Genomic DNA, 50,828 nt, shown 5'->3' on the forward strand with positions numbered 1-50,828 from the left:
CGACCACTGGTCATCAATGTTCACCAAAACAGGAGTTCCGGTATTGTAAGAGAATGGTGTGTATGCAGTAGAAGCAACTGAATAAGACGTTGTAGCAACTGAACCCTGCACGGTAGCGGTGAGCGTGGTGCAGCCGCTACAAATGCTTACGTTACCCGGAGTAACAGAAACAGATGGGCATGCAGATTGACCGAATGAGTTGTTTCCAATAATGAAACAAAAAATTAAGGCAATAAATGATAAATATCTAACCACTTGTTGTGTTGGTTTGAAATTTAGACGCAGAAAAGTCAAAAAGGTTGCTTACGTTCTCAAAAGATCAATGTTAATTATTGTAAGCTTCATGGCGATAATACAAAGATATAAGAAATATCAATGCTAAAGACTTTTCGCCATATTCCAGTAAACATCCATTTCCGCGAGTGACATTTCTCCCATCTTCTTTCCGTCTTTTGCAGATTCTGTTTCAAGATACTGAAAACGCTTGATGAATTTACGGTTGGTTTTTTCCAAGGCATCTTCAGGATTCACATTTATGAAGCGGGCATAATTGATGAGCGCAAAAAGAAGGTCTCCGAACTCTTCTTCAACTTTTCCGTTATTCAGAAACTCTTGTTGAAGTTCATTTGCTTCTTCATGTACTTTTTCAAGAACCTGTTCTGGTTTTTCCCAGTCAAAGCCCACGCCTCTCGCCTTTTCCTGAATGCGGTGTGCTTTTATTATTGCAGGAAGCGAATTCGGCACTCCCTCAAGCGCGGATTTGTTTTTCGTTTTTCCTTCTTTTAGTTTCAGTTTTTCCCAGTTGCTTTTTACTTCATGTTCGTCTTTCACTTTTACATCTCCGTAAATATGCGGATGACGGTGAATGAGTTTTTCACAGAGAGAATTGCAAACATCGGCAATATTGAATTCATTTGTCTCTGATGCAATGCGGGAATAAAAAACAATATGCAAGAGCAAGTCACCAAGCTCTTTTTTAATCTTATCCATTTCCTTTTCCATAATGGCATCGGATAATTCGTAAGTTTCCTCTATGGTTAAGTGTCGGATAGATTCTATTGTTTGTTTTTTATCCCAGGGACATTTTTCCCGCAGTTCATCCATGATGGTGAGCAGGCGTTCAAAAGCAATAAGTTTCTCGTTCATGATTCTTCAGTTAAGAAAAACAAAGGTAATGTTTCCCGATAGAGAGAATCAGGAATAAAGCAACTTCGGCTTTGCTCACTAAAAAAGGGCTTTTCAGTTCAAAATAATCTCAATCAATCCAACTTCGCGGGATTTTGAAATCTTAAGCGCTTTTGAAAAGTTGATGATATTTTGAATCACTGCATCGCTGGGAAGTTCCAGAGATGAGATTTCCTTCATGTCTTTTTTGTCATGAGGAATAAACGAGGCGTTAGGAAAATGAGTAGAGTTTTTCTGCATATAAAATTGTATTTGGTTAATTGTTTCATTGTTTCTACTGATGAAGTATGAAGAGATAACGTCACGAAAAAAAAATTATTGTATGAGCAATAATTATTATTTACAGCCAGAAACTAACCGCTAAGATTAATAACTAAGATTCTTCTCGTTTGCCATCTTTTTCAGGTTGATTATTGCATATCTCATGCGCCCCAAAGCCGTGTTCAGATTCATCTTTGTCATTTTGCATATCTCATTGAAACTCATATCTAAATACTCTCTCATTATAAGTACTTGTCTCTGTTCTTCCGGAAGACGTTTGATAAGATGTCTTATCTGCCTGTGTGCCTGGCGTTTTTCAATGCTCTTGATGCTTATTTTCTCTTTAACATGAATCACATTAAAGATATCATCTGACTCTCCTTCATGGTTTCTAACTGTGCTTATCATGCGTATTCTGCTTGCCCTTCGAAAATGGTCAATAATCATATTGCGGGCTATGCGCATTGCCCATGGAAGAAATTTATCTTCTTCGTTATAATTGCCTGCTTTGAGCGAACGGATTACTTTGAAGAATGTTTCCTGAAAAACATCTTCAGCCAAGTCGCGGTTTCTTGTTCTTTTGATTATGAAGAAAAAAAGCCGTGTTTTGTGTCTTTCAATAAGAACAGTAAGGCACTGTTCATTGCCGTTCATATAAAAATCTATGAGTTCACGGTCGGTTAAATTTTTAAAATTAGATGGGACGGCTGTTTTAGTCCCGGTTTGCAGGGACATAGTTTGAACTTGCATAGTTTACACTGTTTTAATTCCTTTCCGCTTATGGCAAAAAGGAGATGATTGGTTAATAATTAAAACTTCAGCGTAAAAGTTTATCTATGCAATAAATTTTAAAAAAATAATAAAACTAACTTTTCAAAAATGGCGGGTAGATATTTATATCTATGCGGAGAGGAGGTTGATTTAGTTTCTTAACGCAAAGGTAAGAAAAAGGTTACACAATAGACTATATTATTTTATAACAGTAATAAATTTAACAAATATTAACAGAAGAACCATCCATTAAGTAGCCAATTGAGCAAAAAAACTTACTGTCCAACAAAAACCATTGGCTTCGTTATTTGTTGGGTAGAAGTTGAAATAGTGTAATAATATGCCCCTCCTGCAACGGTGTTGCCATCGTTATCATCACCAGCCCAATAGAACGTGTGTTCACCGGGAACAAGTTTTGAATCAATAAGGTCATTCACAACTTGCCCGAATGCATTGTACACTTTAATGGAAACATTATCTGTTGTGTTAAGAGTGAATCGCAACGCTGTACTATTTTTGAATGGATTGGGAATATTTTGTTTTACTTCGATAGAGTTCAATTCAGCATTTTCATGAACGCTTGTTAGTGTATTTTGCAGATAAACTTTAGCAGCATTCAATATGGAACGGGAATTAACACTTGTATTATAATAAGAAACAAAACCAACAATTGACATATGATTTGCATCCCAGGAAGAAGGTAATGTATATGTATATGACTGGCTAAAATTTTGCCCAGAAGTTACAGAAGCAGGAATCACTCCTGCTGTTCCAAAGTCGGGCGCAAGATTGGCACGCACTACATCTCTCTGAATATAATTTGAAATCTGACAAGGATAATTATACCATGGGCTTGAAGGGTCAGGAGAAGAGCATCCGTTGCCCATATAATTTTCCTGAGGATCGCTTGTATTAACTATGCTGTCTTCTTCCAGCACGCAGCTAATACGCATATCACCAGCAGCATTTGCAACAAAATTCGCTTTTACAGTTACACTTAACAGCCTTGAACCTATGTCGTAGGAACTGCTGACAACAACGCTGACAGGGGTAGTGGAAAGCAGGCGGTTTGCTGTTTTTGATTTCCACACAGAGGTTACCATGCAAACATAGGTCTGTCCGGAGAAAAAATACCTGTCTACCATTCCGCCAGGATAACCATACGCATTCATTGCATTATCCAGATTTTGGGTGTACGTGTTCTGATACGTATCAGAACCTCCATTATGATTTGCTATGGTAATTGCATTCGGATAAGTATTTTCTATGTCTTCCGAAACTGTTCTTCCTCTAGGGCAATAGCCGCACCAGGTTCCTGTTTCATCTTCAACAATAACTTTTTTTGCAGCTTGTCCGAATAGTAGCCCACTGCTCGCAACAGCGATGAAAAGAAGAGTAATTTTTTTCATAATAAATATTTTGATTATTTGTGTAAATTTATAGAAGGAAGCCCCATGAAATTATGACCTCCATCATAAAATTCAAATTGCGTTTTATAAAATTATTTCGTTATCCACCTGAGCCACTCCGTATCCTATTAATACCCTCCAGTAAAATTCTTCTAACTTTGATAATGTCTCAGAAAATAATATTATGAAAACTCAAGAATATATCAAAGAAGTAAAAAACATTTCTATAAAAGGAGCGCGCGTACACAACCTGAAAAACATCAGCATAAACATTCCGCATAATAAACTTATTGTAATCACCGGAGTTTCGGGTTCAGGAAAGTCATCACTTGCTTACGATACAATTTATGCAGAAGGGCAAAGAAGATATGTAGAGAGTTTATCTTCTTATGCTCGGCAGTTCATGGGTAAAATGAACAAACCCGATGTGGATTATATTCACGGTATTGCTCCCGCCATCGCCATTCAGCAAAAAGTTATCTCTAGAAGTTCACGTTCAACAGTTGGCACATCCACTGAAATTTATGATTATCTGAAACTTCTTTTCGCCAGAATTGGTAAAACCTTTTCGCCTGTTTCAGGTAAACCGGTGAAAAGAAATACTGTTTCGGATGTAGTGAACTATATTAATGGATTAGAAAACGGAACACAAACTACTCTCCTCTCCCCTATTAAGATTGAAAAAAAATTAAATGAACAATTATTGCTTTTACAGAAGCAGGGATTTTCAAGAGTTGAAATTGATGGAGAAATTATTAAGATTGAAGAAGTTTTTGAAAACAAAAAAAAGAAAATAAATGTCGAAACTATTTTTCTTGTCATAGACCGATTCACTATTGAAAAGGAAAATAAAGAAAATGAAAACCGTATTGCAGATTCTATTCAAACAGCTTTTTATGAAGGACAGGGAGAACTTCAGGTAAAAAGTCAAAAGACAAAAGGCAAAAGTGAAATACAAGTTTTCTCAAATCGCTTTGAGCTTGATGGAATCACCTTTGACGAACCGAGTGTTCACCTTTTCAGTTTTAACAATCCCATTGGCGCTTGCAAAACCTGCGAAGGTTTCGGAAGCATTATCGGCATTGATGAAAAACTTATTGTAACGAATACGAACCTTTCTATTTACGAAGAAACTATTGCCTGCTGGCGCGGAGAAAAAATGAGCAAGTGGAAAGATGAACTGGTTAAGAGCGCCCATCACTTTGATTTCCCCATTCACCGACCGTATAATCAGCTCACTGATAAGGAAAAAAAACTTTTGTGGACGGGCAACGAACATTTTGACGGGCTAAACGCTTTCTTTAGATTTCTGGAGCAGGAAAGTTTCAAAATTCAGTATCGCGTGATGCTGGCACGCTATCGAGGAAAAACAATTTGTCCTGAATGCAAGGGAACACGATTGAAAAAAGAATCCGCTTATGTGAAAGTGACAGAAAAATCCATAGGAGAAATTGTTTCCATGCAAGTAAAAGATTCGCTTCACTTCTTTAAAAACATTCAGCTTGATGCAAATGACAAGCAAATTGCCAAAAGATTATTAATAGAAATCACATCGCGGCTTCAGTTTCTGGACGATGTAGGACTTGGGTATCTCACACTCAATCGTTTATCAAATACTTTGTCCGGAGGTGAATCGCAAAGAATAAATATTGCAACCTCTCTCGGAAGTTCTCTGGTTGGATCTATGTATATTCTCGATGAGCCAAGCATTGGTCTTCACCCACGCGATACGCAGCGCTTGATAAAAGTTTTGAAGTCGCTGCGGGATTTAGGAAACACCGTTATAGTGGTTGAGCATGATGAAGAAATAATGAATGCAGCTGACGAAATCATTGATATTGGACCAGGTGCCGGAACAAATGGCGGAGAAATTGTTTTTCAGGGAAATATTAATTCACAAATCACAAGTTTCAAGTCACAGATAAAAAGCTATACGATTGAGTATCTGACTGGGAAAGAAAAAATTCCTGTTCCTGTTAAAAGAAGGAAATGGAAAAATTATGTTGAAGTGAAAGGTGCTCATGAAAACAACCTCAAGAATATTGATGTAAAATTTCCTCTGAATGTTTTCACTGTTGTAACAGGCGTAAGCGGTTCGGGAAAAACATCTCTTATAAAAAAAGTTTTATATCATGAACTAAAAAGAATTAAAGACGGATATGTTGATCATACCGGAAGAGAAGACACCATAAAAGGAGATATACATAAAATTTCTTCCGTTGAAATAGTTGACCAGAATCCCATCGGAAAAAGTTCGCGTTCAAATCCCGTCACTTATATTAAAGCATATGACGAAATAAGAAACCTTTTCGCTTCGCAACCGCTGGCAAAAATGCGCGGCTATAAATCATCCTCCTTTTCTTTCAACGTAGATGGAGGAAGATGCGAAGTGTGCGAAGGAGAAGGCGAAGTGACGATTGAAATGCAGTTTATGGCTGATGTTCATCTCGAATGCGAAGCATGCAAAGGAAAACGCTTTAAAGATGATGTGCTGGAAATTGAATACAAGAATAAAAACATTGCGGATATTCTTGAACTGACAGTTGATGAAGCGGTGGAATACTTTAGCCCCATCCCGCCCCTCCCCATTAGGGAGGGAGAAAATATTTCCTCCCCTTCGGGGAGGTTAGGTGGGGCTGTAGTTTCTAAATTAAAATTACTGCAGGAAGTAGGAATGGGTTACATCAAACTAGGGCAATCCTCCAGCACGCTCAGCGGTGGAGAAGCACAAAGGGTGAAACTGGCAACATTTTTATCGGGACATGGGGCAAGAGACAAGGGACAAGGTAATTCACTTTTTATTTTTGACGAACCCACCACTGGATTACATTTTCACGACATAAAAAAACTTTTATATGCGCTAAACCGATTGGTTGATGAAGGGCACACGCTTATTGTGATTGAACATAACCCTGATATAATCAAATGCGCTGACTGGGTGATTGACCTCGGTCCCGAAGGAGGAAACGCAGGCGGACATTTGGTTTTTAATGGAACTCCTGAGGAATTAGTCAAGAGCGAGAAAAGCATTACAGGAAAATTTTTGGCGAACAAGTTATAAAGTTAAATGAGCAAATACATTAGCTATTTTCCAAAAATCGATTCATTGCGAACTATCGCAGTTACCATGACTCTGCTTGCTCATTTCATTACAGATGCAGGATGGAAAAGAATAGAGTACATGAATCAAGGTGTATATTTATTTTTTACTATTTCTGGTTTTCTAATCACAAGCATTCTTCTTAAAGCAAAAGATAGAGGAAATGAAAAAGGCAAAATTTCAGTCGTAATAAACTTCATTATACGAAGAGGACTCCGACTGTTTCCTATTTATTATCTTTTTCTGCTGGCATTAATATGCATTAAATATTTCACCAACTTATGGTTATGGAATGACGGATTTGGAATATATTATTTCACTTACACATCAAACTTTTTGTTTTTTTCCGAAGACATTGATCAATCATCGCTTGTAGGCCACATTTGGACACTTGGAGTAGAAGAGCAATTTTATATTTTATGGCCTTGGCTTATTATTTTTTTTAATAAGAAACCATTAAAATATTTAATTGTGTTTTTCATCCTTTGCGGATTGGTCTTTTCTTTATTTTATATAAAAAGATTCCCATTTTCCAATTATCATACTCTGGGAATTGGTGCATTTCTGGCATACATTAATACGTATAAAGTTCAAAATGTTTTTTTTCAGCTGATCAATAAATACAATCCGGCTTCCTGTTTTCTTTTTATTCTGCTCTTTTTTTCAATCTCTCAGCTGATTGACCATCATTTAGTTTATTCAAATGCACTATTTATATGCAGAGAAATTTTTCTTATGCTTTCAACAGTATCTTTATTGATGATTGCTATAAGCGATAGAAAATACAAAATAATTTCTCCTTTATTGAATAACAAAATAATGCAGTATATAGGTAAAATAAGCTACGGAATTTATTTGTATCACAAACCTATTCCGTTCTTTATTAATATGCTTTGTAAAAAAAACAATTGGGATTTGCCTCCTGTCGTATTATTTATCATTTACATTATCATTACAATAATGATTGCAATATTATCCTATAAATACATTGAATTGTTTTTTCTGAAACTGAAAGAAAAGTTTGACAAATAAGTGCATGGCTTAGAACTGTGAGGTTGCTTCTCCGAAGGAGTCCTTCGGACTGGCGCGAAGCGCGCCTCCCAAACGGATGTATTCCCAATCACACTTCTTACTGCACTTTCGCTTCCAATTTATTTCGCAACCCTTTCCATCTTATAATTTTTGCTTTCACACTTCCCACAAGTATCGGGGCTTCCACATAAACCGGAATTCGGTTTTTATCATCAGTCGCCCACACGGTCATGCCTTCTCCACCTTTAAAAATTGTTCCTTCCACCAGCTTTGGTTTGAACTTTATGCACCTGAATGAATTATTATCGTCCATTTTCAAAACTTCTTTTCCGTAATAACGGAGATAAAGCGGATACTCTTTGTTATCTAAAAAAAGTGTGATTGGAATTGTGTCGTTCGTTTTATATGCAGAATAATCAATGGTGCGGGAAAAGAAAATCATGGTCATAGGATCAAAGGCGCAAGAAGAAATAGAAACAGTATCGAGGCGCGGCAGTTTTTTTTGCTCTTTGGTTACGCAATATGCTTTTAGTGTGTGGAAGTTGAAAAAACATTCGTTGTAAAAGGTTCTTCCACCCTCTTTCACATCGCGTATGTATCGGAATGGCTTCAAGGTGGCAGTATCCACCCAGCTTTCAAAACGATCGCGCACTTTGTAAATCCAGTCATACGATGGATAGGTTCCGCCTGCTCCGATGATATGATAGCAGGGCGTTCCTTTATAGTCGTCCAGTTGAATCTTAAAAGTCACTTCGCCAGCATCCAGCCAGATGAATCCCCAGTTATACATGGTCATATAAGTTACTTCCTCTCCGGAAGAAAACATTTCATTTTTCACCTCACATTCTGATAGAGAAGAAAGAAAACTTCTGAAGGAGGAAAATAAAATAAACAAAAGTAAAAAGATGTATGCAATTTCCCTTTTCATTGATACAAAGGTAATTCAAATAAGAATAACGAATTTCAGGAGGATTTGTTGGGTGTAGGACAAAATGCACATTTAAAATATTTCGCCCCGATGGGGCTTAAATCTTATCTCGTATGGACTATTTCTACCAATATAATGCTCCTAACGGAGCAAAATCCCGTAGGGATAAAATAGTGGTAGAGAGAGAGAGTCCATGCGTTCTTAATAAAGTTCCGTAGGAACGAAATAATGATTTGTACATTTTGTCCTACACCCGATTTGTTTGGGATAAAAAGAAAAATCCCAACTGAGATTTATCCTGAATTTATTTCAGGGCTCTCAAAGGGGATTTTCAATGTTGGCTGCAGCGTTTTTACCGTGTCATCACAAACTTCTGGTAAAGTTTCTTTTCATCAATAATGGCATTCACAAAGTAAACTCCTTTTACGAACTTTTCATCAAGCCTAATCTCCACGCCATCGCCTAAAGAATAATTTACTTTCTCTGAATAAATTTTAGTTCCCATCAGATTATAAATTTCTATCAGAACTTCTTCATCCTGTACAGCGCCTTCAACAGTGAAATAAACAGAACTTTCTGAAACAGGATTCGGATGCAGTGTTAAAGTGTAATCCTTTTCAGCGTTCGGTTGGAATGAGCGTAATAAAGGATCTTGTGATGCAGGTCCCGCAGGCGTTGTCACCGCACATATAACGCCATAACCGCCCCATACCGTATTTGAATAAGCCCTCACTTCTACATTATAGGTTTTTCCATACAAAATGCCCGGAACAGAAATCATCGCGAATGCATTATTGCCCGTACCCTTTGTATATATATATGAAAAGCCCGATGATGGTTCTGTTACCCGATACTGATAGTTGGTTGCGCCTGAAACTGCAACGCAAAACAATGGCTGGCTAAGTGATGTAATTGTTATCGGGCAGTAAGGAGTCTGTAATTTTGTTAAAGGAGTTGTTGCAGGAGTTGTTATTGTGCAAATCTGCCCCCAGTTGCTCCATACAGCGCTCACATAAACCCGTACTTCTACCTTGTAGGTTTTAGCATATTGAATACCGGGAACAGAAATCATCGCGAATGCATTATTGCCCGTACCCTTTGTATATATATATGAAAAGCCCGATGATGGTTCAGTTACCCGGTACTGGTAATTGGTTGCGCTTGAAACTGCAATGCAATACAAGGGCTGGCTAAGTGAAGTAATTGTTATACCGCAATATGCCGGCTGAAGTTTTGTTGGTCCGCAGGCAGTGGCACCTACGGTAACGGTTCCGGTTCCGGTGCATCCTTTATTATCCGTAACAGTGCAGGAATAACTTGCAGCCGCCAGATTGGAAATTGTTTGTGTTGTTCCACCTGTGTTCCATGAATAGGTGTAGGGAGACGTTCCGCCAGATGGAGTGGCTGTTGCTGTTCCATTGGTGCTTGTACAAGTAGCATCTGTTTTGCTCATAACAACAGATGGAGAAGCCAGCACAGTAATGTATGCGGTTTTGTCCATGGTGTTGCTGCCGCTTAAATTAGTAGCGGTAAGAGAAACAGAATATGTTCCGGCAGAATTGTAAGTTACTGTAGGGTTTTGTAATGCGGATGAAGACGGACTTCCGTTTTCAAATATCCAACTCCATGATGTGGGTGCACCGGTGCTTAAATCTGTAAAGCTGACCGTGCTTCCGGAACATACTGTTGTAGGTGAGCCGGAAAAATCAGCAACAGGACCGCTGCAAGTATTTCCCACAGTAACAGTGCCAGTTTTAACACATCCGTTATTATCCGTAACAGTACAAGTATAATTTCCCGAAACAAGATTTGAAATTGTCTGAGTAGCTCCTCCGCCAGGGGTCCACGAATAAGTATATGGAGAAGCGCCAGTCGGTGTTGCTGTAGCGCTTCCGTCATTCGTTGCGCAGGTTTCATCCGTCTTGCTCATGGAAACGGAGAGAGAATTCACAGTGATTGTTTTTGTTGCCGTGTTCGTACATCCACTCGCATTGGTTCCGGTTACAGTATACGTAGAAGTTGTAGTTGGTGACTTTGTAACGCTTGCCGTTGTTTGTCCACCGCCTGACCAACTATAGGTAGTTGCGCCCGATGCGGTTAGCGTAACACTTGAGCCATTGCATATAGTAGCAGAAGGAGTTACACTGATAGAAGGAGTTGGCAACGGAGCCATAGTAATTGTTTTTGTAGCGGTGTTTGTACAGCCACTGGCATTTGTTGCAGTTACGGTGTAAGTAGCGGTTGCAGTAACCACCACTATTTTAGTTATTGTCGTTTGTCCGCCTGGCGCCCAGCTGTAGGTGGTGCCACCGGATGCTGTAAGCGTAACACTTGAGCCATTGCATATCGTAGAAGAAGGAGTTGCGCTGATAGAAGGAGTGGGAGGCGCAGCCAGCGTAATTGTTTTGGTAGCCGTGTTAGTACAACCGTTGGCGTTTGTTGCCGTAACTGTGTAAGTAGCAGTAGAAGTTACTACAATAGTTTTAGTAGTAGTTGTTTGCCCGCCTGGCGCCCAACTATAGGTGGTGCCGCCCGATGCAGTTAATGTAACGATTGTTCCGGTACATACGGTTGCAGAGGGAGTAGCAGATATGCTTGGAGTGGGCAATGCATTAACAGTAATTGTTTTTGTTGTTGTGTTGGTACATCCGCTTGCATTCGTGGCAGTAAGCGTATAAGTAGTAGTGGTTGTAAGACCGGCTACCGTCTTGGTTACAGTGGTTTGTCCACCGGGCGCCCAGCTATATGTTGAACCTCCCGAAGCTGTAAGCGTAATGTTTGAGCCGCTGCAAATGGTGGCGGACGGAGTAACGGTAATGCTTGCTGTTGGATTTGCATTTACAGTTATATAAGCCAATCTGTTTTTTGTATCGCTTCCTATTCCATTTGTTGCAGTAAGCGAAGCAGAATACGTTCCTGCCGCAGAATAAGTCACTACAGGATTTTGCGAAGTGGAAGTTGCAGGACTGCCTCCCTGAAATACCCAACTCCATGAAGTAGGAGTGTTGGTGCTTGCATCTGTAAATGTTGCATTGCTTCCTGCGCAAAGAGTTGTCGGAGAACCGGTGAAGTCAGCAACGGGCGCACCGCCTGCAGGAACAAAAACATCGGAAGAAAATAATCCTCTTCCGTGCGTGGCGGCAATCAGCATGTTGTCAGAACTGCGGTACTGAAACATGTCAACGCGAACGTTGGCAAGTCCGGTTACGTTGGCTGCCCACACGGGAGAACCAACTGTAACATCGGTTGTTGACCATACGCCCACTTCTGTTGCAAGCAAAACTTCAGATAAATTATTCGGGTTGTAAATTGCCCAGCGGATTGGCATATCCGGAAGATTTCCTTCTGCGTTTGCCCATGTGGTACCACCGTTAGTTGTTCTCCAAACAGAAACAACACCAAAGTTTGAAAACGTAACCAGAATATCAGATTCAGAGGCGCCAAGCGCTACGCATGAAATAGTTCCGGCAGCACTAAACGATGCGCCAGTAATATTGGTAACAGTGGGCGTTGCCTGCGCGTTTGTGGCTTTAAACAATTTTCCGTTTTGAGTTCCGATAAACAAAGTTGTTGTTCCTCCGGGAGCATAAGGAGATGATAGGATTGTTCCGGCATAATCCGTCATTCCGGTAATGCTGATTTGGGTTGGCGCGCTGGGTGTACCTCTGATTCCTGTAATGCGATTCAACTGCGAAGTTGAGTAAGAAGAATAAAGTATTCCATTGGCATCGTCATAATCAGAAGGATTGATGAAATCTCCATTAACCTGATCGGTATTGATGGCAGAAAAACTTGTTCCTCCGTTTGTTGAACGGTAAACATAATTATATACATAAGCCGTAAGCTGGTAAGTTGAATTAGTTTGGTCAATATGGCAATAAGCCCCATCACCGCCAGTTGCCTGTGTGGTGGAATTCATTCCTGCAGTAGTGAACTTTTGCGTTCCATTATCCTGCGCCCCTGCCAGAAAATAATTTGAACCGGATGTGCCATTCATAGCGCATGCGTAAAACTGGGTTACGTTGTATCCGCTGTTTCTGTTTGCTATAGTGGTTCCTCCATCTGAAGTGTAGTAGATTCCGCCATCGTTGCCAAAAAGAATAGTGGAAGAAGATGCAGGTTGAAAAACAATCGCGTGCTGATCGGCATGAATGGTAACACCAGCGCATCCGCCAAAACTGCTCCATCGGGTTGCCTGCGTCCATGCAGTTCCTGAATTGGTGCTCTTCATTACATCCACACCTCCGGCAAAAACAGTGCTTGCTGAGTTAGGGTCAACTGCGAGAATCAAATCATACCATGCCTGTCCGCGGGTCATGTCAGTAGAAGAACTGCCCTGATCGCACCAGGTAGGAAGCGTTACACTTGACCATGAGCCGCCAGCATTTGTGGACTTCATTATTTTTTTCAATGTGTAGTCACTCTGCTGAACCATGGCATAAAGGGTATTCAAATCAGAAGGAGCGCAGGCAATTTCTATACGCTGTTCGCCAGCGGCTGAAGCATAACTGCTCGACCAGGTAGTTCCATCTGTGGATTTATAAATACCGCCTGTTGTAAATATTCCGATTGTGGCGAAGAGAGTTCCGTTAGCGCTGATCTCCAAATCGGCTGCTGCCCCGGCTAACACCTGCGTCCAGGTTGCACCATTATCAGTGGAACGCCTGACTCCACCAGCGCGAGTTGCGGCATACAGAACGCCTGTGCTTTCCACAACAATTTTCTGCACGTTATAGAAAGTGGAATTATTGGTGCTGGCAAGCTGTGCCCATGTAGCACCTCCGTCTGTAGTTTTCCAGATACCGGCACCTCGTATGGCATCTACATTATACCAGCCCTCGCCTGTTCCCACATAAAATATATTCGTGTTAGAAGGATCGTACGCAATGCATGACACAGCAAGGTTCGCCCAAAAGTCATCTACATTTACCCAGGTTGGTGAAGCCACTGTAATATCATTTGTGTAATGCAATCCACCCCCTACTCCGCCTGCCCATACTTTTTTCTTTGTTCCGTCATTGGGGTCAAACATGATGGCGCGTGTTCTGCCTCCTACGTTGTTGGGTCCGCGCTCTGTCCAGTTGGCTGTGGTGAGGGGAATTGGATTCGTATTTTTCTGCGCTTTCTGCTGCTGAACCATTGCCCATGCCGCAGCAAGGCGTTCGCGGGGAACAGTGCCTGTAGCGGGGTCTTTGGTGATTTTTATTTCCTGCTTCAACGCCAGATCAGGGCGGTCGGGATTGGGCATATCACCCTCTTCAAATGGTTTATCAAAGCTTTTCAAAATGAAAAAACCGCCAGCAATCATAGACAGGGCGGTTAGGGTGAGAATTGTTTTAATCGTTGTAGTGACGGTAGTAAACCCCGTAGGATTTTGGTTCTTGTGTCGTTGGATGAACATCCTACGGAAGTTATCCAACGGGGTAAATAGGTTTTTCATAGATATGTTGTGTTTGATTGGGGGAAATCAGGGCATTGTTAAAATTGCCTTTTGATACGCAAAAAAACCTATAGGGTTACACTTATTTTATTAACATGAGGGCACCTCGAATAATGAATACTGAACCCCACGAAATACGGGGCAGGCAAGGAATATCGAATGATGAAGTTGAAATCCACTTCGAAATTCATTATTCCTTGTTCGATATTCGATATTCACCCCGTTGGATAAGTATCCTACGAGGTTCATTTGAGTTTTTAGAGGTTCCCATGAGTTTCGCATAAGCATTAGTCCCGTGAGGCTCACGTTATTAACAAAATCAAGAGAATATTGATTGCGATTATCCTCTGAAGGAACTTACTGTTTCCGGAAGTCTTCAGGATTTTTTGTCTGAATGGTACTATTCTTGTGGAATCAGGAAACATTCTGCATCTACAATAAAAATTCAATCTGCAAGTTTTAATACAAACCACTTAACACTTCACCAATGAAAAAAATTCTCTTCGCTGCATTGTTCCCAATGGTTATCGGGATGGCAGCATTCACCACACAAGCCCCTTCTTTAAAAGATGATGAAAACGGAACCCCTCCTGATTCAACCATCACTACCACTGCCGATGATGGCATTGACGTGCTCAAGCAGGTGCAGGCAATGAATAAAGGAACAAAGCCCAATGACCGTTTTAACGCGGGGCACGTTTCGTTCACGGATATTTCAAACTATCTCACCAAAACAAAGGATGGTTTCGTTATTAAACTCCCCAGCAATACCAATGTCCCTACCCCTACAGTGCACGATGGAAAGGTGTATGTGAGCGGTGGTTTCGGAAGCAAGCAGTATTTTGCTTTTGATGCCAAAACAGGCGACAAGAAATGGGCGGTGGATATTGATGATGACGGTCCTTCTTCGGGAGTGATTGAAGATGATGTGCTGGTTTACAATACCGAGTCATGCACCATTTTCGCTACCGATGCAAAAAGCGGAAAATATCTCTGGAGCCACTGGCTGGGCGATCCGCTCATGAGCATGCCTGCAGTTGCCAACGGAAAAGTTTTTACCGCGTATCCCTGTTATACCAATTCAGGTTTTAGCGAAGAAATAAAAGATAAAGGCAAGCTGGTTTACAACATGCATTCTTCTCACGTGCTTGCCGCGTTTGATTTGAAAACCGGAAACGTTTTATGGCAAAAGTGGATTGACGGAGATGTGATGAGCGCGCCTGTTGCCGATGGAGATAATCTTTATATCACTTCTTTCCCCGGCACTGTTTACAAGTTCAATCAGAAAGACGGAGAAATTCTTTCTGCCAAATACATGCGTGCCACTTCCGCGCCCATTATCAATGACGGAAACATGACCGTGAGCCGCAGGGCGGATAAATGGGATGGCTCAGGCAAAGCCATGGAATCTATCGCGCAGATGGATGAAACAAACATGACGGTGAACAAGCAATTCGCTAAAAAAGAAGCTAATTATCTCAGCAAAGATGTTCAGGCGAAATCACAGCTTAAAACTACTTCCATGAGCAATGATGCAGGCAATGGTTTTGGCGGTGGCGCTCCTGCTTCATCAGGCGCTTATGTTGCCGAAGGAAACATAGGGCAGTCAAATGTTTCTTCGCTTCAGTCCTTTCAGGGTTCGCGCATTCTTTCTTATAAAGGAAATAATTACAACACCATGGGCGATGAAATTGTTTGCACCGATAAAGAAGGAAAAATGCAGTGGACCTCCAAACTCTCGGGCGATATGCACACGGTGGGCGGATTTTTGGGCACTCCACCGCTTGCTGTAGGCGGAAAAATAATTGTGGCTACTTACAACGGTGAAATTCAGATCATGGATGCTGAATCAGGAAAAATAGAAACCACTTACAAGACAGGAGAAAACATTCGCTATCAGCCCGTGGTGGAGGATGGATGGATTTATGTAACCAGCACCAGCGGAAAGCTGATTGCGATAAACACTAACAATTCTTCTCTTACCGGATGGCCTATGTGGGGAGGAAACGCTCAGCATACCAATATTGTGCAGTAGTCAAAGTGAAGCCCAAAGTTCCAAATTCCAAGCTCCAAATTCCAAGGAACTGCTGTTATGCTGGTTGTTTCTTGGGACTTGGGGCTTGATGCTTGGGACTTTCTCAGTTACACTATCACCGCTTCATGCATATTGCTCCAGGGACCGGCAAGGAGAGGGTATTTGGTATTGTACCACCGCGCAAAAACATAAATGCGCTTACCACTTTCTTTTGGTTCGAGGCGCAGAATAAATTTTGCGTGCGTGCTGATGTGCTGGGCGTTGCAATAGTTCAGATTTTTTGGAGGTGTTGTTCCTATCCTGTACACAATCATTACGCTGTTCGAAATCTTATGCCGGTGTCCGCGCCCTGTTCCCTTGATGGTTCGGCAAAAAATTTTCAGCATGGCTCCGCCCAGCGGTTTCAGCGCCAGCAGCACTGGTTCATTGATGGAGGAAGTGTGCACCGTGCGTTTGGTTTTTTCAAGCGAAGTTCCGCGCCTTATCCTGAAAAGAAGAAAATCAGTCAGCACCGTTCGGTTAGGGTTGGAGGCAATGCGGTCTAATAATTTTTGCTGCTGGTTGTATTTCACAGTGTCGCTCTGCACCTTGCGGATTTTATTTTTTATGACAACCGTGCGGAAAGCCATGCTGGAATATTTCGGAAACAATTCTTCAGCCGTTTTGGTTAAAGATTCCCATTGAGAAAGTTCTGTTTCCGTCCAGTTAAAACGCTCCCAGTTCTTGCCGGTGAATGGAGCAGGGCTGGGCTTCCCCAAAAAATCAGTGGTGCGCTTCATGTACTGCACATACTCGCTCAAATTCCTTGGGATTCTTGATTCATCAGGCATTTTCAGGTTGTTTTATAAGATATCATCGTTGCTTTACATTTTAGGAGTGTACACTCTCAGTATATCTTCTCTTGCTCAGAACCTATAATCCCTTTGTCATGATCCATCAAACATTCTTTTCATGATAGAATCATTGTTTTACAAAGTTAGACCTTTTGGCGACATAACGGCAGCATAGGTTATTATCATGGAAATACAATATTCTATTCTATAATCCAACGTTGATAAGCTGAGAGTGTACACTCTCAGTATAGAAAACAACAGTACAATGACTAAAACCAGAAATACCATGTTGTGTTTCGAAGAAGTTTCTTTGCGAAGATGCGTTGTAAAGATGTTACGGAACGATGCAAGAAGATAATGATGTTAGGACTTACGCAGTTTTTGGACTGAAGTCCAGATGTGCGAGAAATTTAATAGCCACGACCTTAAGGTCGTGGCAAATGAATGACAAAAGAAACGGCTTTAGCCAAATTGCGAAAGTAATAGGTGTATTGATATGACTGCACTCCACCGCAATGAGAGTTGCAGAGTTATGCGTATGTTTGCTGTAAGTATTACAAGTCCCGAAGGGATGTGGTCTCCACTCCTTCGGAGGATACCCATTCGCCTCAAACAAAAAATACAAAGCAACCTTTCGCAGTTAGTTTGCATCTTACAATAAAACAAATACAATGAAAACAAAATTACTTATTACAGCCATCTGCATAAGTTGGGCGTTAAATGCATTCAGCCAATGCACCGTATCTTTAACGACAACAAACACAACCTGCAATGGAATCTGTGATGGCGTTATTACAGCAACTGCTTCCGGTGGAACTCCTCCTTATACATATCTCTGGAACATGGGAGCAACCTCTGCCACCATCACTGGACTTTGTGCAGGAGTTTATTCAATTACAATTACGGATGCAATCGCCTGCACAGCGACAGCAAGTGCTGCTATCAGCCAGCCAGTAATGCTTTTGCTCAGTACAAGCACAACACCCGCCTGTGGTGTCAATAATGATGGAACTGCAACAGTAAATCCTTCAGGCGGTACACCGCCTTACACATATGTTTGGAATTCTACACCTGCACAAAGCACACAGACAGCAGTGAATCTTAGCGCTGCAAATTTCACAGTAACAGTATCTGATGCTAATGGCTGTACTGCAACCGCTATAGTTACGATTACAACTGGAATTCGTTGCTGGGATACAAACGGAAACGGAATAAATGATGTTGCAGAAGATTTAAATGCTGATGGATTCTGGGATGCGCTTGATTGCGTTAGTTCACCTGTTTCCATTTGTGCAGGGCAATGTGCAACACTCAGCACAGCAGGAGTAGCAACTTATTGGTGGAATCCCTCCGGGCAGACTACTGCGTCTATAGTTGCTTGTCCTACTGTAACCACAACGTATACTGTAATGATTGCAGATGCTAATGGATGTAATGATACTGCAACCACTACCGTAACCGTTTATCCTGTTCCCGTAGTTACCCTTGCAGGCAACATAACAATTTGCATGGGGCAAAGCGCAACATTATGCGCAAGTGGTGGAACATTTTATTCGTGGAGCATTGGTGCGACTACTGCTTGTATTCTTGTGAGTCCTACTGCAACTACAACTTATACTGTAGTTGCCTCAAATGGTGGTTGCTCGGATACAGCAAGCATAATTGTAGCAGTAGATAGTTTAAACGCAAGTTTAATCTTAACTCCTGATACCGCGAATCCATTATTATGGTATGGATACCCTACTATAACAGGCACAGCTCCGTTTACATATTATTGGGATTTTGGTGATGGAAATAATTCCACGCAACCCGCTCCATCGCATACATACACTGTGGCTGGTAATTACATAATATGCTTAACAGTTACGGATGCGAACGGATGCATAAGTTCTATTTGCGATACTACCTATAAAATGTCGCCTTCTGGCTTGATGCAAACTCTTATAGTCGTAAATCCATTAACAGGCACTTCTGAGTTAACTGCTTTGCAAAACATTTCCATCTATCCAAACCCTTTTTCCACTCAAACAACTTTACAGATAGAAGTTCCACTGAAGAACGCAACTCTCACCGTTTACAACTTACAAGGGCAGACAGTGAAACAATATAACAATATAACAGGTCATTCATTTACTCTCTCGCGTGACAATCTTCCAAGCGGACTGTATTTCATTCGGCTTTCAACTCCCTCTCCCAGCGGGGGAGGGACACAGGGAGGGGGCAGTGTAATTGCAACAGGCAAATTAGTAATCGCGGACAAATAATTTCTCTCCTGAGGGTTGTGCCGGCAGGCAGTTTGTTTTTTCATAAGTTTGTATGGTATGGATTATAAGTATGAACCCCGTAGGATATTGGATTTTATCCAACGGGGTGAACCCGTGAAAATGCTCCGTGTTTTTTATATCCTGATTCTCTCTTCTTTCTTCTTTCATTTTTCTTCCGCGCAAAACCAGAATATTGATTCTCTCCTAAACCTAGTAAAAAAAGATAACGCAACTCCCTCCTCCCTCGTCTCTCGTCCCTCGTCCCTTTCTTCCGACACCAACAAAGTAAACCACCTCAATGCCCTCGCTTGGGAATATAAATACACCAATCCCGATTCCACTATTCTCCTCGCTAAAGAAGCACTTGCGCTATGCGAGAAACTATCTTCTGTCTCCGAACTCCGAACTCCTGTCTCCAAACTAAAAGCAAACGCTTACGGTACTTGCGGTGTGGGCTATTGGGTAAAAGGCGATTATCCGAACGCGCTTGAAAATTTTTTCAAAGCGCTGAAATTTGATGAAGAACAAAAAAATAAAAAAGGAATTGCAACACGCCTCGGCAACATCGGAGGTGTTTATTGGAATCAAGCCGATTATCCCAAGGCGCTGGATTATTATTTCAGGGCATTAAAAACATTTGAGGAACTTGGAGAGAAAGATAAAATTGCCACTGTGCTCGGCAACATCGGAGTTGTCTATTTCCGTCAAGCCGAAGCCAACGTTCATCCTGAGGAACGCAATCCTCTTTTCAAAAGGGTGCTGGAGTATTACTTCAGGGCATTGAAAATGAATGAAGAACTTGGCAATAAGAATAGAATCGCAACAGACCTCGGCAACATTGGCAATGTCTATCATGCCCAAACTGATTATCCCCGGGCGCTGAATTATTATTTCAGGGCATTGAAAATGGCGGAAGAACTCGGAGATAAAAATCGAATTGTAATCTGGCTCGGCAATATCGGCTCACTTGATATTACAACCGGAAAATTTGCTGAAGCGGAAAAGTATCTCAAACAATCCGTTTTACTTGCAGAAGAAATCGGTTCTCTTGATGATTTAAAAGTAGGAAACCAATCCCTCAGCCAGCTTTACGACACTACGGGCAGATATCAATCAGCTCTTGAGCATTACAAAAAATACATAGCCGTACGTGACAGTATCACTAACGATGAAAATACTAAGAAGCAAACACGCACGGAAATGAACTACGAGTTTGAAAAGAAAGAAGCAAAGGCAAAGGCAGAGGTTGAGGTTAAGGAAGCAGTAGCAGAAGCGGAAAGCAAAAAGCAAAAGATTGTTATATGGTCGGTGATGGCTGTATTGCTGTTAGTTGTAATCTTCGCAGTATTTATTTTCCGTGCACTGCGCATTACGCAAAAGCAAAAGCAACTCATCGAACAGCAAAAGAAAATTGTGGAGGAGAAGCAAAGCGAAATTCTCGCCAGCATCCGCTACGCGAAACGGATTCAGGATGCCATTCTGCCGAAGGAGAAGTATATTAATAAAACGCTTTACCGCCTCAAAGCCAAAATGCCGAAGTAAAAGATGAAGAATAAAGTCTCAAGTCTCAAGTTCCACATTCCAAGTTCCAAGGAATACAAATCTTCTCTTGGGACTTGGTGCTTGGTGTTTGGGATTTGGTACTTCTTCTTTTGCCAACTGCCAACTGCCTATTGCCAACTTTCTAAAGTGGACTCCCTCAATTCAATCATAAACAATTCTTCTTCGTCCGACACAGCTGTTGCTTCTGCTTATCTCAGCTTATCTGAAATATTATATTCCTCAAATCCCGACACGCTGATCCCGCTATGTAAAAGAATATTGAAAATTGTTGATGAAAAAATCTCAGGAAGCAATCAGAAAGAGCGGCATTCCTTTCTTGTAGCAAAATCATCCGCGCTTAATAATATCGGATATGCGTATAATTTTCTGGGAGATATTTCAAAAGCGCTGGACTATTACCGGCAATCAATAAAAATAGATGAAGAATTGTCTGACAAACAGGGCATGGCTTCCACGCTGAATAACATAGGCGGCATTTATGACAATCTGGGAGATATTACAAAGGCATTGGATTATTATCATAAGAGTTTAAAAATAAAAGAAACAATTCCTGACAAGCTTGGAATGGCCTATTCGTTTCAAAACATAGGAACGATTTACATCGGTCAGGGAGATACCGCAAACGCATTGGAATATTTTAACAAGAGTTTATCTTTAAGAGAAGAGATTTCAGACAAACGAGGCATGGCGCAATCTCTGAACAACCTTGGCTACACCTATTATCATTCAGGAAATATTTCCAAAGCCATGGAATATTTTCAGAAAAGTATCTCCATAGAAGAAGAAATCCACAACAAGCGAGGCATTGCCAGTTCACTCAATAATATTGGAGGCATTTACCTGAATTTTGGTGACCCTTACTGTCAGCCCGCTGGAAGCAAAGCCTGCACACATCAAGGCATTGAAAAAGCATTTGAATATTATAAAAGGTCTTTGCAAATCAGGTTGGAAATTGCAGATAAAAAAGGAATAGCGCAATCACTTCACAATGTGGGCGGGGTGTTTTTCAGGCAAGCAGCGTTGCAGGAAAAATTTTCGCTGAAGAAAGAACTTTACACATCAGCGCGCCATTATGCCGACAGCTCCCTTCTGGTGAGCAAAGAACTGGGCTACCCCGAAATTATTCTAAGTTCTTCACGAATGCTTAGCAGCATAGATTCTGCACTGGGCAATTACAAGCTGGCGTTTGAATATTATAAACTTTTTATTCAAATGTCCGACAGCATAAAAAATACTGAAACACAAAAAGCCACTGTAAAAAAACAAATGCAATATGAGTTTGATAAAAAAGAAGCAGCCACAAAAGCAGAGAGCGATAAGCACGCGGCAGTAGCAGAAGCAGAGAGTAAAAAGCAAAAGATTGTTATATGGTCGGTGATTGCTGTATTGTTGTTAATGATTGTGTTTGCCGGTTTTATCTTTCGTGCGCTTCGCATTACCCAAAAGCAAAAACAACTCATCGAACAGCAAAAGAAAATTGTGGAGGAGAAGCAAAGCGAAATTCTCGCCAGCATCCGCTACGCGAAACGCATTCAGGATGCCATTCTGCCCACGGAGAAATATATTCATAAAACCCTCGAACGGCTAAGAGCGAAAATGCCGAAAGACAATTAGCAGATGAGTAAATGTGAAGATGTGCAGATGAAGAAAATAAATAAATACATACTGGCTTTCATTAGCATATCTGCAAATCAGCACATTCGCACATCCGCTTTCATCCGCACATTTGTTTTCATCAGCATATCCGCACATCTGCTCATCTACACATTTGCTTTTGCTCAGCAGAACAAAATTGATTCTCTTTTAACATTGCTTAAAAAAGATAAGGAGGATACGAATAAGGTAAATCACTTAAATAATTTATCCCGCGAATACAGATACATTAACGCATTCGATTCTTCTCTTGCCTTAGCTAATAGCGCATTGAAACTGGCGAATGTTATTCTAACACTGAATGATAAGAACGGAATGAATCAAACTGTTAAACAAACGGCTCAAAAAGGAATTGCCATTGCTTACAACAACATTGGGCTTGTTTATGATTACCATGGTGATTATCCCAATGCGCTGGATTATTACATTAAGGGGCTTAAGGTGGCTGAAGTATTAGAAAATAAAAACATCATGGCAGCCATTCTCGGAAATATTGGAAATGTTTATGATGCACAAGACGATTACACCAAAGCACTTGACTATTATTTGAAGGCATTGAAAATCGCAGAAGAACTTGGAGATAAAAAAAGAATTGCAATCCAACTCGGCAATATCGGAAATGCCTATAAAGAGCCAGCGAAAGCAGCAAGTGGTATAAAAGGCGCTAGCGATTCCTTATATAAAAAATCGCTGGATTATTATTTCAGGGCATTGAAAATAGATGAAGAGTTGGGCAATAAAAACGGAATAGCAAGACATCTTGGCAACATCGGACTTACCTATGATTATCAAGGTAATTATCCTAAAGCGCTGGACTATTGTTTCAAGGCACTGAAAATAACGGAAGAATTGGGAAATAAAAATGACATTGCAGCATGGCTCGGCAACATAGGAGCGATTTATACTAGAACTGGAAACTATAAAGAAGCAGAGTTTTACCTTAAAAGAGCTATTTCCCTTGATGACAGTATTGGCTCAATGAATGAATCCAGACAATTTGAAGAATACCTCTCTCAACTTTACGATACCACCGGCAGATACCAACTTGCTCTGGAGCATTACAAAAAAGCAATGGCGTTAAAAGACACTTTGTTCAGCGAGGAGAAGAACAAAGAAATCACCCGCAAAGAAATGACTTACGAGTTTGAGAAGAAAGCAGCAGCAGCAAAAGCCGAAGCGGATAAACAAGCTGCCGTAGCAGAAGCAGAAAGCAAAAAGCAAAAGATTGTTATATGGTCAGTGATTGCTGTATTGCTGTTAGTGATTGTGTTTGCCGGTTTTATCTTTCGTGCGCTGCGCATCACGCAAAAACAAAAGCGTATTATAGAACAGCAAAAGAAAATAGTAGAAGAGAAGCAAAGCGAAATCCTCGCCAGCATCCGCTATGCGAAACGCATTCAGGATACAATATTGCCCACGGAGAAATATATTGATAAAACGCTGAAACGACTGATGAAAAATAATTAGATGATGAGCGCGACACGCGCCATCCCGCAAGGCGGGATCAGCATGAGCGGAATTGGAAATCTAAATCGTAGAGAGATTCGTAGTGTTCTCCCATTTCTTTCATCTCATCATCCGCTTCTTCAAAATACCAAATAATCATAACCGCATGCCCTTTCTCACGCATGGAGTCAAGAATGTCGAAAACATCCGTAAAGCACTTGCGCGATGAAGAATTGAAATACTCCATTTGAAAAGAGCATTCTGTCAGAGCGGCAGGTTGAAGAGCATAACTCACCATCCACCGGAGAATGGGAGTGAAAAATTCTCTGCCATCTTCAGGAAGAGCCCTCCCGCTGAAAATTAACTTTCCTGTTTCTGCAACGAGAGAAACAGAGGGCAAACGTTCTGTAGCCGGTATAATGAGCGCATCCATTTGTATTATTATAAATGTATCACCTCTCCGTATGCCTGAGCTGCCGCTTCCATAATGGCTTCGCTCATGGTTGGGTGCGGGTGAACGGATTTAATTATTTCGTGTCCGGTTGTTTCTAATTTTCGGGCGACCACTATTTCGGCAATCATTTCTGTTACGTTGAAGCCAATCATGTGCGCGCCTAATAGTTCGCCATACTTTGCATCAAAAATAAGCTTAACAAAACCATCTTTGGCTCCTGCCGCGCTTGCTTTGCCCGATGCAGAGAACGGGAACTTGCCCACTTTGATTTCAAAACCTTTTTCCTTTGCCTGCTTTTCGGTGTAGCCCACCGATGCAATTTCAGGAGAAGTATACGTGCAGCCGGGAATATTGTTGTAGTTGAGCGGTTCTGGATTCTGCCCTGCAATTTTTTCAACGCAAATGATTCCTTCGGCACTTGCCACATGTGCGAGAGCTTGTCCGCCCACGCAATCGCCAATGGCATAGTAGCCGGGAATGTTTGTCTGGTAATACGGATTGGTGAGGATTTTTCCTTTATCGGTGGCGATTCCTACTTCTTCCAGTCCGATGTTCTCTAAGTTGGATTGAATTCCTACTGCGGAAAGAACGATGTCGCAGTCAACTATCTCTTCTCCAACCTTGGATTTTATTTTCACTTTACATCCGTCACTTTTTGTATCCACCGACAAAACTTCCGATGAAGTCATGACGGTCATTCCCATTTTCTTGAACGAGCGCTCCAGTTGTTTTGAAACTTCTTCATCTTCCACAGGAACAACAGCAGATAAAAATTCCACCAGCGTAACTTTTGTTCCCATCGCTGCAAAGAAATACGCAAACTCGCTTCCAATCGCTCCTGAACCTACTACTACCATTGACTTTGGAAGTTTTGGAAGAACCATTGCATCGCGATAGCCGATTATTTTTCCGGCAGTGAACGGCAGATTAGGAAGCTGGCGCGAACGTGCTCCAACTGCTATGATGATATTCTTAGAATCGTAAGTAGTAACTTTTCCTATTTCATCCTTCACCTCAACCTTTTTTCCTGCCATCACCTTTCCAAATCCTTTTATCACATCAATTTTATTTTTCTTCATCAGAAACTGAACGCCTTTGCTCATTCCATCTGCCACATCACGCGAGCGTTTAACCACAGCAGGAAAATCCGCCTCTCCTCCACTCACTTTAATTCCGTAATCGGCAGCGTGTTTCAGATATTCAAACACCTGCGCGGACTTCAGAAGAGCTTTAGTGGGAATGCATCCCCAGTTCAAACAGATACCACCAAGTTCAGAGCGTTCAACAATAGCCGTTTTCATTCCCAACTGCGATGCACGAATGGCAGCTACATATCCTCCGGGACCACTTCCGATAACGATTAAGTCGTATGACATTTTCTATTTAGGATTAAAAAATCAGGACTTTCTTGAACTACGAAAGTAAAAAAAATACAGAGCGGTTTAGTTTTGTGTATCAGGCAAATAAAATATCTTTGTCCTTCTTTCCAATAGCGTTGAAATATATCTTCTCATACAAAGAACCGCTCACTCATCTTATTGACATTGAGTTTATCGCTGATAGTATTAAAGGCGATGCCCGCCTGCCGGACGGGCAGGAAACAACTATTCAACTTCCTGCATGGAGACCTGGGAGATATGAACTCGGAAACTTCGCGAAGAATGTAAAAGAGTTTTCTCCGAGTGATGAAAAAGGAAATCCGCTCCCCTTTCATAAAATTACAAAGGATTGCTGGAAGATTCAGACGAAAGGAGTAAAAAAACTTCACGTCAAATATTCTTATTATGCGGTTGACTTAAATGCGGGCTCCACTTATCTGGATGATAAACAACTTTACGTAAATCCGGTCAACTGCTGCGTGTATATTCCTGAAAGAATTAATGAAGCGTGCGAGGTGGAAATAAAGATTCCTGAAAAATATATTGTTGCAACTTCAATAGCCCCACCTAAATCCTCCCCAAAGGGGAGGACTTTACATGCAAACCCTCTCCCCTTCGGGGAGAGTTGGAGAGGGGCTACTTCTTCTTACCATGAACTCGCAGATTCTCCTTTCATTGCAAGCCCAACGCTTCAGCATAACATGTTTGTGATGGATGGTGTGGAATTTAATCTTTGGTTTCAAGGTGAATGCAAACCAAACTGGTCTAAAATTATAAACGATTTTTTCATTTTCATCAACGAGCAGTTTGTTACCATGAAGGGTCCGATTCCTTCAGATGAATATCATTTCATTTTCCAGATTCTTCCTTATAGATTTCACCACGGTGTTGAACATCTTTCATCAACGGTGATTGCGATAGGACCTTCTTACGAAATCATGCGGGGCGATGTGTTTCTTGAATTGCTCAGCGTGAGTTCGCACGAATTGTTTCATTCCTGGAACATAAAGGCAATACGTCCTGCTGAGATGCTGCCTTATGATTACACCAAAGAAAATTATTCGCGGCTTGGATTTGTGGCGGAAGGTGTTACCACCTATTACGGAGATTTCTTTTTATTCCGGTCAGGCATCTATTCCGAGTTTGAAGTGAACCGATGTCTTTCCAAGCATCTTCAGAATCACTTCGATAATTTCGGCAGATATAATCTCAGCGTGGCTGATTCTTCGTTTGATACATGGCTGGATGGCTACACCGAAATTGTTCCGCATCGCAAAACATCTATCTACAGCGAGGGATGTTTAATTGCTTTGATGACCGATTTGATGATTCGCAAATATTCAAACAATGAACGCTCGCTGGATGATGTGATGAGACATCTGTATAAGGAATATGGAAAAAAGGGTATAGGGTATATGGAGAGCGACTATAAGGCGATTATTGAAAAGATTGCTGGAACTTCCTTTGATGAATTCTTCAATAACTATGTTTACAAAGCCAATTCTTACGAAAACGCTTTAATAGAATGCCTTCATTACATCGGACTTGAATTATTAAACGTGCCCTCCAAGAAGTATCACGAAAGGTATTATGGATTCAAAGTCAGCGATCAGTCACCGGTCATTAAGGTAACCGCCCTCTATCCCAACTCAGTGGCAGAAAAATCCCCAAAGGGGCAGGCAGGCATTCAGTTAGGCGATGAAATCATTTCCATTAATGGGTATCCGGTCAGAAACAACTTTGCTGAATGGGCGCGCTACTTTGGGCAGTCAGAAGTGAAACTTAATGTAAGCAGTAACGGAAAAGTGAGGGAAATCATCTTTATTCCATCCGCAGAAGATTACTTCAAAATACATTATGTACAGAAAACTCCCTCTCCCACCGAGGAGCAGAGGAAGAACTTTACTGCATGGAGCAAAAGGCGGTTTTAACATTTTCCAAATTCTTGTTAATAAGTTTATTGCCTCTTCTTTCAAAAAAAGTTCTTTGATTTGCACCAAATTAGTGAAACAGGCAATTTGCTCTTAAGCCTGTGTATTTTAAAAATAACATAAACCAAAACAATTATTCAAATGGAACAAACAACTACAGGACCAAAGCGTCCGACATTTCTGACAGTATTGTGTATTCTCACTTACGTTGGAGTTGGATTAGGAATCGTGATGAGTGTAGTAGCATGGTGGGGAATGCATGCCGCACAAGCAATGATGGATGCAACTTCCAGCATGGCTGAAGGAATGACCGAAGCTGCAGGAACAGACATGAGTTCTATCCCAGGAATGGGAGACGCAATGGCTGAGGCTAATGCTGCCATCAAATGGGCAAACGTTACGCTGATTGTTAGCATTGTAGGTGCTCTTCTTTGCCTTGTAGGAGCTCTTCAGATGTGGAAACTTAAAAAGATGGGTTTTTTCATTTATGTTGTAGGCGAACTTGCTCCTGTTATTGCTACAGCAGTTCTCCTTGGCGGTTCTGCTTTTGGCGGAATGTCGCTTGTTATGGGCGCTGTGTTCCCGGTTCTTTTCGTAATTCTTTACGGATTGAATCTTAAACACATGAGTTAATATTTATTGTTGCTCTAAAAAACCCAGGCAGAAATGCTTGGGTTTTTTTATGTTTTGAACAGACCACTCTGCCAGGAATTACTCTTCAACTGTCATAATTTACAAGCAAATAGACATTATTAACTTCGCCTCATGAACTCAAGCTACAAACTATCAGCTATTCTTCCTGCAAATGAAACCGTTTTGCTTAACGATATTTATTTGGTTCTACTGTACGCCACACGCATTCCCCCACATTTGCTTGTTTCCATAAACGGAAAAATATTTACACTCAGCGTGAAAGGAGCCACCGTTGATGGAGAGCTTTCCGCGCTGCTCCAATTCATCCGCAGAAAAAAAGTGGAAACTGTTTTCATCCGGCTGCAAATGCCACCTCTCTTCTCATCAGAGCAACTGCGGGACGAAATCCGTCAGTGCACCCTTGCCTACCCTCGCGCAGACATAGGCATTGCCACCTGCCTCACGCCCATAAAAGATTTCTGCCACTCGGTTTACCATACTGAAACAAAAAGCGTAAACCTGATTTTTGATTTGCTGCCACAACTGCAACACCTCAGCGCAGTGAAAGACTGCTATCACCTGAATCTCGAAAAGCATTTGTCAGATAATTCCTTCCTGCTGAACAGGTACGAAGTAAATGATGTGTATGAAGCAATAAGAAAGTCATCACTTGTAATGGCATAACGCGGTGCATCTTCAGGGGAAAAAAATATTTCTGCGTTCTGTACTTCCCTCCGATGCCGCTCTGCTTTTCAGGTGGGAAAACGATAGAACCAATTGGCAAATCAGCAGAACAAAAAAACCATTCACCAAACAAGAAATAAGAAATTTCATTATCAATCAGAAAGATATTTATCTTGACAAACAACTTAGATTAATGATTGGTTTGTCCTCTCCCCGTCCCTCTCCCACAGGGAGAGGGAGTAAGGGTGAAGTCGGCTGCATTGACTTGTTTGATTTTGATCAGCCCAATCTCAAAGCAGGAATCGGAATACTGATTGAAAAAAAATATCGCAGAAAAGGTTACGCTTCTGAAGCCTTGTCGTTGCTGATTGCATACTGCTTTGAAATACTTTACCTGCAAGAGTTACATTGTAGCATCACAGAAGGCAATGAAGCAAGCATAAAGCTTTTCAGGAAACACAAGTTCAGGATTACAGGAAAGAAAAAGAATGTTTGCTCGCTTCGGTTAGTGAATCAGTAATTCGTCATAGCAATGCCGAACTCTCCTTTTAAGTATTTTTGAATTCTATGCACTCGCTCCTCCGAAATATTTTTCTCTCTTCCTTCTTATTCTTGATTCTGTTTTGTGTTTTGAAATGCGGTTCATCTACTGAGGAAAAAAAAGAAAACACTTCTCCTGAAAAAAAAACGTATAAGAATCTATCTTCGGATATTAAATACGTTGGAATGATGCAATGCAGGATATGCCACATTGATAAATATGAAACCTTTATTGAAACCGGAATGGGAAAATCATTTGATGTTGCAAGTAAAAAGAAAACTTCTGCAAAATTTGATAAACACGCTGTTGTCTACGATAAGTCATTGGATTTCTATTATCATCCGTTCTGGAAGGGCGATACAATGAAAATTATGGAGTTCAGGCTGGAAGGAAAGGATACTATTTACAAAAGAGTTGAAAGCGTTAGCTACATCATTGGCTCCGGTCAGCATACTAATTCTCACCTCTTCAGCACGAATGGGTATTTGCATCAAATGCCAATCACCTATTATACGCAGGAAGGAAAATGGGATCTCGCACCCGGATTTAAAAATGGCAGCAATCCAAGATTTTCAAGGCCCATCGGTTTAGAATGCATGTCCTGCCACAATGCTTTGCCTGATTTTGTAATGGGTTCTGAAAATAAATTTTCTAAAGTTGGAAACGGAATCATCTGCGAAAGATGCCACGGTCCGGGAGAAATTCATGTGAAAGAAAAAATGGCAGGAATGGTAATTGACATCTCGAAAGAAATTGATTATTCCATAGTGAATCCTGCAAAACTTCCGATTGATTTGCAGTTTGATGTCTGCCAGCGCTGCCACCTTCAGGGAAATACTGTTCTGAAAGACGGAAAATCATTTTATGATTTCCGCCCGGGAATGAAATTGTCAGATGTGATGACAACCTTTCTTCCAAAATATGAAAATGCGGAAGAGGATTTCATCATGGCATCGCATGCCGACAGGCTGAAGATGAGCCAATGCTTTATCAAAAGTGCAGTGGTGGGGATTTCAAATCCCGACCAACAATTAAAGCCATATAAAAATGGTTTGACTTGTGTTACCTGCCACAATCCTCACCTGAGCGTGAAGGTCACAGGAAAAGATGTGTTCAATAACGCCTGCAAGAATTGCCACCTCACCCCCAACTCCTCTCCCATGGGGGAGGGGAACAAATCCTGCTCTGAAAAACCTGAAGCGCGAAATAAAGTGGATGACAATTGCGTTTCATGCCATATGCCAAAGTCTGGCGCTATTGACATTCCGCACGTAAGAATCACCGACCATTTCATTCGCAAACCGATGAAGAAGAAAAATGTGGAGGAAATAAAAAAATTCATCGGACTGTATGCTATCAACGAAGAAAATCCTGCAGCAAAAGTAAAAGCTGAAGGATATATGAACCAATATGAAAAATTTGGAATCTCTCCCGGCTTTCTCGATTCGGTAAAAAAATATCTTCCTGAAAATTCAAAAGAAGATATCACAGAAAATTTCAATTTGCTGATTCGATATTACTTTCTAAAACAGGATTATAACAAGATTATTTCCTTGGTTTCAGGATTTCAACAAAAAGAATTACTTGGCAACCTCGGCACCACATCGTGGGACAATGATGATGCATGGACTTGCTACCGGATAGGAGAAACCTATACGCATCTGGGAAAAGCAGCCGAAGCATATATCTTTTACAACAAAGCCAATGAACTCTCGCCATTTAACATTGATTTCATGAATAAGCTGGCAGGAAATCTTGCCAGCCGGAATAAACCCGATGAAGCAAAAAACATTTACGAAAAAATAATTTCTGAAGATTCTAAATATGCTCCCGCCTATTGTAATCTTGGCTACATTTATTTTTTGAAACAGGATTTTGTTTCGGCAGAAAAAAATTACAACCAATCGCTTGCGCTGGACCCCGATTATGAGCAGGCATTGATCAACAAGGCAGGACTTCTGCTGTATGAAAAGAAAAACAGCGAAGCGCTGGCAGTTGCTAAAAGAATTTTAAAAAAGAACCCCGAGAACGAACAGGCGCTCGCCATCCAAATGCGATTCACCAAATAAACCCATTGTGGCAAAGAAAAAAAAGAACATACTCAAAAAAATAATTCTTTGGCTGCTGCCTGTTTTTCTTTTAGGCGGAGGCGTTGCTGCTTATATCGGATATAGAATGCTTTATCTTCCAAATGTTTCGCTCGGAGAAGAAAAATCAAAAATCATTTTCATCCCCACTGGTTCAAATTATGAGGATGTACTTGCCATTCTTGCTGAAAACAAAATTCTGAAAGATGAAAAATCATTCGCGCGCCTGGCAGAATTAAAAAAGTATAAAGACAAAGTTAAACCGGGGCGCTACCGGATTCTGAATCATATCAGCAATAATGAGCTCATCAATCTTCTTCGTGCCGGATTGCAGGAACCCGTCACCGTTACGTTCAACAACATCCGCACAAAAGAACAATTAATATCACGCATCTGCAAAAAACTTGAGGCGGACTCAACAGAACTTTTTGCACTTCTTAATAACGATCATTACTTAAAAGAAAATCTGGGGCTGAGAAGCGAAACCGCGCTCACTCTTTTTATTCCGAACACCTACGAATTCAACTGGAACACCTCAGCAAAACAATTTATGGAGCGCATGCAAACCGAATACAAAAAATTCTGGACAGAAGAAAGAAAGAGAAAAGCAAAAGAAATTAATCTCACCCAAACACAGGTTTCAATTCTTGCCTCTATCGTGCAAGCCGAACAGTTGCAATTCCCGGATGAACGCCCGTCCATTGCAGGATTGTATCTGAACAGATTAAAAATAGGAATGGCACTGCAAAGCGACCCTACTGTGATTTATGCTATTGGCGATTTCAGCATCAACCGCGTGCTGGACAAAGACAAAGAGATTGATTCTCCTTACAACACCTACAAACACGCAGGTCTTCCTCCCGGACCCATTTACATTCCTGAAATTTCTTCCATTGATGGGGTGCTGAATTATCAAAAGAATGATTGCCTGTATATGTGCGCCAAGGAAGATTTTTCAGGAAAACATAACTTTGCCAAAACGCTTGCAGAGCATAATCGCAATGCGGAGAAATACCGAAATGCATTGAACAAGAATAAGATTTTAAGATAAAAACCCTTTTGCTGATGGTTAATGGTTAATGGATAATGGAAATACATCAACCACCTGCCTGCGCAGGCAGGTTAACCATTAAACATTAAACATTCCACTTGATGGCGGGTTGGGGCAAATCATTATTTTTGTGACTTATAATCATTCCATGATTAGCAAAAAAACTAACCTGCTTTTTTCTTTCTCTCTTGTTTTGATTTTTCTTTCCGGGTTCGCTTTTTCTCAGGATTCCATCATGGTTGCAAAACCAAAATACAATAAAGCAAAATTCAAGGAACTTTTCACTCAGGCAAACATGATGATGCTGGAGAATTTTAATGACACAGCGCTCGGCACATTTCTTCTTTTGCATCAATGGGATCCGGCAAATGCCAATGTGAATTTCAAAATCGGTCAGTTGTATCTTCTTTCATCTTCCGAAAAATCAAAAGCCGTTGACTATCTTGAAGCAGCATCTCCAAAAGCAACCCGCAGGTACATTCCGGATGAGCCGGCAGAAAAACGCTGTCCTGAATTAGTGTATTTTCTTCTCGGGCAGGCTTACCATTTCACCTATCGCTTTGATGAAGCAATCTCCATGTTTGAAAAATTTTCAAAGTGCATTAACATGAGCGATCTGGCAGCGGCAAAAGATTTGAAGCGAAGAACAGAAATCTGCCAGACAGCAAAAACGCTGGTAGGTTCGCCTGTCAAATGCTCCATCACCAATCTGGGAGACAGCATAAATTCTGACAAGCCCGATTACGGAGCAATTATTACCGCAGATGAATCACAGTTGTTTTTTACATCCCGCAGGTTCAATGCGGAAACGGGAGGAAATGATAACAGGGATATTACAGACAAATATTATGAAGACATTTGGGTAAGCAACAAGAAAGAAGACGGTACATGGGGAGAAGCCCAACCCCTGAGCACACACATCAATAGCTGGTACAACGAAGCAGTGGTAGGAATTTCTGCAGACGGTCAGCAGCTTTTTCTCTATAAAGACGACAAAGGCGGAAGCATTTATTACAGTCGCCTGGAAGGAGACCAATGGTCTTATGCCTACATGATTGGAACTGACGCTGGAGACATTACGGATATCAATAGCTCATCATGGGAACCCAGCGCTTGTCTTTCTCCCGATGGCAACACGTTGTATTTTGTAAGCAACCGCCCGGGCGGATTTGGCGGGCGTGATATTTATAAATGCGTTAAACTCCCTACAGGCAGATGGAGCAAGGCAACAAATCTGGGTCCCACCATTAACACAGAATACGATGAAGATGCTCCCTTCATGCACCCTGACGGTGTAACTATGTTTTTCAGTTCTAACGGGCACAAGACAATGGGCGGGTTTGATATTTTCTTTACCGTGCTTGCCGATTCGGGCTGGTATCCTCCGCAAAATATGGGCTATCCCATTAACACCACCGATGATGATATTTTTTATGTGATGAGCACCGATGGAAAGCGCGCCTATTTTTCTTCCGTCCGCAATGAAGGATACGGGGAAAAAGATCTTTACATGGTCACCATTCCGCAGCGCGTGGTAATTCCTGTCACGCTGATGAAAGGAAAGATTTCTTTCACCGGAATCAAAGATACCATGATGAGTTTTGTCACCATCACGGCAACGGATATAGAAACCGGCAACCTGGTTCAGGAAATTCATCCCAACTCAAAAACGATGAAATACATTCTTCCCCTCAATCCGGGAAGAGCGGGAAAAACTTATTCCGTGAAATATGAGGCAGACGGCTTTCGCCCGCATACCGAATTGATCTCTGTTTCACCCGAAGGAGAATACAAAGAGGTGGACAAAGATTTTGATTTTAAACCGCTCGGCAGTATTTCAGTTTTCGGAAAGGTGGCAACCCGAACAGGAGAAACTATTGCGGGCGTAAAAATTTCTGCCAAGGATAATGCAACTAAAAAATTAGTGGGCGTGTATGCACCCAAGCCGGACGGAACTTATTCTTTTGACCTATCCGGAAAAGGCGGAGAAAGTTATTCTTTTACCTATGAAGCAGAGGGCTATCTACTCATGAATGAATCGCTCGATCTGCCCCAGGCGCTTACCGATTATGATTTCAAAATAGAGGTGGTGATGGAAACCTCCAAAATGCTTGGAACCATTTCTGTGGGCGGCATGCTCACCGATAAAGAAAAACAGCCCATCAAAAAATCGCGCATCGTTGTTACCGATAACAAAACCGGCACACCCATCGGAACATTCAATCCCACCGATAAAGGCGTGTATTATTTTAATCTTGAACGCGGAAAAGATTACAACATCTCATTTGAAGCAGACGGCTACCTTTTTCAATCGGAGAACATAAATGCCCCGAAAGACAAATCCTATTCCGAGATCAATAAAGACATTCAGCTCGATAAAATAAAGAAGGGCGCAAAGGTGGCGCTCAACAATGTTTTTTTCGACAGCGGAAAATCCACCCTTCGAAAAGAATCAAATGTGGAATTGGATAAAGTGGTAAAACTCCTTAACGAACAGATGAGCATAAAGGTGGAAATAGGCGGGCACACCGATAATGCCGGCAAGCCCGATGCCAACCTGAAACTCTCGCAGTCAAGAGCCGATGCCGTGGTTCAATATATCATCATTAAAGGAATTGACAGAGCCCGCCTGGTGGCGCAGGGCTATGGCGATGCGCAGCCCGTTGCGCCAAACACGCTTAACAAAAAACCTAACCCCAAAGGAATGCAGATGAACCGCAGGGTGGAGTTTAAGATACTTAATGACTAAGGTTATCCTCTAAAAACTCATGAACCCCGTAGGATACTTATCCAACGGGGTGAACAATAGAATAATTGAACAATAGAACAACGAATAGCGAAGTAAAATGCACACTACAGAACAAATCCGATGTTTCCTTACTTCTTTATTCGTTATTCAAATGTTCAAATGTTCGTTATTCGAGATGCCCTGAGTTTATCTCATCAGCACCACTTTCTTGCTTACTATCCCCTGCTCGGTTTCAATCTTTACAAAATAAATTCCTTCGGGCGCTTCGCGCAAATCAATTTGCTGATGTGAAGATGTGCTGATATGCTGATGAATACATTCTCCAAATACATTATAAACTTCTATGCTGTTCATCTGCATATTGGCTAATCCACTCATCTGCACATTAAACTGCCCGCTGGTGGGGTTGGGATAAATATTTATTTGCAAATCATTTACCAGTTTTTGCACAGAAGTGTTTGCATAATTCTGTTGGGTATTGGAACGGGCAGAACTATAACCGGAAGACATGGGCAGCGGATTTTTTATTGACGGTGTGCATCCTGCCGGATTAAGCGCTTCTATTAAATAGGCAATCGTATCGCTCACAGCATAACAGGTGCCATCCGTCCAGGATGTGTTTCCGAAACTCAGCGAGTCCACCACCTTCCATCCCGTGCGTGCGCTGTCTCTGTATATGAGATATTGTGTTATCGGAAAACCTATGTAGTCATTCCAGATAAGATTGTATCCGCAGGGAGAAGCAGGGCTCATGGCAACATGAATGGTTTTATGAAACGCACTCAGCGTGGTTTCATTCCCGCAGGTATCTTTCACTGAAATTTCATATTTGTAAGCGGCAATATTCGGGTTCACTCCCGTTGTCATATCCGTGAAAACGCTGAGTGAGGAAAACGGAACACTTCCAACATGCTTATAGACAGACGAAACTTCTCTGTAAATTCTGAAGCTGTCAATGGGTTGGACAGTGATTGGTTTTTCCCAAACAATTACATTTTTGTTGGTGCTGTCAACGGTTACAAGACAAATCGAAGCAGGGGAAACGCTGCATGATGGATTAAACTCCCAGAAATCATTCGTATTTGCAACCGTATCATTGCCTGTTCCTACATATCCTCTATTACCTATAGAAAAACCAACTGCACGGCATCTCTTTCCTCCGCCATAATTTGCAACTTGCATCCAAGTATTGTTTGCCTGATCCCATTCCCAGAAATCATTCGTTTTAATATTGCCTCCGATATTTAATCCAGTTCCTAAATAACCTATTGTTCCTATGGAGAAAGCAACGGCTGAATATCTTAGCGTTCCAGGAAAATTTGCTTTTTGTGTCCATGTATTTGCAGATTGGTCATATTCATAAAAATCCTGATAACCAGAAACACCGCTTCCTGTTCCAATGTATCCTTTATTACCAATAGAGAAACCTGCAGCACCTAATCTTCCAACTCCGCCAAAATTTGTTTTTTGTGTCCATGTATCGAATGAAGGATCGTATTCCCAGAAATCATTATTGTTATTGCCATTATTATTACCAGTACCGATGTATCCTTTATTTCCAATAGAAAATCCAACAGCACCTACCCTTGCTGTTCCGCCAAAGTTTGCTTTTTGAGTCCATACATTTGTTGCTTGATCCCATTCCCAAAAATCTTTTGTATCAGAACCATTAGTTCCTGTTCCAATATATCCTTTCGTGCCTATTGAAAAACCAGACCCCCATTCTCTTGCTCCTCCGCCAAAGTCCGCTTTTTGGGTCCATGTATTGCTAAGTTGATCCCATTCCCAAAAATCCTGTTTATAATCCCCTGTTCCAATATATCCTTTTGTACCTATGGAAAATCCAACAGCGCGGTATCTTGCCGTTCCGCCAAAGTTTGCTTTTTGTGTCCATGTGCTCTGAGAAAAGTTGTAAGATGTAAAATGGCAGAGGGCAAATGTGAAAAGGATGCTGAGTAAAGTTTTTGTTTTCATGTAAAGTGGTTTTATGTTATAGATGCAATAATGCTCCAATCAGTTGCTTCGGCAAATAACTTTTCCCAAAGGAACAAAAATTAATTGGCATTGGCAATGATAAAAAGCAGTAAAAGACTGCTACGAAATCATCGCACCAAACTCTTCGCTCCAATCGCCTTTATCACCGCGCTCGTTCTGGTAGCGCAGGCGGTAGGTTGCCATTTTTCCAACTTGCGCATCCACAAAATGCACAGTGAATAAAAAACGTGTGGCAGGGCTGTGCTCTGCGGTAGTCCAGCTGAAACCCGCAGTAGAACAATGAGTCGATTTAAAAATCTCCTTTTTTGCCAATTCGTTATTTAATGTAATATTTGCAATCCCAATGAAAAAAAGTAAAAGCCCATCCCCCACCCTTCCCAAAGGGAAGGGAGTGTGTAGATGTTTTCTTCCCCCCTTCGGAATAGTTGGAATAAGTTTCTTATTTTTCTTTCTCCCCTTCCTTTGGAAGGGGGCGGGGGTAGGCAGTCAGCCCATCTCCAAAGGGCAGTTCAAGCAATACTTCACGCAGGGCAACCTGATGATGCTCGATAATTTTTACGACACCGCCTGCAAAACTTTTCTTGCCCTCAACAAAACCGATGCATCCAACGCAAACGTAAATTATAAAATAGGAATTTGCTACCTGCATCTTCCGGCAGACAAGCTCAAATCAATTGCCTATCTTGAAAACGCCATCAAGCAAACATCGGGCTCTTACCGCGAAGACGACCCATCGGAAAAAAATGCTCCTGAAGATGCCCTGTATTATCTCGGGCAGGCATACCATTACGCCTATCGCTTTGACGAAGCCCTGGTGCAGTTTCAAAAGTTCCGCGATATTGTTGGCAAGTGGAATCTGAATCTGGTAAAAGAAATTGACCATTGGATGGATGCCAGCAAAAACGCAAAAGAACTTACCGCCAAACCCGTTGAATGCACCATCACCAATCTGGGCGACAGCGTGAACTGCGAGTTTGCCGATTACAGCCCCGTGATTACTGCCGATGAATCCATGCTGTGCTTTACCTCGCGCAGAGAAGGAACGGGCGGACCCGATAACAAAACCATTGATGATGATTTTTTTGAAGACATTTTTGTTTGCACCCGCGGTGAATACGGAACCTGGAGCAAAGCAAAAGGAATCAGCCGCACCATCAATACCGATGGCAACGAAGCCACCATCGGGCTTTCTGCTGACGGGCAGCAACTCTATGTTTACCGCGATGATATGGGAGACGGCAATATTTACATCAGCAAACTGGATGGAGATTACTGGAACGCTCCCTACAAAATGGATGCAAGCAATGTGAACAGCCCCAGTTGGGAACCCAGTGCCTGCATCAGCGCAGATGGAAACACCATGTATTTTGTAAGCAACCGCGCAGGCGGACTGGGCGGCAGAGATATTTATCAGTGCCACCGTTTGCCCAACCGTTCATGGAGCGCGCCTGAAAACCTGGGACCCACCATCAACACGCCTTACGATGAAGATGCTCCGTTCATTCACCCCGATGGAATCACTTTCTTTTTCAGTTCAACCGGGCATAACTCAATGGGCGGGTTTGATATTTTTTATTCCACCAAAGTGGCAAACAATGTTTGGACTGCTCCCATCAACATGGGCTACCCCATTAACACCACCGATGACGATATTTATTTTGTGGCGTCATCAGACGGCAGGCGCGCCTACTATGCTTCGTTCCGCCCCGAAGGAAAAGGAGAAAAAGATATTTACATGGTGAGCATGCCAAAACCATTTGTAAAATCAGTAGCCATTCTTGTTGGATGGCTGAAGAACCGCGATGGCTCTCCCATTCCAAAATATTCTTCGGTTACTGTAAAATCAAAAAAAGGAGAAATCAATTCAAGCAAACCCAACGAAGCTACAGGCAAATTTGTTCAGTCGCTTTTTCCGGGGCAGGAATATGAAATAACCATTGAAACCAATGGCAATAAAGTGTTCACTGATAAATTTTTTCTTCCCGAAGACAGTTCGTATCAAAGCTTAGGAAGAGGATTTTTTCAGCGCACCATTTATCTGGGCGATACCGCCCGCCTGTTCTCCATGAATAAAGTGAAAGACACTACTTCCCGCATACAGATGGTGCCGATGGATGGAAAAATACTTCTCAGTCAGAATGCAAATGATGCGGCTGCGAATGTTACCATTCAGATGTTAAACGCTCAGGGAAACATTATTGCATCAACCGTTACCGACAGCAAAGGAAATTTCAAGTTTCAAAATATTCCGTCTAATCAGAAGTACATAATAAAAATTGATGAGAACGATGGAATATTAAAAACACATAACCAGTTTTACCTTGCCAATACCGATGGAAAAGTAATTATGCCTTCTGCTCAGGAAGGAAAATTCTTTCTTTTCAAAAATGTTTCTCCTGATATAAACAGGCTAAACACTGTTGAAACAAAAGACACCACGCTGGCGCTTGCTTCCATGCAGGGAAAGATTGCTCAAAGCGAAGACGGAAAGCAGGCGGCAGGCAAAGTCAGAATTAACCTGATGGATAATAAAGGAAAAATCATTCAGTCCAAAACCACCGATAAGTCAGGGCGCTTTACGTTTGAAAATATTCCGGGCGCCAGCAACTATACTATTTCCATAGACGAAAAAAATCCTTCCCTGACAAACAAGGACCGTCTGTTTCTGCTTAACCAGAAAGAAGAAATAATAAAAAAAGTTGCCAAGAACGGAGACTACTTTGTTTTTGAAAACCTGCCGGTTGATTTGAACAGACTGGGCGCCATTAATACCACAGACGAATCTAAATTAATTGCCATGAACGGAAAATTGCTCAGAAGCAATAATCCGGACGATGGAATAGGCAATCTGAAGATTGACCTTGTTGACAGCAAAGGAAAACTCATTGAAAAGACCACCACCGATGCTTCCGGAAAATTCAGATTTGAAAAATTATCAGCAGATAAAAACTATACCATCAAGCTGAACGAAAACGATTCGCTTCTTTCCTCGCTTAAAAAAGTTTATCTGGCAAATGAAGCGGGCAAAGTAGTGAAGGTGATTGACATTGGCAGGAAGACAATTGTTTTCAAAAACCTTCCGGCAGATTTAATGCAACTGGCTGAGCTGAAAGATGTGTTTGTCACTTCATTTAATAAAGACACGGTTACTGCCATTGTGCACAAAAACGTGATGTACCCCGGTGATGAAAAATTTGATTTCGTTGTTTACTTCCCCTATAACAAAAAAGAAATTGATATTTCCATCGGCTCTTTCCTCTCGCTCATGGAAAAAGTAGCCAATGCAATTAATGATAACGGAGCGGCAACCATCAGCATTATCGCGAGTTCTTCTACTGTTCCCACTACAACATTTGCCAGCAACGAGGCTCTTTCTGAAATGCGCGCCAATGAAGTAAAAGACAAAGTGCGGGCTTCCATGAGTTTAAAAAATCTTGACCCTGCAAAAATTACCTATGAAATAAGCACCAAGGTGCAGGGTCCTGACTATAAGAATGACGCAGTAAGCAACCGCAAAGAATACGAAAAGTGGCAGTTTGTTAAGGTCATCGTTAAGTAATGAAAAGTTTCAACATACCCGGTTTTTACAAAAGCAATATCATTTCGAAAGTAAAAGAACTCAGGCGCAATACCGACCCGCGAAAAAAAGATTACTCCCCCACCCTTCTTGATTTTGGTTCTGTTAAATTTTACATCGCCCGCCATTTTGGATTTTGCTATGGCGTGGAAAATGCCATAGAGATTTCATTCAAAGCGGTGGATGAAAATCCGCACAAGCGGATTTTTCTGCTGAGCCAGATGATTCATAACCCTGAAGTGAACAGCGACCTGCTGAAAAGGGGCGTAAAATTTATGATGGATACTTCGGGCAACCAAATAATTCCTTTCGAAGAATTAAAAAAAGACGACATAGTAATCATTCCCGCTTTCGGAACAACACTGGGCATTGAAGAGCACTTGCAGAAAATCGGCATTGAGGTTCATAAATACGATACCACCTGCCCGTTTGTAGAGCGCGTATGGAAAAAAGCTCAAAAACTCGGAGAAGATAAATACACCGTCATCATACACGGAAAACATAATCACGAAGAAACACGCGCCACTTTTTCACGCAGCGAAATTCACTCTCCCGCTATAATCATAAAGAACATGCACGAAGCCGAAAAACTTGGCTCTTTTATCATGGGAGAAATAAGCAAAGAAGAGTTTAATGATTTTTTTTCAGGAAGAACTTCTTCCGGATTCAATCCTGAAAAAGACCTTGAGCACGTAGGCGTAATTAACCAGACCACCATGCTTGCCAGCGAAACACAGGATATTTCTGATTACTTCCGAAACGTAATGATTAAAAAATACGAAAAGAAAAACATCAGCCGGCATTTTGCCGATACGCGCGACACACTCTGCTATGCCACTAACGAAAATCAGGAAGCTACGCTTGCATTGCTCGGTCAGCCGGCAGACCTTGCCATTGTGGTGGGCGGATATAACAGTTCCAACACTTCTCACATAGTTGAACTTTGCGAGCAAAAATTTCCTACCTACTTTATTTCTTCGGAAACTGAAATTGTATCTGAAGAAAAAATAAATCATTTTAATTTTCATTCTCAGACACACTTAACTTCCGAAGGTTATTTGAAAAAAAAATCTGAAATCAGAATCATCCTCACAAGCGGTGCCTCCTGCCCCGATGCCGTTGTTGAAAGAGTTATGATGAAGATTCTGTCTTTCTTTCAGGGAACAAAGTCAACGAACGATGTAATGGCAGAAGTGTTGGCTATGAAAACCCCGTAGGAAACTTGCCCCGTTGGTCGTCCGACCTACGGGGTGAATCCAACGGGGTGAATTAATTTTCAATCCTTGTTTTAGCGAGTTGCAGGGCAAACTGCAGTTGTTCGCCAACGGTCATGGTTGTATTATCAAGCACTACCGCATCATCGGCTTTGCGAAGCGGGTTATGCTGGCGGTGTGTGTCTTCGTAATCACGGTGTGCAATATTTTTTTTCACTTCCTCCAGCGATGTGGAGATTCCTTTTTCATTCAACTCTTTCCATCTGCGCTGTGCCCGTATATTTTCATCGGCAGTCATAAAGATCTTTAACTCCGCACCGGGGAACACATTGGTGCCAATGTCTCTTCCATCCATTACAATTCCTCTTCCATTTCCAAACTCCCTCTGCAAACCGACAATTTTTTCCCTCACTCCCTTTATCGCGCTGATGGGGCTCACAAAGGAAGAAACATCCATTCCGCGGATTTCTTTTTCCACATTCACTCCGTTAAGATGCATTTCAGAAACATGCGAAGATGAATTGAGAATAAACTTAAGCTGTATCGCTTCCATCGCATTCACAACTTCCTGTTCATTGAATTTTCCGTTGTGGATAATATTATTCTGCATGCAATACAAAGTGACTGCCCTGTACATGGCACCCGAATCAATATAAACATAACCAAGTTTTTTTGCCAGCTCTTTTGCAACAGTGCTCTTGCCGCAGGAAGAATAGCCGTCTATCGCAATGGTAATTTCTCCCATGAAAACTTACTGCTTCCTGGAATAAAATTCAGAAAAGTTAGTACTGATGGTAAAATGATTGGGTCCGCCAGCCATGTGGTATTTTGCATAGCCATAGCTCAGATTAAATTTATAAACCTTCAAACCAAATCCAAAAGAAAATCCAACAATACCGGGATGCGCTTCTAATTTTAATTCCTGCCTTCGCTGATAATTATATCCAACGCGAAGGTTGAAATTTTTTGTGAGCAATACTTCTCCACCCACAATAATATGACGCCCCAGTTTGTCTGCGAATTTACTGATTCCGCTCTTTTTAATTGTTTCAGATGTAATGGGATCAACAGACAAAATGGTTGGGTCAGTATAAGTCAAATCCCACTTTTCCAGGTGGGTAGCGGTACTATTAATCCTGAACGGTGCGTGAGTGATTTTCTTAGAGAATCCAAGCTGAATTTCAAAAGGCATAGGTTCGCGCACTTCGTTATATTTTTTCCATTGCATGCCAATGTTTTTTATAACCAGCGCGGTTGAGTAAAGATGGCGGCTGTTATTGTATATGCCCCCGATGTCCAGAGCGTTTCCGAAGGAAGTATAATCGGCAAGTTTTGAGTAAATCGTTTTCAATGTTCCGCCAACGGCAAATGCAGAATCAATCGGACGCGAATAGCCAAGATTGAAAGCGTATTCAGCCGCGGTAAACTGCCCGGTGATTTCTCCGGTGACTGAGGCAGCAGTAAAATTTCCATAGTCGAGATATTGTATTCCAGCGCTGAAGTTTCCTACATTTTTATACTTGCGTGCATAGGCAGCGTATCCATAACGAATATCGGTGAAGTAATCAATGTAACTAAGTGCAAGGTTATTGTGCATGGTGCTGTCAAGCAATGATGGATTCTGAAAGGAAAGGTTTAGGTCGTTATCTTTTACTGAAATCAAAGTGCCACCAAGCGAAGCAACACGAGCCGGAACAGACAGGTTTAAGAATTCATACGTATTGTTGCCGCCAGTTTGGGCAAAGATGCCCATCCCCGACCCTTCCCAAAGGGAAGGGAGAACTGTTATCGCACAACAATAAAGCAAATAAAATGATGATTTCATAGGCGCAAGGTACTTATTTTCATTTCCCTGAACGTATGTGCTTTACAAATATTTCACCTTCCCTTCGGGAAGGATGGGATGGGCTTCTCCTCGTCTTCTGAATTCTGAACAAATCACTGCCGTGGCAACAGCGGCATTCAGCGAATCAGCTCCTGAAGAAAAATTCGGAATCGAAATCTTGTTCGATACACATTTAATCAGGTTCTCAGAAATTCCTTTGGACTCATTTCCAATCAATATGACCCCTGTGGAAGATAGTTTTTCTGAATAAATGTTTTTCCCATCTAATACAGCAGCATAAACAGGTTTACTATTTTTTAATGTGTTTCCTAAATTCACGTAGTGCGCACAAACCCTCGCCATGGAGCCCATAGAAGCCTGCACTGTTTTCGGATTATAAATATCCACACAGGTTTCGGAACAAAGAATGTGATTTATGCCAAACCAGTCCGCAATGCGTATAATAGTTCCCATGTTGCCGGGGTCACGGATATCATCGAGCGCGAGAACGAGTTTGTCGCTCACCGAATTAATAGTAAACTGCTGAGTAACAATTTCAAACACAGCAAGAACCTGATTGGGTGTTGTAAGTGCAGATATGCTTTCCAGTTCCTTCTCACTTATTTCCTGAACTTTGTCCCGATAAAAATCGGGATGAACTTTGAACTGATTTGTTGCAAATATTTCTTTCGCTCTGTAATTTGAATGAAGAAGTTCATTCACCACTTTCGGACATTCCGCAATGAACAATCCTTCTGCATCACGGTATTTCTTTTGATGAAGAGAGCGGACAAATTTAATTTTCGATTTTGAAATCATGATTAGTTATTAGCCATTAGCGATTAGTCATTAGCAACCGCCAATGACCAGCGACTACTGACAATTCGTAAATTCGCTTCGAAGACAAAAGTAATGAAGATTCACAACTTCCTTTTATTCGCTGCCGCTGCCGTTGCTTCCTGCTGCTTTCTTCCCTCCTGCAATCCAACCAAAAAAATAACAGAAGGCGAACTGCTCCTTGACAAAAACGTTGTTATAGATAAATTCGGTAAAGTTGACAAAAGCAATATGGAATCCTACATCAAGCAAAAGCCGAACCGAAAAATTCTTTTCTGGAGAATGTATCTGCATATTTATAATAGCGTTGACGGAAATAAATTGGATAAAATAAAAATGAAACGCACTGCAAGAAGAGAAACTTACAATTCAGGAAAAATTGAAAAATACAATCGCATCAATGCAAAGCGGGAGGCAAAAGGGAGAAAAGCCAAAAAAGTTCCGCTGAAGAAAAAAGAGCCGTTCATTTTCAGGGAATGGTGGAAAAGCAACGGAGAGCCGCCTGTGATTTATGATTCTCTGCTTTCCAAAAAATCAGCCAGGCAGATAAAATTATTTCTGAACAATAAAGGATACTTCAACAGCACCGTGAAGGATTCCATTCATGCGCAAAATAAAAAAGTCACTTCCTGTTACGTTGTTAAAGAAGGAACACCCTATACCATCCGCAATCTCAGCTATGAAGTTAAAGACGAACAATTAAGTTATTATGTTCTTGCCGATGCCTACGGTTCGCTTATCAAACGCGGAATAAATTACGATGTGGATATACTTCAGAAAGAACGCGACCGGATTACCTCCATGCTCCGCAATAACGGTTATTTTTATTTTTCCAAAGAATATGTTTATTATGAAGCTGACACTGCACTCGGCACGCATGAAGCAGATATTACGCTGGGAATAAAAAATCCGCTTATCAAAATTGAAAGTGAAAGAGATTCTACTCTGGAAACTTCACACATTCGGTATTATATCAATAACATTTATATTTACACTGATTACGATCCTAAAAATAAAACTGCGCCAAAAGACACCTTCTTTGCAAATGACTCCACTGTTTATTTGTTAAGCAACGGAGCCATCAGATACAAACCCAGTTTGCTTACCAATGCGCTGTTCATTTCAAAAGGAGAGCTCTACCAGCAAAGCCATGCCGACCAGACTTACAGGCGGCTTTCTGAACTGAAGCTTTTCCGCAGTGTGCAGATGCAATTTGCCGCCAGCGGAACTAATCGCCTCAACTGCTTTATTTATTTATCCAACATACCCAAACAATCGTTCTCTGCTGAAACAGAAGGCACCAATACATCGGGCACGCTTGGCATTGCCGGCAATCTTGTTTACCAGAATAAAAATATTTTCAAAGGAGGAGAAATATTTGAATGGAAACTGAAAGGCGCGCTCGAAGTTCAGAAAACTGAAACGAAGAAAAAAAATATCATTATCTCAGAATCTCCCCTTCCGTTCAACACGCTGGAACTGGGAACAGAAGCAAGTATGCTCGTGCCGCGTTTTCTCACGCCCTTTCATATCAGCGGAACAAAAAGCAACAACGCGAAAACAAATTTTACAGGCATGTATAATTTTCAAAGGCGCCCTGATTACGGCCGCTCCATCGGAAACCTTGCTTATGGATATACCTGGAAAGAAACTTCTTCCAAACAGCACCTTATCAATCCAATTGAATTTAATCTGGTGAATATATTTAAGGTAGATACCCAATTGCAAAATACGATTGACAACAGCAAAGACCTTTTTCTGAAAAGCAGTTACTCCGACCACTTTACGCTGGGTTCTCGCTATGCATTTATTTTTACCAACCAGGATATCCGCAAAAAGAAAAATTTTTCTTACCTGCGCATGGTAGCCGAAGGAGCCGGCAATGCCATGAGGGGGGTTTTTAATCTCATTGACCTGTATGCAAAAGGAATCAACCTGGAATACAAATATCCAAGCTTTATGATTGACAGCATTCCGTTCTCTCAATACCTGCGCTTTGATTTTGATTACCGCTATTATAAATTAGTGAATGACAAAGACAAGTTGGTTTACCGCATTGCCTTTGGCGTTGGCAAACCCTTGCATAATAACCGCACGCTTCCGCTTGAGAAAAGTTTTTTTGCCGGTGGACCCAACAGTGTGCGCGCCTGGGAAGCAAGAACGCTGGGACCTGGCGGATACAGTAATGAAACCAGCAGCAGCTTTGCCGATAAAATTGGCGATGCAAAAATTGAAACCAACTTTGAGTACCGGTTTAACGTGATAAAAGCATTGAACGCTGCCCTGTTTGTTGATGCGGGAAATATATGGCTGCGGAAAAAATATCCCAGTTATCCGCTGGGAGAGTTTCATATAACCGGAGACAGCACATTCATTGGTCAGATTGCCATTGGTGCCGGCATGGGCATTCGGCTGGATTTTAATTTCTTTATCATCCGCCTTGATGGAGCTTTAAAAATAAAAGACCCCGCGCGGAAACCCGGAGACCGATGGATGTTCGGAAGAAGAGACCTGCCGGTGTTCAACTTCGGAATCGGGTATCCGTTCTGAAGAATTGATTGTGGTTGTGTTCTTGATGTTACAAACGCGCGCCAGATGGGGTAAACCAGAATAGTGTTTTACTAAACCAGAATAGTATTTTACTAAACCTGAATAGTATTTCACTGAATCAGAATAGTATTTCACTAAACCAGAATAGTGTTTTACTAAACCAGAATAGAGTTTCACTAAACCAGAATAGTATTTCACTAAACCAGAATAGTGTTTTACTAAACCAGAATAGTATTTCACTAAACCAGAATAGTGTTTCACTAAACCAGAATAGTATTTCACTAAACCAGAATAGTGTTTTTGAGAAAAAAAGATGCCCATGCCCTAAAGGGTGAAAATATTCAAAGTCCCTTTAGGGATTTAAGGCATATACTTTAAGGCGCTGGAGGCGGTTGCACGTCTGTTACGGTAACGGTGGCTGATAGGTCTAATGTTTCTCCGTCCGGGGCGGTGGCGGTGAGGTTATAAGTGGTGGTTTGTGCCGGAGTTACGGACAGGTTTCCTGAAGGGGTTACTGCTCCAATGCCATTATCAATCGCCACGCTTGCCGAGCCGGTGATGTTCCGGGAAAGAGTGGATGGCTGTCCCGCTGAAATGGCGGAAGGGTTTGCGGTGAAAGTGCCGGCAAGAGCGGCTGTTCCTTGTCCTTCAAACAAAGTTCCTAAATCATCTGCCACGGCATCAGCGCCCGGCACCTGATTGGCAGATGCATCTTTAGACGTGTTGTAGAGTACGCGGGTAAAAGTGTATGCTTCGCTGCCCGCCACCTGCTGCGTGTCTTCGTATATTTCAGTTACTTGACGCAGTTGCAGTATGAATGATTTCATCTGGTCGTAAAAAGTCAAATCGTTGGTGGCTTCGGCTGTGGTGCCTGCAAAGCCGTTCACTAAATTGGGGTTTGTTGGCGCATGGTTTTGTATGGCGCGCTGCACATACGGATAGCGCTCGTTGCTGATGTTGGGCACACTCTTGCGCTCTGCTTTTGTGAGGTTGAACTGCACGGGCATGTTTGCAGGGGCTTTCAGCGCTGTGATGGCGTTTTGAATAGCGGTGATTTGCGCGCCTGTGAGGACGATGTTGATGTTTGAAAATGGCATGGTGAAAAGGTTAAGGTTTAAGGTATGAGTTTAAATTGAAGGGCATCTCGAATAACGAACATTTGAACATTTGAATAACGAATGAAGAAGTAAGGAAACATCGTATTTGTTCTGTATTCTGCATTTTACTTCGCTATTCGTTGTTCTATTGTTCAATTATTCTATTGTTCACCCCGTAGGATTCACCCCGTTGGAAATTCTTCCTACGGGGTTCATGAGTTTTTAGAGGTTCCCTGAATTTTATTATTTTGTTTTGATCATTTGCTTGCTGTCAATAGTTTTTCCATCCACAACAATTGAATAAGAATAAATTCCGCTGGCGAGGTTTTGGGTGCTGGCTTCAATCTTGCCGAAACCTTTTTCTGTGATGGCAATTTTATTTACTTCGTTGCCATACATATCAAGAAAAGTTATGTAGGCGCTGCCTGACATATCTTCGGGAATGAAATAACGGATAACCGTGCTGGTTGAAAATGGATTGGGCTGCGCATCGTATAAAATAATTTTGTTCATGTTGGCAAGTTCTACCTGCAAAGTGGTTTCGGTTTTGCCTTGCCCATCGCTGCCGCTTTCATTAGTGCGCTGACCAGATTTTACTGCAAGCAAACTATCTACTGTATGAGAAAGTTCTTTAATAGAATTAATCATAACATAAATTAATCCATCATAACTATAAGTCAATGGACTAATTATGCTATGGATTTCTCCTGAAGAATCAGCTGGCAATGTTGCCACTACATCTGTGCCAAAATTTTGAGCTTCAGATTCTTTTACCATAAGCTTCCCTGAACCTATGCAATAGGGAGCAACTTTTTTTACATCCTGTGCAATAATTCCTATGTTTGTTTTTTCTGTTGGTAAGTCACCAATTCCGTTGAATTTATATGTTATTGGATTTATTTGCTTTAACACATTGAGACCATCGTTGAATGGTGCAATATCTTTTTTCAATCGTTCATCAGAATATCCAGCCCAACTGCCACTAGTAGGTTTTTCAGGAGAATCATTTGTTGTTCTTATTAAACCAGCAAAATATCCTGCATACTGTGCTGGAACACTTACTGGAGATGCGAATGATCCATATATACTCGCTCCATTACCAGCAACAAGTTTTCCATAAACTCCATAATTATAACCAGTTGGTACATTACCAGCTATACCATATACACCTATAGATACACCACCAGTTTGAGTAGATCCATTGGATGCATCGCCTTGCACTCCATAACCATTAGAAGTTCCGCTTGGAACAGTGCCTATTACTCCATAATTATTGCCAGAAGTTCCAGCAGGCATTTCAGCTTTAAGGGCTGCTCCTCCTGTAGTTAACGAATTATAAAAATATCCTTTAATTGTTGTTCCTCCAACTCCTCCAACACTTAGCGGTGATAATATTGCCGAAGAACTGCTTGATAAATTAATTCCAACCTTAGTGTTATTATCGCCAAGAACCATATTGTTTGAGAATTTTACAACAGCATCTGCACCAATTGCGGCAGCATTATTAATAGTTGTTGCACCTGTATTGTCAGCATTATATCCGAGAAATGTATTGTTATATCCAGTAGTGTTCGCATATCCTGCATTGTGGCCTACAGCAGTATTTTTAATTCCAGTGCTGGAACTGGTGGGGTTGTTGGAGAAAAGTGCGTTGTTGCCTATCGCTGCGTTATAAGAATTCCACGCTGTTGTTCCATAATCCTGCTTTGCCAATGCCTGGTATCCAATTGCAACATTTTCCTGTGCATAAGTATTGAGCGAGCATGCTTCAAAGCCCATAGCAATATTATTGCCTGCGGTTTTATTTGTATAACCCGCATGGTAACCAAAAAAGCAATTGTTAGAAAAAGAATATGCTGCTAATGCGCCATCCCCACCGGCTTCATACCCAGCAATGGTGTTATTGCTACCTGTTTGATTATTATAACCCACTCTAACTCCAAGAAATGAATTATACTGGCCACTTGTGTTACTTGGCCCAGCCGAATATCCGATGAATATATTATTGGAACCAGAATTAATATATCCTGCGCCTTCACCAATAAAAATACCATAATTGCCGTTATTATTTTGCCCAGCTGCCTGTCCAATAAAAGTGTTGCCCGCTCCTGTATTTGAACCACCTGCAAGTTTACCTACATGGAGATTAATATTGGTAAAATCAAATTGTAAAGAACCCTGCGCCAAGAGCGCAGGGCGTTATTATTTTATTTTTCACAATTCAAAAAGTTTCAACTGCTTGACATCATTATGACGACCTTGATTACGAATATAATTCTCAATCGTCTTTTTACTTCCTCGACC

34 protein-coding genes are annotated in these 50,828 nt (G+C 41.4%); 17 read left to right on the forward strand and 17 right to left on the reverse strand.

Going from position 1 to position 50,828, the window contains the following annotated elements; genetic code table 11:
- The 5 genes from HY841_06095 to HY841_06115 all read right to left on the reverse strand — a co-directional run.
- Window positions 1-255: hypothetical protein (locus tag HY841_06095; GenBank protein ID MBI4930314.1), on the reverse strand; the 255-nt coding region annotated here is incomplete at its 3' end.
- A 123-nt stretch (window positions 256-378) separates the two neighbouring features.
- Window positions 379-1,146, reverse strand: coding sequence for a nucleoside triphosphate pyrophosphohydrolase (mazG, locus tag HY841_06100; GenBank protein ID MBI4930315.1), 768 nt, complete (start codon window positions 1,144-1,146; stop codon window positions 379-381).
- Between the two features lie 93 nt (window positions 1,147-1,239).
- On the reverse strand, window positions 1,240-1,425 hold the full coding sequence (locus HY841_06105; protein MBI4930316.1) for a hypothetical protein: 186 nt from the start codon (window positions 1,423-1,425) through the stop codon (window positions 1,240-1,242).
- Between the two features lie 126 nt (window positions 1,426-1,551).
- The gene (locus HY841_06110; protein MBI4930317.1) at window positions 1,552-2,181 is read right to left on the reverse strand and encodes a sigma-70 family RNA polymerase sigma factor; all 630 of its coding nucleotides are present in this window, start codon (window positions 2,179-2,181) and stop codon (window positions 1,552-1,554) included.
- Between the two features lie 311 nt (window positions 2,182-2,492).
- Window positions 2,493-3,626, reverse strand: coding sequence for an Omp28-related outer membrane protein (locus HY841_06115; protein MBI4930318.1), 1,134 nt, complete (start codon window positions 3,624-3,626; stop codon window positions 2,493-2,495).
- Window positions 3,627-3,810: 184 nt separating this feature from the next.
- On the opposite strand from HY841_06115, the gene uvrA reads away from it, so the two are divergent.
- Both uvrA and HY841_06125 read left to right on the forward strand, forming a co-directional pair.
- On the forward strand, window positions 3,811-6,687 hold the full coding sequence (uvrA, locus tag HY841_06120) for an excinuclease ABC subunit UvrA (GenBank protein ID MBI4930319.1): 2,877 nt from the start codon (window positions 3,811-3,813) through the stop codon (window positions 6,685-6,687).
- A gap of 6 nt (window positions 6,688-6,693) precedes the next feature.
- Window positions 6,694-7,758 (forward strand): acyltransferase, encoded by a 1,065-nt coding sequence (locus HY841_06125; GenBank protein ID MBI4930320.1) that lies wholly within the window; start codon window positions 6,694-6,696, stop codon window positions 7,756-7,758.
- A 97-nt stretch (window positions 7,759-7,855) separates the two neighbouring features.
- On the opposite strand, the gene HY841_06130 is transcribed toward HY841_06125, so the two are convergent.
- Together HY841_06130 and HY841_06135 are read right to left on the reverse strand one after the other, a co-directional pair.
- The gene (locus HY841_06130; GenBank protein ID MBI4930321.1) at window positions 7,856-8,686 is read right to left on the reverse strand and encodes a DUF3108 domain-containing protein; all 831 of its coding nucleotides are present in this window, start codon (window positions 8,684-8,686) and stop codon (window positions 7,856-7,858) included.
- A gap of 352 nt (window positions 8,687-9,038) precedes the next feature.
- Window positions 9,039-14,126: a PKD domain-containing protein gene (locus HY841_06135; GenBank protein MBI4930322.1), complete on the reverse strand. Its 5,088-nt coding sequence runs from the start codon at window positions 14,124-14,126 to the stop codon at window positions 9,039-9,041.
- A gap of 487 nt (window positions 14,127-14,613) precedes the next feature.
- Here HY841_06135 and HY841_06140 point away from each other — a divergent pair, with 487 nt between their 5' ends.
- A complete protein-coding gene (locus HY841_06140; GenBank protein ID MBI4930323.1) occupies window positions 14,614-16,161 on the forward strand; it encodes a PQQ-binding-like beta-propeller repeat protein in 1,548 nt (515 codons plus the stop codon).
- A gap of 107 nt (window positions 16,162-16,268) precedes the next feature.
- Here HY841_06140 and HY841_06145 read toward each other — a convergent pair whose 3' ends face one another.
- Entirely contained in the window at window positions 16,269-16,991 is a 723-nt protein-coding gene (locus HY841_06145; GenBank protein MBI4930324.1) for a hypothetical protein, read from the reverse strand.
- 674 nt (window positions 16,992-17,665) lie between these two features.
- On the opposite strand from HY841_06145, the gene HY841_06150 reads away from it, so the two are divergent.
- The 4 genes from HY841_06150 to HY841_06165 all read left to right on the forward strand — a co-directional run bounded on the left by HY841_06150 (window position 17,666) and on the right by HY841_06165 (window position 23,941).
- Complete coding sequence (locus tag HY841_06150; protein ID MBI4930325.1) at window positions 17,666-19,258, forward strand: PKD domain-containing protein; 1,593 nt, start codon at window positions 17,666-17,668, stop codon at window positions 19,256-19,258.
- A 120-nt stretch (window positions 19,259-19,378) separates the two neighbouring features.
- The gene (locus HY841_06155; GenBank protein ID MBI4930326.1) at window positions 19,379-20,800 is read left to right on the forward strand and encodes a tetratricopeptide repeat protein; all 1,422 of its coding nucleotides are present in this window, start codon (window positions 19,379-19,381) and stop codon (window positions 20,798-20,800) included.
- A 147-nt stretch (window positions 20,801-20,947) separates the two neighbouring features.
- Window positions 20,948-22,435, forward strand: a complete 1,488-nt coding sequence (locus HY841_06160) for a tetratricopeptide repeat protein (protein ID MBI4930327.1) — start codon at window positions 20,948-20,950, stop codon at window positions 22,433-22,435.
- Between the two features lie 3 nt (window positions 22,436-22,438).
- On the forward strand, window positions 22,439-23,941 hold the full coding sequence (locus HY841_06165) for a tetratricopeptide repeat protein (GenBank protein ID MBI4930328.1): 1,503 nt from the start codon (window positions 22,439-22,441) through the stop codon (window positions 23,939-23,941).
- A 37-nt stretch (window positions 23,942-23,978) separates the two neighbouring features.
- On the opposite strand, the gene HY841_06170 is transcribed toward HY841_06165, so the two are convergent.
- Together HY841_06170 and lpdA are read right to left on the reverse strand one after the other, a co-directional pair.
- Window positions 23,979-24,353, reverse strand: coding sequence for a DUF1987 domain-containing protein (locus HY841_06170; GenBank protein MBI4930329.1), 375 nt, complete (start codon window positions 24,351-24,353; stop codon window positions 23,979-23,981).
- An 8-nt stretch (window positions 24,354-24,361) separates the two neighbouring features.
- On the reverse strand, window positions 24,362-25,750 hold the full coding sequence (lpdA, locus tag HY841_06175) for a dihydrolipoyl dehydrogenase (GenBank protein MBI4930330.1): 1,389 nt from the start codon (window positions 25,748-25,750) through the stop codon (window positions 24,362-24,364).
- Between the two features lie 32 nt (window positions 25,751-25,782).
- On the opposite strand from lpdA, the gene HY841_06180 reads away from it, so the two are divergent.
- From HY841_06180 to HY841_06210, 7 genes are all read left to right on the forward strand, one after another.
- Window positions 25,783-27,684: a M61 family metallopeptidase gene (locus tag HY841_06180; protein ID MBI4930331.1), complete on the forward strand. Its 1,902-nt coding sequence runs from the start codon at window positions 25,783-25,785 to the stop codon at window positions 27,682-27,684.
- Between the two features lie 141 nt (window positions 27,685-27,825).
- Window positions 27,826-28,317: a hypothetical protein gene (locus tag HY841_06185; protein ID MBI4930332.1), complete on the forward strand. Its 492-nt coding sequence runs from the start codon at window positions 27,826-27,828 to the stop codon at window positions 28,315-28,317.
- 132 nt (window positions 28,318-28,449) lie between these two features.
- Window positions 28,450-29,001 carry a hypothetical protein gene (locus HY841_06190; protein MBI4930333.1) on the forward strand — a complete coding sequence of 184 codons (552 nt, stop codon included), beginning with the start codon at window positions 28,450-28,452 and terminating at the stop codon, window positions 28,999-29,001.
- A 4-nt stretch (window positions 29,002-29,005) separates the two neighbouring features.
- Complete coding sequence (locus HY841_06195) at window positions 29,006-29,521, forward strand: GNAT family N-acetyltransferase (GenBank protein ID MBI4930334.1); 516 nt, start codon at window positions 29,006-29,008, stop codon at window positions 29,519-29,521.
- A 47-nt stretch (window positions 29,522-29,568) separates the two neighbouring features.
- Window positions 29,569-31,611, forward strand: a complete 2,043-nt coding sequence (locus HY841_06200) for a tetratricopeptide repeat protein (protein ID MBI4930335.1) — start codon at window positions 29,569-29,571, stop codon at window positions 31,609-31,611.
- A 7-nt stretch (window positions 31,612-31,618) separates the two neighbouring features.
- On the forward strand, window positions 31,619-32,680 hold the full coding sequence (gene mltG / locus HY841_06205; GenBank protein MBI4930336.1) for an endolytic transglycosylase MltG: 1,062 nt from the start codon (window positions 31,619-31,621) through the stop codon (window positions 32,678-32,680).
- Between the two features lie 148 nt (window positions 32,681-32,828).
- A complete protein-coding gene (locus tag HY841_06210) occupies window positions 32,829-35,429 on the forward strand; it encodes an OmpA family protein (protein ID MBI4930337.1) in 2,601 nt (866 codons plus the stop codon).
- 186 nt (window positions 35,430-35,615) lie between these two features.
- Here HY841_06210 and HY841_06215 read toward each other — a convergent pair whose 3' ends face one another.
- Entirely contained in the window at window positions 35,616-37,403 is a 1,788-nt protein-coding gene (locus HY841_06215; GenBank protein MBI4930338.1) for a T9SS type A sorting domain-containing protein, read from the reverse strand.
- A gap of 120 nt (window positions 37,404-37,523) precedes the next feature.
- Window positions 37,524-37,736 carry a hypothetical protein gene (locus HY841_06220; protein ID MBI4930339.1) on the reverse strand — a complete coding sequence of 71 codons (213 nt, stop codon included), beginning with the start codon at window positions 37,734-37,736 and terminating at the stop codon, window positions 37,524-37,526.
- 31 nt (window positions 37,737-37,767) lie between these two features.
- On the opposite strand from HY841_06220, the gene HY841_06225 reads away from it, so the two are divergent.
- Together HY841_06225 and HY841_06230 are read left to right on the forward strand one after the other, a co-directional pair.
- Window positions 37,768-40,983, forward strand: coding sequence for a PD40 domain-containing protein (locus HY841_06225; GenBank protein MBI4930340.1), 3,216 nt, complete (start codon window positions 37,768-37,770; stop codon window positions 40,981-40,983).
- Window positions 40,983-42,218: a 4-hydroxy-3-methylbut-2-enyl diphosphate reductase gene (locus HY841_06230; GenBank protein ID MBI4930341.1), complete on the forward strand. Its 1,236-nt coding sequence runs from the start codon at window positions 40,983-40,985 to the stop codon at window positions 42,216-42,218. Before HY841_06225 ends, HY841_06230 begins: the two co-directional genes overlap by 1 nt.
- A gap of 52 nt (window positions 42,219-42,270) precedes the next feature.
- On the opposite strand, the gene HY841_06235 is transcribed toward HY841_06230, so the two are convergent.
- From HY841_06235 to HY841_06245, 3 genes are read right to left on the reverse strand one after another with little or no spacing between them, the layout of a single operon-like run.
- The gene (locus HY841_06235; GenBank protein ID MBI4930342.1) at window positions 42,271-42,960 is read right to left on the reverse strand and encodes a (d)CMP kinase; all 690 of its coding nucleotides are present in this window, start codon (window positions 42,958-42,960) and stop codon (window positions 42,271-42,273) included.
- 6 nt (window positions 42,961-42,966) lie between these two features.
- A complete protein-coding gene (gene porQ, locus HY841_06240; GenBank protein MBI4930343.1) occupies window positions 42,967-44,040 on the reverse strand; it encodes a type IX secretion system protein PorQ in 1,074 nt (357 codons plus the stop codon).
- Between the two features lie 42 nt (window positions 44,041-44,082).
- Window positions 44,083-44,859, reverse strand: coding sequence for an RNA methyltransferase (locus tag HY841_06245; GenBank protein ID MBI4930344.1), 777 nt, complete (start codon window positions 44,857-44,859; stop codon window positions 44,083-44,085).
- A 93-nt stretch (window positions 44,860-44,952) separates the two neighbouring features.
- Between HY841_06245 and HY841_06250 the strand changes: the two genes are divergently transcribed.
- On the forward strand, window positions 44,953-47,427 hold the full coding sequence (locus tag HY841_06250) for a BamA/TamA family outer membrane protein (GenBank protein MBI4930345.1): 2,475 nt from the start codon (window positions 44,953-44,955) through the stop codon (window positions 47,425-47,427).
- A 374-nt stretch (window positions 47,428-47,801) separates the two neighbouring features.
- Here the strand turns inward: HY841_06250 and HY841_06255 are convergent, their stop codons facing one another.
- A complete protein-coding gene (locus HY841_06255) occupies window positions 47,802-48,524 on the reverse strand; it encodes a hypothetical protein (protein MBI4930346.1) in 723 nt (240 codons plus the stop codon).
- A gap of 243 nt (window positions 48,525-48,767) precedes the next feature.
- The gene (locus tag HY841_06260; GenBank protein ID MBI4930347.1) at window positions 48,768-50,711 is read right to left on the reverse strand and encodes a tail fiber domain-containing protein; all 1,944 of its coding nucleotides are present in this window, start codon (window positions 50,709-50,711) and stop codon (window positions 48,768-48,770) included.
- Between the last annotated feature and the right edge of the window lie 117 nt (window positions 50,712-50,828).

It is taken from the genome of Bacteroidota bacterium (assembly GCA_016213405.1).
Taxonomy (GTDB): Bacteria; Bacteroidota; Bacteroidia; order Palsa-948; family Palsa-948; genus Palsa-948.

Coding starts and splice junctions, on each gene's coding strand:
- HY841_06230 (MBI4930341.1), top strand. CDS start 40,983: ATGAAAAGTTTCAACATACCCGGTTTTTACAAAAGCAATATCATTTCG.
- HY841_06130 (MBI4930321.1), bottom strand. CDS start 8,686: ATGAAAAGGGAAATTGCATACATCTTTTTACTTTTGTTTATTTTATTT.
- porQ (MBI4930343.1), bottom strand. CDS start 44,040: ATGAAATCATCATTTTATTTGCTTTATTGTTGTGCGATAACAGTTCTC.
- HY841_06245 (MBI4930344.1), bottom strand. CDS start 44,859: ATGATTTCAAAATCGAAAATTAAATTTGTCCGCTCTCTTCATCAAAAG.
- mazG (MBI4930315.1), bottom strand. CDS start 1,146: ATGAACGAGAAACTTATTGCTTTTGAACGCCTGCTCACCATCATGGAT.
- HY841_06200 (MBI4930335.1), top strand. CDS start 29,569: ATGCACTCGCTCCTCCGAAATATTTTTCTCTCTTCCTTCTTATTCTTG.
- HY841_06140 (MBI4930323.1), top strand. CDS start 14,614: ATGAAAAAAATTCTCTTCGCTGCATTGTTCCCAATGGTTATCGGGATG.
- HY841_06150 (MBI4930325.1), top strand. CDS start 17,666: ATGAAAACAAAATTACTTATTACAGCCATCTGCATAAGTTGGGCGTTA.
- HY841_06250 (MBI4930345.1), top strand. CDS start 44,953: ATGAAGATTCACAACTTCCTTTTATTCGCTGCCGCTGCCGTTGCTTCC.
- HY841_06185 (MBI4930332.1), top strand. CDS start 27,826: ATGGAACAAACAACTACAGGACCAAAGCGTCCGACATTTCTGACAGTA.
- HY841_06110 (MBI4930317.1), bottom strand. CDS start 2,181: ATGTCCCTGCAAACCGGGACTAAAACAGCCGTCCCATCTAATTTTAAA.
- HY841_06145 (MBI4930324.1), bottom strand. CDS start 16,991: ATGCCTGATGAATCAAGAATCCCAAGGAATTTGAGCGAGTATGTGCAG.
- HY841_06125 (MBI4930320.1), top strand. CDS start 6,694: ATGAGCAAATACATTAGCTATTTTCCAAAAATCGATTCATTGCGAACT.
- HY841_06210 (MBI4930337.1), top strand. CDS start 32,829: ATGATTAGCAAAAAAACTAACCTGCTTTTTTCTTTCTCTCTTGTTTTG.
- HY841_06225 (MBI4930340.1), top strand. CDS start 37,768: ATGAAAAAAAGTAAAAGCCCATCCCCCACCCTTCCCAAAGGGAAGGGA.
- HY841_06155 (MBI4930326.1), top strand. CDS start 19,379: ATGCTCCGTGTTTTTTATATCCTGATTCTCTCTTCTTTCTTCTTTCAT.
- uvrA (MBI4930319.1), top strand. CDS start 3,811: ATGAAAACTCAAGAATATATCAAAGAAGTAAAAAACATTTCTATAAAA.
- HY841_06115 (MBI4930318.1), bottom strand. CDS start 3,626: ATGAAAAAAATTACTCTTCTTTTCATCGCTGTTGCGAGCAGTGGGCTA.
- HY841_06135 (MBI4930322.1), bottom strand. CDS start 14,126: ATGAAAAACCTATTTACCCCGTTGGATAACTTCCGTAGGATGTTCATC.
- HY841_06235 (MBI4930342.1), bottom strand. CDS start 42,960: ATGGGAGAAATTACCATTGCGATAGACGGCTATTCTTCCTGCGGCAAG.
- HY841_06105 (MBI4930316.1), bottom strand. CDS start 1,425: ATGCAGAAAAACTCTACTCATTTTCCTAACGCCTCGTTTATTCCTCAT.
- lpdA (MBI4930330.1), bottom strand. CDS start 25,750: ATGTCATACGACTTAATCGTTATCGGAAGTGGTCCCGGAGGATATGTA.
- HY841_06165 (MBI4930328.1), top strand. CDS start 22,439: ATGAGTAAATGTGAAGATGTGCAGATGAAGAAAATAAATAAATACATA.
- HY841_06170 (MBI4930329.1), bottom strand. CDS start 24,353: ATGGATGCGCTCATTATACCGGCTACAGAACGTTTGCCCTCTGTTTCT.
- HY841_06255 (MBI4930346.1), bottom strand. CDS start 48,524: ATGCCATTTTCAAACATCAACATCGTCCTCACAGGCGCGCAAATCACC.
- HY841_06215 (MBI4930338.1), bottom strand. CDS start 37,403: ATGAAAACAAAAACTTTACTCAGCATCCTTTTCACATTTGCCCTCTGC.
- HY841_06190 (MBI4930333.1), top strand. CDS start 28,450: ATGAACTCAAGCTACAAACTATCAGCTATTCTTCCTGCAAATGAAACC.